The sequence below is a fragment of the Nonomuraea pusilla genome (genome assembly GCF_900109355.1).
Taxonomy (GTDB): Bacteria; Actinomycetota; Actinomycetes; order Streptosporangiales; family Streptosporangiaceae; genus Nonomuraea; species Nonomuraea pusilla.
In genome coordinates this window covers 343,196-399,827 of record NZ_FOBF01000001.1, presented here as the reverse complement: position 1 = coordinate 399,827, position 56,632 = coordinate 343,196, and the positions used below count along the sequence as shown (strand labels likewise).

Sequence of the window (56,632 nt, the reverse complement as noted above, 5' to 3'; positions counted from 1 at the left end):
GGATCTGTGGGAAGGGGAGCCGCCGCGCCAGGCGCTGGCGTCGCTGCGGACGTTCGTCTGCCGACTCCGGCGGGATCTGGAGCCGGAGGACAGGCCCACGGTGCTGCTGACCGAGCCGCGGGGCTACCGGCTCGACGTCTCGGCGGAGCAGCTCGACGCGGACGCCTTCGAGGAACTCGTGCGGCGGGCCGACCCGCAGCGCGATCCCGCGGGCGCGCTCGAACTGCTCGATCGGGCGCTGGAGCTGTGGCGGGGGCCGGCGTACGCCGAGTTCGCCCACTCGACGTGGGTCCAGGTGGAGGCCGCCAGGCTGGAGGAGCTGCGGCTGGCGGCCGTGGAGCGCCGGCTGGCGACGCTGCTGACGCTGGGACGGCACGGGCACGCCATCCCGGACCTGGAGGCGTTCACGCGGACCCATCCCATGCGGGAGGAGGGGTGGTGGCTGCTCGCCCTGGCGCTGTACCGCTCCGCCCGCCAGGCCGACGCGCTCTCAGTGCTGCGCCGCGCCCGCGGACACCTGGCGGAGGAGCTGGGCCTGGATCCCGGCCCGGCGCTGCGGCAGCTGGAGGCCGACATCCTCGCCCAGGCGCCCGGCCTCGGCGTGCCGTCGTCCGCGCCGTCCCGCGAACCGGCCGCCCCCGTGCGGATCCGCTGCCTCGGACGCGATCACCTGCTGGACTGCGCCAGCGACGTGCTGGGCGCGGCCGAATCAGGCGACGGCGGCGCCCTGCTCGTGGCGGGCGAGCCGGGCACCGGCCGGACTCAGCTGCTTCGCAGTGTCGAGGCGCTGGCGCGGGTGCGCGGTCTGCAGGTGGCCTGGGCGGCGTCGTGCCGCCTGGAGAGCGGCTACGCCTTCGGAGTCGCCCGTCAGGTGTTCGAGCCGCTGCTGGCGGCGCTGCCGGACGAGGAACGCGCGCGGCTGCTGGAGGGGGTGACGCTCCCGGCCGCCGACGTGATCTGGCGCAACAGGCGCACGGGAGACCTCTCCGAGGTGCTGCACGGGCTCCATTGGGTGACCGTACGGCTGGCCCGGCGGGTCCCGCTGCTCGTCGTGCTGGACGACGTGCAGTGGTGCGACCCGGAGTCGCTGCGATGGCTGGCCTACACGTTGCGGCGGCTGCGGGGCGTGCCGGTGGCGTTGGTCGTCTCCCGCGCGGTCGGCGTGCCCTCGGACTGGCCTGACATGCTCGACACGATGTGCTCGATGATGCCGGCGGTGCGTCTCGGCGCGCTGCCCAGGCAGGCGGCGACCGCGCTGGTGATGGAGCAGACGGGTGTCGAACCTGACGCCGCGTTCGTCTCCCGCTGCGTCGCGGCGACCGGGGGGAACGCCTTCCTCCTCGCCGAGCACGTGAGGAGCCTGCACTCCGACGGGCGGCCGGAGAGGATCGGCCGATGGGTGTCCGGCCTGCTGCGGGTGGCCGGTCCGGGAGCGGCCGAGCTCGTACGGGCCGTGGCCGTCCTGGGGGAGGAGGCGACGCCGGACGCGGTGGCCGGGATGGCCGGGCTGAGCGGTGACAGGTTCGCGGGGGTGCTGTCGGTGCTCGTGCGGATGGGCCTGCTGCGTGACGGCACGCCGCTGCGCCTCGCGCACCCGGTGGTGCGGCGGACCATCCTTGACGAGGCGCTTATCGCTTCGCAAGGTGCCGTCCATATCGGGCGAACACCCTTTCAGCCATGAATTCCCTTACACATGCGCCTATTGAGCAGGTCGCCCTTCCTCAGGACCCGCCGCAGCCCGACCGGGGCAGCATCCTGGAGGTCGTCGAGAAGATCGGATCGGTGACCGTGCCGATCGCGGTGGCCCTCTACGCGATGCTCTACCTGGGCCTCCAGCACGTCTACGCGATCTTCGGCATCACGCCGGAGCAGGCCGGCCTGGACCAGGCGACCATCTTCGCCCGGCTCATCGGCACCCTGGTGACGATATTCCTCTACCTGCTTCCCGTCGTCGGCGTCGTCGTCACGCTCTTCTGGCTGGCGGACCTCCTGACCAGGGGCGGTGCTGGACGGGCCGTCACCTGGATCAGGGAGAAGCCGTGGATCGCCGCGACGTTCGCGGCGATGCTCTCGGCTACCGGCTACTGGGCCTACCTGACGACCTCCGGCGGCTTCTCCGAGGACCTGCACATCGACTACGGCTCCGCCGTCCTGCCGGCAGCCGTCATCGCCTTGGTCGGCCTGCTGATCCCGTACCGGATCATGCGCAGGCGCGGGGCCACCCGCGCCGGCATGAAGGTCATCACGGGCGCGCTCGTCGGCGTCGGCCTGGGCTTCCTCCTCGTCATCCAGATGCTGCTGGGAGCGGTGGACATCTACGTCAACGGCAACGGCAACCCCGTCCTCGACCTGGTCGGGTTCAAGAACCAGTGGGTCACCGTCCACGACGGCGACGGCAAGGCCGTCGTCGAGGACGACGACCGCGTGCTGATGCTGGGCGAGAAGGAGGGCGCCTACGTCTACTACAACTGCGGCGACCAGCGCACCTACCGCCGCCCGATCGAGGCGACCATCCTCGGCGACTTCGAGATCGACCCCGACTTCACCAACGGCGGCACCGAGGAGCCCATGGCCTGCGGCTACGGCCTGGCGGAGCAGCAGTGACCAGAGAACGGCTGCGCTACTGGTTCGACAACACGATGTCGAAGGGCACCCCGGCCCTCATCGGCTGGCTGGCGGTGGTCTCTGCGCTGCTCATCGCCGTCGTCACCCTGGTGGCCTGGCCGTTCGCCGACGGGCTGAGCCCGATGCGGGTGGCCTGGATGAGCCTCCTGCGGACACTCGACCCGGGCACCATGGGAGGCGACGACGGCGACTCGTTCTTCGTCCTCATGATGCTCGTGGTCACGCTCGGCGGCATCTTCATCGTCAGCGCCCTGGTCGGCGTGCTCAGCGCCGGCCTGGACGCCAAGCTCGACGAACTGCGCAAGGGACGTTCCAGGGTGGTCGAGCACGGTCACACCGTCGTCCTCGGCTGGTCCGAAGAGATCTTCGCGGTGATCTCCGAGCTGGTCAAGGCCAAGAAGAGCGAGCGCAAGCCCGTCATCGCCGTCCTGGCCGACCGCGACAAGGTCCAGATGGAGGACGAGCTCCGCGCCCGGCTGGGCGAGATCGGCGGAATCCGCCTGGTGGTCAGATCCGGTGACCCCGCCGAGCCGTCCTCGCTGGCGCTGGTCAGCCCGCACGCCGCGCGCTCGGTCCTGATCCTGTCAGCGGACGACGCCGAGCTCGTCAAGACACTCCTCGCGCTCGGCAGCAGGCGGTGGGCGGCGTCGGGCCCGTCGATCATCGCCGCCGTCGCCGACAGCGGCAACCTCACGGCCGCCCGCATCGCCGGCGGCCCCCACGCGGAAGTGGTGGACTCGCAGAACCTCGCCGCACGGCTGGTCGTGCAGTCCTGCAGGCAGTCCGGGCTGTCGGCGGTCTACACCGAGCTGCTGGACTTCGACGGGGACGAGATCTATCTGTGGACCGAGAGACGCCTCGTGGGCCGGAGATACGGCGAGGCGCTGTTCGCCTTCGGCACCGCCACGGTCATCGGCCTGCGACTGGGCGGCGGCCGGGTGGCGCTGAACCCGCACAGCGACACCGTCATCGGGGAGAACGACCAGCTCATCCTCATCGCCCCGGACGATTCCGAGATCCGGCCGGCCACCGCGCCGCCCACCGTCCTGACGAGCGCCATCAGGCCGCCGCGGGCACCCGGACGGGCCCCGGCCAGGACGCTGATCCTCGGACACAACCGCCGCAGAGGACGCATCATGCGAGAGCTCGGGCATCACCTGCTGCCCGGCTCCGAGATCCACCTGGTGGGCCCGCCCGCCGAAGGCGGCGCGCTGCCGCCGGACGTCCTCGTCACGGCGAAGCAGGGAGACATCACCGACCGCGCCACCCTCGAAGCGCTCAACCCCGGGGTCTACGACCAGGTGATCGTGCTGGCGTGTGACACCTATGAGCCCCAGAAGGCCGACGCCCGGACCATGGTGACCCTGCTGCACCTGCGCGACATGGACACGGGCGCGGCCATCGTCAGCGAGATGAACGACGAGCGGAACCGGCTGCTGGCCCAGGTCGCCGAGGCGGACGACTTCGTGGTGGGCGGCCGGCTGGTCAGCATGCTGCTCACGCAGCTCTCCGAGAACCGGCACCTCGGCAGGGTCTTCGACGTGCTGCTGGCGCACGACGGGCCGGACATCTACCTGGAGCCCGCGGAGAACTACCTCGCGCCCGGCGCGACAGTGACGTTCGCGACCGTGATCGAGGCGGCCCGTCAGCGCGGCGAGACGGCGTTCGGGTACCGGCTGTCGTCCGAGAGCGGAACGGCGTCCCACCACGGCGTGCGGCTCAACCCGCCCAAGTCGGAGCCCCTGGCGTTCCGGCCCGGTGACCAGGTCGTCGTGCTGGCCGACAGATGACGACAGCGAGGCCGTCCGCGTCGGGGACGGCCTCGTCAGATCGTCACGAGCTCCGCAGGTGAGGCTCCAGGAGCTTGTTCCAGGCGGCGCTGACCTTCGCCCACTCCTCCGGGCAGCGCTCAGCCCTGGCCTGTGGCAGGTAGGAGTCGTCCGTCTCGCCCACCAGGTCGGCGAACTTCTCAGGGTCGGAGCCGTAGACGAGGCAGGCGTAGTTGTAGGCCCGCTGCTCGTCCATCGAGTGCTCGTCGTAGAACGGCAGGGAGTCACGGTCGCTGTCGCCCGCGGCGATGAAGTACGACTGCGCGGCCTGCAGCGCGTAGTTCTGCCCCGCCTCGCCGATCTCGATCATGTAGATCGCGGACAGCTGATCGACCGCGTCGTCCTCCTTGCCGACCGTGGGGAGGTCGTAGATGCTGATCAGGGCATGTCCGAGTTCGTGGAAGAGCGTGTCCAAGAGGACGCCCGTCACGTAGTCGTCCTTCTCCTGCTCGGTGCTGAAGTTCTCCTCGGCCTTGGCGACGGCGTCGGTCAGCAGCTCGTAGCAGATGGTGATCTTCTTGTCGTCCGGGCTCCAGAAGGCGTTGGCCTGCCCGCACTCCTCCGTCGCGAGGACGTAGTCGCCTTCCGGCAGCTTCAGCAGGTCGTTGAACCCCTGAGCCACCTCCTCCAGAGTCTTCTCCTCCTTCAGCAACTTCGTGAGCTCCTGGTTGACGTCGTCCTTGGCATCGGCGACGACGGCGGAGAACGCGCCGCCGGCGCCGCTCCTGCTGTCGGACGTCGCGGGGTCCGCCTGCCGGGCGGCCATCGGCTCGGCGCCGCACGCGGTGAGCGCCGCCCCCATCATGAACGCCACCACGGCGATCGATCTCATCTTCACGGTCATGCCGCAACCCTGTCGACCAGGCATTGACAGTCCGTTGACGGCGGCCCAGCCGCGCGCCGAACCAGCTCCGCGCCCTTTATCAGGCGGCAAACAGGCGTGCCTAGCGTCCCTCCCATGAACATCCACATGCGTAAGGCAGTGGCCGGAGCCCTGATCTGCGCCGGCCTCTCGGCCGCCACGCCGGCCGCCCCGGCATCCGCCGCCACCACGGGGCCGATGACCATCGCCACCGGGGCGAAGCAGGCGATGGTCGTGCCCTTCCTCGCGAGGAGGGTGCTCAAGGAGATCATCAAGGCTGTCATCAACCACTACAAGAGAATCGCGGCCGACAGGAAGGAGTTCTCCAGATACGTCAACGAGGCGCTGGACCAGCAGTGGAAAGAACTGGCCGGCTCCGACATGAGGCTGCTCAAGTACCACGCGATCCTGATCGACGACTCTCTGAACTACAACGCCGACGGCCTCGACTGCGACGACTGCGACCTCGACGGCAACGGCACCGCGGACGCCAACGACGACGACGGCGTTGACGGGCCGTACGTCGACATCCCCGACCAGGACGTCGCCGACACCCAGGACGCCACCTGGAACGAGGACGGAACCATCGTCTTCACCACCACCTCCGGAAGCACACGGAAGTTCCGCCTCCTGATCGCCGAGCGCGGCACCCTCACCGTGCCGAACCGCTGGGCCAGCGACCTGCCGAACAGGCCGCCGAGGACCGTGCCCCTGGGCGACTGGGAGTTCGGCGTCAGGACCGCGGGCCACTGGCGGCGGGACGAGAGCGGGTCCGCGGGCAGATTCGTCTTCACCTTCTCCCCGTACACCACGAACAACCCTGCCTATCGGGGCGGCGGGGACGACCCTGGGCAGAAGCCGCCCGAGCGGCAGGAGACCCCCGGCCACGCCAAGATCGTACGGCTGGTGAACGACCTCGGCTGGTCGGTCGACGTTCCCGACGGGCAGCTCAAGGAAGGCGTCCGCGGCGTCCAGGCGGCCAGGCCGCAGCAGGGCAACCGCAATCAGCAGTGGCACCTGTTCGACCGGGGCGACGGCCAGTACGTCATCCAGACGGTTCTCGGCGGGCACATGGTGCTCGACGTGATCCCGAACAACTGGAACGTCCAGCTCTCCACGGCCCACTACCGCGGTAACCAGCTGTGGAAGTTCGAGCCGGCCGGTGGAGGGCGGTACCGCGTCCGAGCCGTCTACAACATGCAGAACGGCTATCCGCACGGTGGCTGCCTGACTGCCGACAGAGGTGAGGGCCAGGGGCTCGCCGCCCTCGACTGCAACCGGCACGGACAACTCTGGCGTCTGCTGACTCCTTGACGTGCTCCTCGGCCGGAAGGCCGAAGATTCAGCCCGTGCCGCGTCATGCGGCACCTCTGAGGCTTCCTGCTTCCTCGCGCTGTGCCAGGCCGGGGCCTGGTCTTACCTGCGCTCCACAGGCGTTTAGCCTGTCCGCCCGTCCGGCGGCCAGGATGTTCTTCGCCGCGTTGACGTCCCGGTCGTGGACCGCCCCACACGGGCAGGTCCACGACCGGACGCTCAACGGCATCGACTGCTGGATGGTCCCGCACTCCGAGCACAGCCTGGAGGAGGGGAACCACCGGTCGATCCGGTGGAAGGCGCGCCCGTACAGGCGAGCCTTGTACTCCAGCATGGTCACGAACTGCGACCAGCCCGCGTCATGCACGCTCTTGGCCAGCCTCGTGCGCGCCAGTCCCTTGACCGCGAGGTCTTCCACGATCACCGTTTGGTTCTCACGGATGATCTGTGTGGAGAGCTGGTGGTGGAACTCACGGCGCGCGTCAGTGACCTTCGCGTGCTGGCGGGCGACGGCGAGGCGCGCCTTGGCCCGCTTGTTCGATCCCTTGGCCTTGCGGGACAGCGCCCGCTGGAGCCGCTTGAGCTTCTTCTCCGCCCGGCGCAGGAAACGCGGTGAGTCGAGCTTCCGACCGTTGGACAAGACGGCGAAGGCCGACAGCCCGAGGTCGATTCCCGTCTCGGACTCGACCGGCGGCAGGGGCTGTTCGGTCACCTCGACCACAAAGGACGCGAAGTACCGTCCGGCCGCGTCCTTGACCACGGTCACGCTCGATGGGGCGGCGGGCAGGGGCCGCGACCAGCGCACCGGCACATCCCCGATCTTCGGCAGGCGCAGCTTCCCGCCTGTGGTGATGGAGAACCTGGCGTTGCGGGTGAAGCGGATCGCCTGCCGGTTATCCCTCTTGGACCGGAACCTCGGCGGGGCGACCTTCGACCCCTTCCGCTTGCCCGTGATGGAGGCGAAAAAGTTGCGGTAGGCGGTATTCAGATCGGCCAGCGCCTGCTGCAGCACCACGGCTGAGACCTCGCCCAGCCAGGAGCGTTCCGGGGTCTTCTTCGCCTCGGTGATGACCCGCTTGGACAGCTCACCGTCTGAGAGGTACGGCAAGCCCTGCTCGCGGGCGTCCTGCCGTGCGCGCAGCGCGTCGTTGAACACCACCCTGGCGCACCCGAACGCCTTGGCCATCGCGATCTGCTGGCCCGGCGTCGGGTAGAGGCGGAAGTTGTGCCGGAGCTGCACACCATGATCCTACCATTGGCTTATGGTCGGACACGGAGACATCAGAACCGGTAGGCACTGCGTTTTCGTCCTGCACGCTCACTTGGTTTTCGTCACCAAGTTCCGGCATCCGGTGTTCACCGGTGCCCACCTGGAACGCATGGAGCAGATCATGCGGGACGTGTGCGCGGACTTCGAGTGCGAACTGGCCGAGTTCAACGGCGAGGCCAACCACGTCCACCTGCTGGTGAACTTCCCACCGAAGGTCGCCCTGTCCAAGCTGGTCAACTCGCTCAAGGGCGTGTCCTCCCGGCGGCTGCGCGCCGAGTTCCCCGAACTGGCACGCCACTACTACCGGGCGAACAAGCTGTGGTCGGGCTCCTACTTCGCCGGGTCCGTGGACGGTGCACCGATCAGCGTGCTGCGCCAGTACATCGAGCAGCAGAACCGACCCGGTTAGAGCACGCTCGGGCCTGGCGGCCCTCCCGCGCGGGCCCTCACCCCTGGCCTGAAGGCCGAAGCACTGGCCCGCATTCCGGTAGCCGCGTCGGCGGCGAGAGGAGCATGATCTCCCGGGAATGGCACGACCTCCCGGGAGATCATCTGTGTCAACGTGACGTCAAAGTCCGCCGTGCAGCATGTGCCGGATGGGAATGGCACTCATATTGATCTTCATTGTGGCGGTGGCCCCCGGCGGAGGGCTGGCGGCCGCGCTCCTGGCCTGGGTGGGCCGCGTCGCGCTCGGGCTGCCGGGCGGCGTCGGCCTCTGGTGCCTGACGTGGGTACCGGCGTGGTTCATCGGCTGCCTGGCGTGGTGGGTGGCGGTCCTCATCGACCTCGAGAACGACGTGCCGCGGATGGGCTCAGCCTTCGCCTGGCAAGGCGCCGCCACCGTGCTCGTGGTCGCCCTGGCGCTCACGATCCGAAAAACCGCCCAGCCCTGACCCGCCAGGTGCGATCTGGAGTCATGCGGGGCGGATGGCGCCGCGGTACGTGGCTCGGTAGTGAGGTGAGCGGAGGAAGGCGGTCTTCCTGACCACGTCGCCGGTGCGCGGTGCGTGGATCATGGTGCCCGCCCCTAGATAGAGGGCGACGTGCGTGGGGTCGCCCTTGCCGCCGCCGAAGAACAGCAGGTCGCCCTTGCGGAGGTCGTTCATGGGGACCTTGCGTCCCTGGCGGAACTGGGCGCCGGTGTAGTGGGCGAGGGTCACGCCTGCCTTGGACCAGGCGTACAGGGTGAGGCCGCTGCAGTCGAAGCCGACCGTCGTGCGGCCTCTGCCGATGCCGTACGTGGGGCCCTTCGGTGAGCCGCCGCCCCAGGAGAAGGCGACGCCCTGCTGAGCCAGGGCGGCGGTGGCCGCGATCTCGCCCTTCGTCGGGAGGGCGGGGGTGGTGGCCGGGTTCCCTGCTGTGGTCGGCCGCTCGGGCGGCGCCTCGGCGGGGCTGGGGGGCTGGGGCTGTGGGCGTTCTCCTGGTCTGGGTCTGATCGGTGGCTGTGGTGTCGTGCCGCAGGGCTGGGGTGGGAGGGCCAGGAGGATCTGCAGGTGGGCCGGGTTCGTGAGGTGGAGGAGGGCGAGGAGCCCGGAGGTCTGGGTGAAGGCGGGCAGGCGGACGCATCGCGGCGGCGCGGCTGCTGCTTCGGCGGTGCCGGTCAGCGCGGTGAACGGGGCGAGGATGCCTGCGCCGAGGGCGAGGCAGAGCAGGGCGGGACGTCGGGGCATGGGGGCCTCCCTCTGTGGGCCGTTGGTGAACGACGGGGAGGCCAGGATCGTCGGGCGCGGGGGTGGGCAGGCCGCCGAACGGCGTTCTGTGGATGGCGAGGGGAAACGCAGGACGCTCTGTGGACGGCGCGGGGCTACTCAGGACGTTCTGGGGACAGCGCGGGCAAGCGCACGCCGCTCTGGAGACGGCGCGGACAAACGCACGCCGCTCTGGAGACGGCGCGGACAAACGCACGCCGCTCTGGGGACAGCGCGGACAAACGCACGCCGCTCTGGGGACAGCGCGGGCAAACGCACGCCGCTCTGGGGACAGCGCGGGGTAGTCGTCGGCCTTCTGTGGGCGGCGCGGACAGGCAGGGGCCGGGCTGTGGATCGCGAGCAGCCATTCGTGTTCTGTAGGTCCTGCCTGGAAGACAGTCGGTTCTGTGGATCGTGCGGAGAAGTGCGGGGGGTTCTGGGGAGAACGTGGCTGGTGGCCCGCCGAACGGCGGGACGGGCGTGCCGGGCTTCCCCGGCGGGGGCCTTACGGGGTTCTGGGGTGCCGCTTAGGATCGGGCCATGCCCTTGACCGCGAACGACGTTGACCGGTTCGAGGCCGCGAGGCCGCGTCTGGAGGCCATCGCCTACCGCCTCCTCGGCTCCGCCGCGGAGGCCGAGGACGCCGTGCAGGAGACGTTCCTGCGCTGGCAGGCCGCCGACGTCGGCCGGGTCGAAGTGCCCGAGGCCTGGCTGACGAAGGTCCTCACCAACCTGTGCCTGAACCAGCTCACCTCCGCGCGGTCACGCCGTGAGACGTACGTGGGCGCGTGGCTTCCGGAGCCGCTGCTCGCCGGCGACCCCATGCTCGGCCCCGCCGACACCGCCGAGCAGCGGGAATCGGTCTCGTACGCGGTCCTCACCCTCATGGAGCGCCTCTCCCCCAACGAGCGGGCGGTGTACGTGCTGCGGGAGGCCTTCGACTATCCGCACCGGGAGATCGCCGAGATCCTCGACATCACCGAGGCCGCCAGCCAGCAGATCTTCCACCGCGCCAAGAAGCACCTCGCGGAGGGCAAGGCCCGCATCGAGATCGACGAGGCCGCCACCCGGCGGATCGTCGAGGAGTTCCTGGCGGCCGCCACCAGCGGCCAGGTGGAGCCGCTCGTGCGCCTGCTCACCGGCGACGCCATCGCGATCGGCGACGGCGGCGGGAAGATCCCGGCCCGGTTCAAGGCGTTCGAGGGCGCGGTGGCGGTCGCGACGTTCCTGCGGGGCCTGTTCAGGCCCGCGGCGGCCAAGCGCGCCCTGGCCGGCGGCTCCCCCGAGGTCTACATCTGGAGCGCCAACGGCGAGCCGGCCGTCGTGGCCGTCCTGGACGGCCAGGTCGTCGGCGTCATGTGCCTGGAGGTCACCCCCGAAGGCATCACCGCGGTCCGCAACCAGGTCAACCCGGACAAGCTCGTGCGCGCCACCGCGTACTGGGCGTCCTCCGACCACGGGGAGCCCCTGTTCAACGCCTTCTGATCGCCCTGTGAGGAGCCCTGCGAGGCGCCCTGTGAGGCGTCTCACATCGCGTCCCTGTCAGGAAACGGCGCGCCGCCCGGTTCAGGGGGCACATCGCGTAGACAGGAGCAAGGGCATGCAGCACCGCATCATCGTCCTCGGGGCCGGATACACCGGAGCCAGCGCCGCCGGGCGCCTCGCGAAGCGGCTCCGCGGCGAGGACGTCGCCATCACCCTCGTCAACGCCGAGCCTGACTTCGTCGAACGGGTCCGCATGCACCAGCTGGCGGCCGGGCAGGACCTCACGCCCCGGCCGCTGAGCGAGATGTTCGCGGGCACCGGCGTCGAGGTGCGGCTCGCGAAGGTCACCGGCGTGGACGTCGAGCGCAGGACCGTCGCCGTCGTCGACGCGAAGGGCGCAGGAGAACTCGGCTACGACACGCTCGTCTACGCCCTCGGAAGCGGCTGGAACGCCGAGGGCGTTCCCGGGGCGGCCGAGCACGCGTACGAGATCGCGGGCCGTGCCGGAGCGCTCCGGCTGCGCGAGCGCCTGGCCCGCCTCGACGCCGGGCGGAGCGTGGTCGTCGTCGGCGGCGGGCTCACCGGCCTGGAGGTCGCGGCCGAGATCGCCGAGGCCCGCCCCGATCTCGACGTCGCCCTCGCCGCCCGCGACGGCCTGGGCGACTGGCTCTCCCCGAAGGGGCGCGCGCACCTGCGCAAGGTCTTCGGCAGGCTCGGGATCACCGTGCACGAGCACGCCGCCGTCACGGGCGTCGAAGCCGACCGCGTCACCACGGCAGACGGCGAGGCCATCCCTGCCGCGGTCACCGTGTGGACGACCGGCTTCGCGGTCCACCCGATCGCGCAGGCGACCGCGCTGGAGGTCACCGACACCGGCCAGATCGTGGTCGACGGGACGCTGCGCTCGGTCTCGCACCCCGACGTGTACGCGGTCGGCGACGCGGCCATGGTGATGGGCCCCGGGGACAAGCCGCTGCGGATGTCGTGCGCCTCCGGGGTTCCTGGCGCGTGGCAGGCCGCCGACGCCATCGCGGCGCGCCTGACGGGTGGGAAGCTCCCGAACGTCGCGATCCGCTACTTCAACCAGTGCGTCTCGCTGGGCCGCAAGGAGGGCCTGATCCAGTTCGTCACCGCGGACGACCGCGCCGTACGGGCGGCTCTGACGGGGCGGCTGGCCGCGGTCTACAAGGAGCTGGTCTGCAAGGCCGCCGCCTGGGGCGTCGCCAACCCGACGCTCGGGCTGCCGGCCCGGCGGCGGCCCGTCACCCAGCGGGCCGCGGCGCGCTCATCCGTCAAGGCTCCGGCATAGACCGCCGGGTGAGGCGGGCGCTCTCCACACGCGGGAGGGCGCCCGCCTCGCTGCCGCCGTACGGTTCGGCGGGATCGGGGTGAGGCGCCCCCGGATTCAGCGCGTTCGAGGTGAGGCGCCCCAGGTCCGAGGTGAGGCGCCCCCAAGTTCAGGGTGAGGCGCGCCCGAGCCGGGCGTCAGGGTTTGTTCTCCGCTATGCGGGCGAAGGCGGCGATGTCGAGTTGCTCACCGCGCGTGGACGGGGCTACGCCTGCCGCCGTCAGGGCCTGTTCGGCCAGGGCAGGGGAGCCGGCCCAGGAGGCGAGGGCGGCGCGGAGGGTCTTGCGGCGCTGGGCGAACGCGGCGTCGATCACGGCGAACACCTCCTCGCGGGAGGCGGTCGTGGCCGGGGGGTCGCGGCGGATCAGGGAGACCAGGCCGGAGTCGACGTTCGGGACGGGCCAGAAGACGTTGCGGCCGACGGGCCCGGCCCTGCGTACGTCGGCGTACCAGGCGGCCTTGACCGACGGCACCCCGTACACCTTGGAGCCGGGGCCGGCGGCGAGCCGGTCGGCCACCTCCGACTGGACCATCACCAGGCCCTTGCGCAGCGACGGCAGCACCTGCAGCAGGTGAAGCACCACGGGGACGGCCACGTTGTACGGGAGGTTGGCCACCAGGGCGGTGGGCGCGCGGCCGGACAGGTCCTCCGGCGTGATCCTGAGCGCGTCGGCGTTGACGACGGTGAGCTTGCCGGACAGCTCGCGCTCGGCGACGGTGACGGGCAGCTGGGCGGCCAGCACGGGGTCGATCTCGACGGCGACGACGTGCGCGGCCTCGGGCAGCAGCGCCAGCGTCAGCGACCCGAGCCCGGGGCCGACCTCTATCACGACGTCGTCGGGCGTGAGCTCGGCGACGCGGACGATGCGCCGGACGGTGCCGGCGTCGATCACGAAGTTCTGGCCTAGCTTCTTGGTCGGGCGAAGATCTAGCTTGTTCGCCAAGGTACGTATTTCTGCTGGGCCCAACAGCCTCATCATCCAACCAGTCTCCCGCATGCCGGAACCTGCCATGGCGCGTGGGGGGACGACGGGGGAGGATGGCGTGGAACAGGAAGGGACGTCCCTCATGGAGCCAACGGGCGCCGCGCCGCTCCGCCCCACGGACCTGCGGGAGGTCGGGCCGTACCGGCTGCTGGGACGGCTCGGCGAGGGCGGCATGGGGACGGTCTTCCTCGCGCGGGCCCCGGCCGGACGGTTCGTCGCGGTCAAGGTGGTGAAGGCGGAGTTCGCCAACCAGGAGGGGTTCGCGGCCAGGTTCCACGCCGAGGTGGAGAACGCGCGCAGGGTGGCGTCGTTCTGCACGGCGCAGGTGCTGGACAACGGCGACACCGGCGACGGACGCCCGTTCATGGTGACGGAGTTCATCCAGGGCACCCCGCTGTCGGCGCAGATCGCCAGGCACGGCGCCCTGGAGCCCGGGCCGCTGCACGGCGTCGCTCTGGGCGTGGCGGCGGCGCTGGCCGCGATCCACGTCGCGGGGCTGGTGCACCGCGACCTGAAGCCCGCGAACGTGATCCTGTCGCTGTCGGGGCCGAGGGTGATCGACTTCGGCATCTCGCGGGCGCTCGACAGGGAGACGGGGTTCACGCTGTCGGGCGAGCTGCTGGGCAGCCCCGGCTGGTGGGCGCCCGAGCAGGTACGCGGCCTGAGCGTGACGCCCGCGGCGGACGTCTTCGCCTGGGGCTGCCTGGTGGCGTACGCGGGGAACGGGCGGCACCCGTTCGGGCGGGGCGACGCGGTGACGCTCGCGACGCGGGTGCTGAACGAGCGCCCTGACCTGGGGGTTCTGCCCGCGCCGCTGGACTCGCTCGTCCGCCGCGCCACCTCCATGGACCCGGCGCGGCGGCCGACGGCGCAGGAGCTGCTGCTGGCCCTGGTCGGCTCCGGCGCCGCCGCCGTGTCGGCCGACGCGGATCCGCCGACGCTCGTGGCGACCGAGATGCTGACGGGGTGGCAGCCGCCGCGCAACGTGGCGGAGGCGCCGGACGTCACGGCGGAGTTCACCACGCCGCCGCCGGGACCCCCAGGAGGCGCCGAGCCGCCCAGAACCACGGCGGCCGGGCGCGGAACTCGTCCCGGGCTGCCGGACGAGCTCGACACCGCCGGCGGCCCCGGCACGACGAACGGGCCCTCGGGCCGACCCGGCGGCCCCGGCACGCCGAACGGGCTCTCCGGCCGGCCCGGCGTCCCCGGCTCGGGCGACGTTCCGGATCGGCACGATGGGCCGGGCGAACGGGACGTCCTCGGCGCGCCGCGCGCCGCCCGGGTGCGGTGGCTGATCGCGGGCGCCGCCGCCGTCCTGGCCATCGCGGCGACGGCGGCGGTCCTCGCCTCGACCTCCGGCAGGAGTACGGGGGAAGGGGGCGCGGTGCGGGTGGCGCCGCCGTCCGGGTCGTCGGACGTGGGGCGCAGGCTCGCGCTCGGGCCGGCCTTCGACGACCCGGTGGCGGTCCTCGCGGCCCCCGAGTGCGGGGTGAAGGAGTACGAAGGCAGGACGCAGACGCTCGGGCAGCTCTGCGTGGTCCCGTTCACGCTGGTCAACCCGGGCGGGGAGCAGCGCGGGCTGGCTCCGCGCCCGGACGTCGCCCTGTTGGACGACCGGGGCGCCGCGCACGTCGCGGTCGTCGCCGCGCTGCCGCCCGTGCTCGCGCCGGGCGGCCGGGCCGACGGCGCGTTCGTGTTCGACCTGCCCGCGCGCAGGAAGCCGGTGAAGATGACGGCCGTCCTCATGGACGCCGGCGGGCGCATCGAGGTGGCACTGTGACGCCTACGCACCCCCGCCCGACTCCCGACGCCGATCCCGCACCGGCCGCCCAGCACCCGCCGGCCGCAGCGACCGCACCGGCCACCGAACACCCGACCGCCACACAGACCGCATCGGGCACCCAGCAGCCGAGCGCCGCCCGGATTGCGCCCGTTGTCCGGCGGGTGGCCGTCGTGCTGGCGGTGGCGCTGGTGCTCGCCGGCCCGGCGGCCCCGCTCCTGGCCGGCCCTGCCGTGGCCGGCGCGTGCGCGAGTGCCGCCGATTTCGACGGTGACGGCGTGGACGACGTGGTGGCCGGGGACCCGTTCGCGGACGGCGGGCGGGGCGCGGTGTACGTGATCTCGCGGGACAGGGCGGCGCCCGTCGCGGTCCCTGGCCTGGCCAGGGGTGACGGGCTGGGCTGGTCCGTACGCCTGGCCAGGGTGGACGGCGACGCCTGCTCCGACCTGGTGATCGGCGCCCCGTACGCGGACGTGGACGGCCGTGCCGACGCGGGGGCCGTCTACGTCGTCCACGGCGGTGGCGGCAGGCCGCCCGAGCGGCTGACCGCGCCCGAGCCGCAGCAGGGGGCGCACTTCGGCTGGTCGCTGGCCGCACGGGGCGGCCTGGTGGCCGTCGGCGCACCCTACGAGGACGACGGCGGGCGTCCCGACGCGGGCGCCGCCTACGTCCGCAGGGGGACGAACCGGCTGACCAGGATCGGTCAGGACTCCCCCGGCGTGCCGGGCAACAGCGAGCCGGGCGACCAGTTCGGCTGGTCGCTGGCGTTCGGGCCGGGGAACGGGCTGGTGGTCGGGGTGCCGTACGAGAACGACGACGGCGCGGGACGCCAGGCGGGCAGCGGCGTGAGCGACTCCGGTGCCGCGGTCTTCCTGGACGACGTCCTCGCCTCGCCCCTGTCCGGGACGAAACTGGACTCGCCCGCGGACGCCCGCGGCGACCGGTACGGCTACGCGGTCGCCTACGTGGAGGGCCGCGGGTACGCGGTGGGCGCGCCGGGCTCCGGGTACGTCCAGCTCCTGGACCAGGGCAGGCGGCAGGTCAGGCGACTCTCGCAGGAGGAGGGCGGGCGGGCGTTCGGCTTCTCGCTGGCGGCGTCGGCGGACGGCAGGCTGGCGATCGGCGCGCCGTACGGGGGCGGGGTGCGGGTGGTGTCCTGGGCCGACCCGGGCGAGGAGCGGCGGCTGCCGGGGGGCGACGGGCTGTTCGGGTGGTCGGTGGCGTTCAGCGGCAACAAGCTGTACGTGGGGCAGCCGGACGCGCGGCCGTACGGTCGGGTGGCGGTGGCGGCGCGCAACGCCCAGGACCCGGTGCCGGTGCAGCCGCCCGCGGGCGTGGACTTCGGTGCCGCCGTGGCGGGATGAGCGCCCCGGTCCAGGTGGGCCGGTGGCAGATTGGGGCTCGCGCGGCTGGGGGTCAGCTGAAGAGGTGGGAGCCGCAGTGGGGCCAGTGGCGCTGCCAGGTGCCGCCGTCCCGCTGGTAGAGGAGCTGGGCCCGGTAGGTCTGCTCGTCCTCTGGCCACTCGGTGGGCAGGCCGGATCCACCCGCGGCGCGCCACATGTCCAGGCTGAACCGGTAGAGCCCGTAGGAGCCGCCGTCGCCGGCGCGCGCCTTCGGGTCGCCCCCGGACTCGCACGCGGCGAGGGCCCGCCAGTCGAGCCGGCGCACCTCCGGCCTGATGGGAACGATCCAAGGCGGCGCCACGGTGATCACCATGCCCTGCTGGGGGAAGCTGCCGAGCGAGGGACGCACCTGGAAGCCGGGCGGCACCGCGACCCGTTCGCGCCTCAGCAGCTCCCGCACGGTACGGGCCGTGGTGCGCAGCGAGCGCCGCCTGGCGACGCCGGTGACCACGCTGACGTCGCGTTCGGTGAGGACGGTCAGGGACATGCCGGTCAGCGGCACCCGTTTGTCGGGCGGCTCCGACAGCCGGCTCGCGGCCGGGGAGATGGCGAGCTCGGCGAGCGCCTCGCGGACGTTGGTGGCGGTGACGAGGCGGTCGCTGGTGCGTCCGTCGACGGTCAGCTTGATCGGGCGTGCGTGGCGCACCTCGACGCGCGCGCCGTCGGCGAGTTCGGCCTCGGGCCCGGGACGCACGACGTCGCCGAAGCCGACGTCGACCCCGGCTTCGCCGAGCAGGTCGCCGACGGACCCGGCCGAACTGCGCACGGCCCGAGGCTCGCCGTCGACGACGAGGACGACGTCCTTGGCCAGCGCGGACACGGCGGCCAGCCCGCCCGCGGCGAGGAGGCCCGCCAGGCACACCGCCGGGAGCCAGGGTGAACGCCAGGGGATGCGCGGACGCGGCGCGCGCCTCTTTCCTCGCACGACGACCTCCGGTGACGGGCTCGACGGCCGAACGCTAACGGGGGCCGCGCCCGCGCCTCCACCGGTTCAGGGAAAGATGGTCACCACTCACCGAACACGGTGACTCCGTTGGCGCTGATGGCCTCGCAGAGATAGTCCGGGTGGACCCCCTTGACCTCCGCCAGGCAGCGCAGGGTGAGGGGAATCAGGTAGGGAGCGTTGGGTTTGCCCCGGTACGGCACGGGTGGCAGGTAGGGGGCGTCGGTCTCGACGAGCATCAGCTCGGCGGGCGCGACCTGGGCGGCCTCGCGGAGGTAGCCGGCGTTCTTGTACGTGACGGGACCGGAGAACGACATGAAATATCCGGCTTCCGCGCACTTTTTCGCCATTTCGGCGTCGCCGGAGAAGCTGTGGAACACCACGACCCTCGGCGCCCCCTCCGACGCCAGCACCTTGAGCACGTCGTCGTGCGCCTCACGGTCGTGGATCACGAGGGCCTTGCCGGTGCGCTTGGCGATCTCGATGTGCGCGCGGAAGCTCGCGTGCTGGTCGTCCCTGCTCGCCCAGTCGCGGTAGTAGTCGAGCCCCGTCTCCCCCACCGCGCGGACCTCAGGCCGCCCGGCCAGCTCCTCGATCTCGGCCAGCGCCTCGGGCGTGGCGGCGTGCGCCTCGTTCGGGTGGACGGCGACCCCGGCGTACACGCCTTCGTTCTCGCGCGCGGCGTCCGCGTTCCAGCGGGAGGACGGCAGGTCGTACCCGATCGTGACCAGGCGCGTCACGCCGACGGCGCGGGCGTCGTCGAGGATGCCGCGCACCGTGGCCGAGGCCGCCTGCGCGGCCTGCGCCACCGGGTCGCCCGACGACGCCTGCCGGTTGCCGACCATGATGTCGAGATGGCAGTGGCTGTCGAACACCGGTGCGGAGAGCGGCTCGGGAGGGGCGGGAATCGTGCTCACGCACTCTAAAGTAGCCCCCACGCGCTCCGACGTGCTCGACAGCACCCGCGTAGGGGGCCGACGGCCACGGGGTGCCGGAGGAGGCCCTGGAGGCCTCACCGCCGCGCAGGACGACCCCGCTGCTCCAGGGCTGATCTCCGGAACCCCGCCGGGACGGTCACTCGCCCAGGCGGGCCAGTTCCTCGTCGACGACCTTCGGGTCGAGCTTCTTGAACAGCGGCGACGGCGGCGCGAGCGGGGTGCCCGGCTGGATCGGCCGGTGCTCCCAGCGGGCCGCGCCGTCGTACTCGCCCGTGATGACCGGGTACGGGGCGCCGCCGTCCTCGTCGACCTCGCGGATCTCCGGCATGCCGGACCAGACGCCCTCGCCGCCCAGCATGGCGTGCACCTTGTTGGACGAGCCGGGCAGGAACGGCGTGAGCATGGTCTTGGCGTCGTCGACCACCTGCAGCGCGACGTGCAGGATGGACTTCTGCCGCTCGGGGTCGTCCTTGAGCTTCCAGGGCTCCTGGTCGGCGAGGTACTTGTTGGCCTCGCGGACCACGTCGAACGCCTCGGTGATGGCGTTCTTGAAGCGCGACCTGGACAGCTCGGCCCCCACGGGCGCGAACGCGTTGCGCGAGCGCTCCAGCAGGGCCCGGTCGGCGTCGGTGAGCGCGCCCGCCTCGGGCACGGCGCCGAAGTTCTTCGCCGCCATCGAGATGGACCGGTTGACCAGGTTGCCCCAGGCGGCGACGAGCTCGCCGTTGTTGCGGTTGACGAACTCCTGCCAGGTGAAGTCGGTGTCCTGGTTCTCGGGGCCGGCGACGGCGATGTAGTAGCGCAGCGCGTCGGCGTCGTAGCGGGCGAGGAAGTCGCGGACGTAGATGACGACCTGGCGGGACGACGAGAACTTGCGCCCCTCCATCGTCAGGAACTCGCTGGAGACGACCTCGGACGGCACCTCCAGCCTGCCCAGCGAGCCGGGCGTGCCGTCCTTGGCGCCGATGCCGCTGTAGCCGAACAGCATGGCCGGCCAGATCTCGGCGTGGAAGACGATGTTGTCCTTGCCCATGAAGTAGTAGCCGCGGGCGTCGGGGTTCTGCCACCACTGGCGCCACGCGTCGGGGTCGCCGGACCGCCTCGCCCACTCGATGGACGCCGACAGGTAGCCGATGACGGCGTCGAACCACACGTACAGCCGCTTGTTGGGCTGGTCGCGCCAGCCGTCGAGCGGGATCGGCACGCCCCAGTCGAGGTCGCGGCTGATGGCGCGCGGCTGCAGGTCGCCGAGCAGGTTGAGGGCGAACTTCAGCACGTTCGGCCGCCACTCGCCCTGCTTGGACTGCAGGTACGAGCCGAGCACCTCGGCGAACGCGGGCAGGTCGAGCATGAAGTGCTCGGTCTCGACGAACACCGGCGTCTCGCCGTTGATGCGGCTCACCGGGTTGATGAGCTGGATCGGGTCGAGCTGGTTGCCGCAGTTGTCGCACTGGTCGCCGCGGGCGCCGTCGTAGCCGCAGATGGGGCAGGTGCCCTCGATGTAGCGGTCGGGCAGGGTGCGCCCGGTGGACGGGGAGATGGCCCCCATCGTGGTCTTCGGGAAGATGTAGCCGTTGTCGTACAGGCCCTTGAAGATCTGCTGCGTGACGGCGTAGTGGTTCTTGGTCGTGGTCCTGGTGAACAGGTCGTACGACAGGCCGAGCCCCGTGAGGTCTTCGGCGATGACCCGGTTGTAGCGGTCGGCCAGCTCGCGGGCGGTCACGCCCTCCTTGTCGGCCTGCACCTGGATGGGCGTGCCGTGCTCGTCGGTGCCTGACACCATCAGCACCTTGTTGCCCGCCATCCGCTGGTAGCGGCTGAAGACGTCGGACGGCACGCCGAACCCTGAGACGTGCCCGATGTGGCGGGGGCCGTTAGCGTACGGCCACGCGACGGCGGTCAAGATGTGCTGGGACATGTCCCTAGCCTACGGGTTGCGCGCGCCGCGTTCTCCGCCAACCGGAGGCACGGGCGCGCGCGCCGCGGCGCCGGCTCAGGAGGCGGGCGTGGACTCCTCGCTCGTGACCGCCTCGGCGGCCTCCTTCTTGGCGGCCTCCTCGCGGGTCACGGCCTCGGCGGCCTCCTCGGCGGCCTGGGCGGCGACGTCCATGGACGTCTCGCGGCTGCGGCGGATGCCGAGGATGCTGACGAACAGGGCGGCGAAGATGGTCTGGAAGCTCATGACGAGCGCGGTGGCCGAGGGCACGACGAGGCGCAGCGACTCGCGCGGGTCGAGCTCGCCAAAGCTGCGCACCTGCCAGTGCACCAGCGACATGACCAGGCCGACGACGCCGGCGAGCGCGAGCAGGCCGCCCGCGATGAGGCCCTTCTCCAGGCTCACGATGTCGATGAGTTTGCGGATGCGCCGCGACTCCGGCAGGAAGCCCTCCTCGGCGGCGTACACCTTGGTGAACACGGCGAACAGCACCGCCTGGAAGCCGATCACCACCAGGGCGGACGATCCGACGAGGGTGTCGACGTCGAAGGCCAGCTCGCCGATCTCCACGGGCCCGAAGGTGAGCGCGGTGCCCGCGACCAGGCCGAGGATCATCATGACCAGGCCCGGATAGAAGAACAGCCACTTGGGGCTGTACAGGAGCAGGAAGCGCAGGTGGCGCCAGCCGTCGCGCCAGGAGCGCAGGTGCGGCGGGCGCGAACGCCCGTCGGGCGAGAGCGTGGTCGGCACCTCGCGCACGTCGAGCTTGGCGAGTGTCGAGCGGACCACCATCTCGGAGGCGAACTCCATGCCGCTCGTCTGCAGACCGAGCCGCAGGATCGAGTCGCGCCTGAAGCCGCGCAGGCCGCAGTGGAAGTCGCCGATGACCGACGGGAAGAACAGCCGGCCGACGAACGACAGCACGGGGTTGCCGAGGTAGCGGTGCAGCGGCGGCATCGCGCCGGGGGCGATGCCGCCCTTGAAGCGGTTGCCCATCACCAGGTCGGCCCCGTCGCGCAACTGCTCGACGAAGGGCATCAGGGAGGTGAAGTCGTACGAGTCGTCGGCGTCGCCCATGATGACGTACTTGCCGCGGGCGGCGCGGATGCCGCCCATGAGGGCGTTGCCGTAGCCCTTCTCCTCGACGTGGACCACGCGGGCGCCGGCCTCGCGGGCGAGCTGCTGAGAGCCGTCCGTGCTGCCGTTGTCGGCGATCAGGACCTCGCCCTGGACGCCGTGCTCCTCCATGCACGCCAGGGCCTTGCGCACACAGACTTCCACGGTCTCGGCCTCGTTGAGGCAGGGCATGACCACCGTCAGTTCCACGTCTCAACCCTTCAGTTAAGGCTCTTGCAGTCCACCATGATGCCCTGTGCCCAGACATGGTCGGGTCATGTCCTAAAAACGGCTGGCATTCTTTACAGCATGGTGAGCGTCGCGGAGATTACCCCTGTGGACCACTCCGCTCCTGGCCGGACCGCCCGTGGGCTGTCCTTTCTGCGCCGTCATCGAGTGTTCGCCGCGGCTTTCGGCGTGGGCGCCGTGCTGCGGATCGTCGCCATGCTCGGCTACGGCCCGGCCATGTGGTTCAACGACTCGTACGAGTACGTCTCGGTGGCGCTGCACCCGCGGCCGCACCCGATCAGGCCCGACGGCTACAGCTTCTGGCTGATGCTGCTCAAGCCTTTCCACAGTTTCACGCTGGTGGTCCTCACCCAGCACCTCATGGGTCTGGCGGCGGCCGCGCTCATCTACGCGCTGCTGCGCGCGAAGTTCGGGCTGCCGAAGTGGGGCGCGACGCTGGCGGCGGCGCCGGTGCTGTTCGACGCGTACCAGATCCAGCTTGAGCAGATGGTCATGTCCGACACCCTGTTCACCCTGCTCGTGGTGGCGGTGGTCACACTGGTGCTGTGGAAGCGGCGGCTGACGTGGCGCGCGGGCGTGGTGGTCGGGCTGCTGCTGGCGCTGACCTGGCTGACCCGGTCGATCGGCCTGCCGATCCTGGCGCTGGTCGTGGTGTACCTGCTGGTCAAGCGCACGGGCTGGAAGCCGATCACGGCGGTGGTGACGGCGTGCGCGGTGCCGGTGATGGCGTACATGGGGTGGTTCGCCACGGCGTACGGCAAGTTCGCGATGACCAACAGCGACGGCCTCATCCTGTACATGCGCACGGCCATCTTCGCCGACTGCTCGAAGATGCACATCGACAAGTACAAAGAGGTGCAGCTGCTGCTGCTGTGCATCAACGACCCGGTCGACCAGCGCAAGGACTACGCCCAGTGGTATCTGTGGGGCCAGGGCAACGGCGACGGCCAGGGCACCGGCGAGGTGCTGCACCGCTGGGGCATCAACAAGAAGTTCAGCGAGATCACCAACGAGGCCGCGAGCGCGTTCGCCATCAGGGCCATCACCTCGCAGCCCGGCGACTACCTGAAGGTGGTCGCGCGTGACTTCCTCCGCTCGTTCCACTGGTCGCGCCCGCGGTTCCCGGACGAACAGACGTACCTGATGTACCAGTTCAAGCCGTACTACGATCTCGACGAGAGCGGCCAGCCGAAGCGGCTGCCGAAGTGGTCGTCGTACCAGGGCGGCAGGACCGACACCGACGCGTTCAGCTACGAGCAGGGGCCGCCGGAGACGCGGATCGTCCAGCCGTGGGCCGACGTCATGGCGTGGTACCAGAAGGTCTTCTACCTGCGGGGCATCCTGCTCGGCGGCATCCTGCTGATCGGCCTGTACGGCGTGGCGGTGCGCTGGCGGACGTTCGGCGGGCCGGTGGCGCTGCCGTGGCTCGGCTCGGTCGGGCTGCTGCTCGCGCCGGCGGCGACGGCGGAGTTCGACTACCGCTACGTGCTGCCCGCCGTGCCGCTGGCCTGCCTGGCGGCGGCCATCACGCTGCGCCACGGCGTCAGGATCGGGGTGCGGAGGTCATCCAGGAACGCATCAGCATCCGAGCCCACCACTGTGCCTGCGTGATCGTCTCCGCGGCGAGCACCGGCTGGAGCCACCAGAAGTCGACCAGCACGACGAGCGCGAACGCGCCGACGACGGCCGCCCCCGCCGCCCTGCGCGGCGGCGCGGCGGCGGCCCTGCCGAGGACCAGGCCCGCCACGAGCACGACCGCGAGCACCATGAACGGCACCACGGGCGCCAGGTAGAACAGGTACATCGTGCGGTCGTCGGCGACGGCGTAGTAGAACCAGGGCAGCCAGCCCGCCGCGCAGGCGAGCAGCACGGCGCCCGCCCGCCAGTCGCGGGTGACTCCGTAACGGACGACGAGCGCGACCAGGGCGAGCACGGCGGCGAACCAGAGGGCGGGGGTGCCGACGGCGAGCACCCCCTGCACGCACCTGCCGCCGCCGCACTCGGCGGCCGGCCGGCCGGTGTCGTAGTGGAACAGCACCCCGCGCACCAGCAGCGGCCACTGCCACGGCTCCGACATGGACGGGTGGTAGTCGCTCAGCCCGGTGTGGAACCCGAGCACCTGCACCTGGTACGACACCCACGAGCGCAGCGAGTCGAACACGAAGAACCCCGGCCCGCCGGACGTGGCCCGCTCCCAGCCGCGCCCCCACCCGCCCGGACCGGCGAACCACCCGGCCCACGAGGCGAGGAGGACGAGGGCGGGCACGAGCGCGAACGCCCCGAACCCGCCGGGCGCGTCGTGGGCGAGCGCGCCCCGGTAGGCGGCGCGGGCGCCCGCGGCCCGCCTGGCGCCCATGTCCCAGGCGAGGCTCAGCACGGCGAACGCCACGAGGAAGAAGATTCCCGACCATTTGACCGCGCAGGCCGCGCCCAGGCACGCCCCGCCGGCCACACGCCACCAGCGCACGCCGAGCGGCGGCCCGTACGCGCCCCGCGCGGCGTCACGGTGGGCGGCCGTCCGCGAGGCGAGGACGTTCCTGACGGCGTCGCGGTCGGCGACCAGGCAGGCGAACCCGCACAGCACCCAGAACATCAGGAACACGTCCAGCAGGGCGGCGCGCGACAGCACGAAGTGCAGGCCGTCGAGCGCCAGCAGCAGCCCGCCCAGGCAGCCGAGCAGCGTCGAGCGGGTCATCCTGCGCGCCACCCTGGCCAGCACCAGGATCGACAGGGTTCCGGCGAGCGCGGCGGCGAAGCGCCAGCCGAACGGGTTCATCCCGAACAGCCACTCGCCCGCGGCGATCATCCACTTGCCGAGCGGCGGGTGCGCCACGAACGCGGCGCACTCGTCCGGCGCCGGGCACTGCTTGAAGACGTCGAGGCTGCCCGCCATCAGGCGGCGGTCGGCGACCGGGTTCTTCGCGTCGCCCAGCATCGCCCGCTCGACGCCGTACCTGAGCAGCGAGTAGGCGTCCTTGGCGTAGTACGTCTCGTCGAAGACGACGGCCCTCGGCTCTCCCAGCCGGACGAACCGGAGTATCCCGCCGAACAGCGCCACGACCAGCGGCCCCACCCACCCCCACAGCGGGCCGCCCTGGAACGGGGGAACCAGGCGACGGGCGATCATCTGTGGCACCCTACGCGGTCGAGGGCCCCCTGTGAACCGCGTCGTACAGCTCCCGCTTGGGCACGCCGGCGGCCTTGGCGACGTCGGCGATGGCCGTCTTGCGCGGCACTCCCGTGGCCGTCCTGCGCTCCACCTCCGCGACCAGGTCGTCCATGTCGGGGACCACGTCGCCCGGGGCGAACCCGGCGACGACGAGGGTGATCTCGCCCTTGACGCCCTGCGCGGCCCACGCGGCCAGCTCGCCGAGCCCGCCGCGCCGCACCTCCTCGTACGTCTTGGTCAGCTCGCGGCAGACGGCGGCAGGGCGGGCGGGCCCGAACGCCTCCGCCATGGCCTCCAGCGTGTCGGCCAGCCGGTGCGGCGCCTCGAAGAACACCATCGTCCGCTCCTCGGCGGTCAGCGACTCGAGGCGTCGGGCGCGCTCGCCCGGCTTGCGCGGCGGGAAGCCCTCGAAGCAGAACCTGTCGCTCGGCAGGCCGGACACCGCGAGCGCGGTGGTGACGGCGCTCGGCCCCGGCAGCGCGGTGACGCGCACGCCCGCCTCGACGGCGAGCCTGGTGAGGCGGTAGCCGGGGTCGGAGACGCCCGGCATGCCGGCGTCGGTGATCACGACCACGGTGCGGCCCTCGCGCAGCGTCTCGACGAGCTCCTGCGCGCGTCCCGCCTCGTTGGCGTCGTAGTACGACACCACCCGGCCGGGGATCTCCACCCCGAGTTCCGCGGCCAGCCGGCGCAGCCGCCGGGTGTCCTCGGCGGCCACCACGTCGGCGCTCGCGAGCGCGTCGCGCAGCCGGGGCGACACGTCGCCCGCCTGGCCTATGGGGGCTCCTGCCAGCACCAACCTGCCGTCTCCAGTCACCTGACCATTGTGGCAGGGCATACCGATTAGACCGTGTTTCTTGGGTAAGCACCGGCTTGAGCCCCGTACGATGTCCGAATGGCGGTGACCGATTCCCCGTACCAGGCATACGACAGTCCGGAGGTCGGCGAGAGCAACCCGCAGGCCCGGTCCGTACGCGATCGGATGATCCCGCCCATGCGCGGCAGCGTCCTGTGGGGCTGGGTCGGCCCGCTGCTCGTCACCGTCCTCGGCGGCGTGCTGCGCTTCATGAACCTCGGGCACCCGAAGGCGGTGGTGTTCGACGAGACGTACTACATGAAGGACGCCTACTCGCTGATCACCTGGGGCGTGGAGCGGGTCACCGTCAAGGACGCCGACAAGCTGATCATCGCCGGCAAGACGGACATCTGGCAGCACTGCACGCCCGACGACCTGTCCAAGTGCGCCTCGTACGTCGTGCACCCGCCGCTCGGCAAGTGGATGATCGGCGTCGGCGAGTGGATCTTCGGGTTGACGCCGTTCGGCTGGCGGTTCGCCGCCGCGCTCGTCGGCACGCTGTCGATCCTGGTGCTGGCCAGGGTGGCGCGCAGGATGACGCGTTCCACGCTGCTCGGCTGCTTCGCCGGGCTGCTGCTGGCGCTCGACGGCCTGCACTTCGTGCTGTCGCGCACCGCGCTGCTCGACATCTTCCTGATGTTCTGGGTGCTGGCCGCGTTCGCCTGCCTCGTCGTCGACAGGGACCGGGCGCGCGAGCGGCTGGTCCAGTGGTACGAGAGCGCGCCGTACTCGCCGTACGGCCCGGCGCTCGGAGTGCGCTGGTGGCGCTTCGCCGCCGGGCTGTGCCTGGGCGCGGCGATGGCCGTCAAGTGGTCGGGGCTGGCCTGGGCGGTGGGGTTCGCCGTCATGTCGGTGCTGTGGGACTTCGGGGCGCGCCGCGCCGTCGGGCTGCGCCACCCTTACCAGGGGACGTTCGCCAGGGACGTGCCGCAGGCGTTCGGGGCGTTCGTCATCGTGCCGTTCGTCACGTACATGGCGACCTGGACGGGCTGGTTCGCCACGGCCGGCGGCTACGGGCGCAACTGGGGCCAGGCCACCTCGTCCGGCCCGTTCTTCTTCCTCTTCGACTCCGCGCGTTCCTGGGTGCAGTACCAGTGGCAGGTCTTCACCTTCCACAACGGGCTGGAGACCTCGCACCCGTACATGTCGGAGCCCTGGCAGTGGCCGCTGCTGCTGCGTCCCGTCGCCTTCTACTACGAGGGCAGCCAGAACGCCTGCGGGACGCGCGATTGCTCCGCGGCGGTGCTCGGCGTCGGCACCCCCGTGATCTGGTTCGGCGCGGTCGCCGCGCTGATCGCCCTCATCGCCTGGTACGTCTCCTCCCGCGACTGGCGGGCCGGCGCGGTGCTGCTGGGGTACGCGATGGGGTGGCTGCCCTGGTTCCTCTTCGCCATCGCGGAGAACCGGACCATGTTCCTGTTCTACGCCGTGCCGATGGTGCCGTTCATGGTGCTGGCGCTGACGCTGTGCGCGGGCCTGCTCATCGGGCCCGCCAGACCCACGGCTACGGGGGCGATGCCTCTGAGGCGTACGCTGGGTGCGGCAGCCGTCGGAGCGTTCGCGCTCCTGGCGCTGATCAACTTCTGGTGGCTGTACCCGATTCTCACCGCCGAGTTGATCCCGTACACCGAGTGGAAGGCGCGCATGCTCTTCGACAAACGGTGGATCTGACCCAGTAACGTCCGGCTAAAGAGTGGTTTCGTAGGGTAGTCACTGTGCAGGACCCAATACGCACCGGATTCGGTCATCGTCAGCCTCGGGGTCGATACGGCAAACTTCGAGGCATGAGTGCACCGGACGTCACCGCACTTCTCGCCGAATTGGAGCGATCTGAACCGGATCTGGCCGACGAGGCCAGGACCGCAGTCGAGTGGTTGACGGGCGGAGAGCCGCTGGAGACGGTGACCCAGCTCGATGTCTGCGAGTTCCTCTGGTACACCCTGCCGCTGAAGGTGGGCGGCGACCACGAGCGCCTGGCGCGTTCGCTCGGCCGGCTGCTGGAGCTCGGCGGCCTCGGACGGTACGCCGCCCTGTGCGTGTCCCCCACGACGACCCAGATCCTTCGCACGTACGCCCAGGAGGGCGAGGACGCCGGCACCAGCGCCTACCAGCAGGCGCTCGAGGCGACGGGCGTGCTCCCTCCCGACGTGCCCGAGCTGCAGTGGAGCATGATCATGGGGCCGGAGGAGCTGGGCGCGCACATCGCCTGCTCCGCCGCGCTGGAGCTGGCCATCCTGGCCGGCGAGGAGGTCGACAGGGCCGCGCTGACCCGGCGCTGGCTCACCCAGCCGCGCGCCGAGCTGGGCGGCGACACCTGGCTGAACCGCGTCCACGGCGAGCGGCTGAACCGCTGGGTGCTGGGCCGGGGCCCGGTCAGGCGCGAGCTCGCGCAGCCGTTCGAGGTGCGCCTGCACGCCCCCGTCACCCCGCAGGCGCTGCCCGCGCTGCACGGGCTGCTGTCGCTGGCCGCCTCCGAGGGCCTGCCGCTGCGGCTCGCGCCCTCGCCCGAGGCGCTGCGGCTGCGCGAGCTGGCCGAGCGCGAGCTGGGCGCGATCAGCCCCGAGGGCGCCCGGCTGGCCATCACGCCGTACGGCAGGCACCTGCTGGCCTCCCCCGAGGCGCTGTGGGACGCGGTGACGCGCCTGCTGCTGGCCAACGGCGAGCACGAGTTCGAGGTGTCGGCCCGCGAGGCGGCGCTCATGCTGCTGGCCGACGGCACGCTGATGTCGCCGAGGGAGCTGCGCGAGCGCGTGGCGGAGGTGGTCGGCGGCGAGGGCTGGCACCCGGCCACCGGCCTCGACGACGTCGCCGCGCCGGTCGCCGACCTGGTGGCCCAGCTGACCGCGCTCGGGCTGGCGTTCAGCGACGAGCTGGCGGTGCGCATGGCCAGGCGGGGCCAGCTCGCGGCGCTGGCCGCGCTGCGCGCCCACGCCCTGCGACCGAGGAAGTACGTCAACGCCGCCTGAGCCGGGGCGTCACGGGGGGTGATGCGGGGGCCCCGCTCCAGACATCACGGACTGTGATTTCGCGATTACGGAACGGGTATGGTTAGGGCGCCGACTCCCCCCAGCGAAAAGGAAAACGTCCCATGGCAGCGCAGCGCTGTGCGACCATGCCCGTCCACCATCGGCTGCTCGCGAGCAGGCCCGACTACGTCGTCGCCCTGGCGGCGACGGAGAACGCCACGTTCGCCAGGAAGACCGCCCGCATCCCCGCCCGTGAGCAGGTCGTCACAATCCCGGTCGTCGTCCACGTCGTCCACCACACCCCCGAGCAGAACATCGGCCAGGAGCAGATCGACAGCCAGATCGAAGTGCTGAACCGCGACTTCCGCAAGGCCAACCCCGACGCCGCGAAGGTGCCCGACGTCTGGCGCGACCTCGTCGCCGACGCCAGGCTGGAGTTCGCGCTCGCCCGCACCGACCCCGAGGGCCGGGCCACCTCCGGGGTCGTCCGGCGGGAGACCCCGAACACGCACTTCGGCCCCGACGAGGCCGTCAAGTTCAGCGCCAAGGGCGGCTCCGACGCCTGGCCGTCCGACCGCTACCTCAACCTGTGGGTCTGCGAGCTGAAGGACTACCTCGGCTACGCGCAGTTCCCCGGCGGCCCCGCCGAGACCGACGGCGTGGTCATCCAGCACCGCGCGTTCGGCGCCACCGGCACCGCGGCGAAGCCGTACGACCTGGGCCGCACCGCCACGCACGAGATCGGCCACTGGCTCAACCTGCGCCACATCTGGGGCGACGACGGCGACGGCTGTTCCGGCACCGACTTCGTCGACGACACGCCCAACCAGTCCGGCTACAACGGGGGCACCCCTACCTTCCCCAAGGTGAGCTGCGACAACGCCCCCAACGGCGACATGTTCATGAACTACATGGACTACGTCGTCGACGCCGCGATGTACATGTTCACCAAGGGCCAGGTCGAACGCATGGACGCCGCCCTGGCCGGGCCCCGGCGCTCGTTCCTGCCGCAGGAGCTGGGCAGGGCCCTCACGGTCTGACGACGCCGGGAGGCACGCGGGCCGGGAGGCACACGGGCGGGCCCGGCGGGCGCCTCCGGCGGCCGCTCCGCCCCTGGACCCGCCCCGTCTGTGAGGCCGCCCCCTCTGAGGCGGCTTCGCCTCTGAGGCCGCTAAAGCCTCGGCAAGAGCCTGGTAGCCGCAGGGGGGAAGGCCGCGACCGGCCGTCCCCCCGCGAACAACGATGGTCCGAGCCCCGGGAGCCGTCGGGGCCGGGTCTTCACCCGGAACCCGCTCGAACGTGGCGCTCAGCACCGAGGGGACGACATCGAGCGGACAACAAGGGGACAACGAGGGGACAACGCATGACCACGGCCATCGCCCAGGGCGCCGAGACGTCGGGGGACGAGCAGCCGGCCGGGGAGCGGTCCGCGCGGCGCCTGCTGCGCCTGCTGCCCGGCGCCGTCGCCGCGCTGGTGACCGTCGCCGCCCTGCTCGCCCACGGCACGCCGGGCCGTGACGTCGCGCTGTTCGCCGCGTACGTCGCCCTCGCGCTGACCCTGCCGGGCGCCCTGCTGTGGCGGGCGCTCACCCGGCTGCGCCTGCCCGTCGCCGTCGACCTGGCCGCGGGCACCGCGGTGGGGTACGCGCTGGAGTGCTTCACCTACATGGCGGCCCGGGCGGCCGGGCAGCCGCGCCTGGCCGTGCTCGGGCCCGCGCTGACCGTCGTCGCCTTCGCCGCCGTGCCGCGGCTGCGCCGCCACTGGCGCTCCGGCCACAGGCCGCGCGTCCCGCTCCCGCACGGGCTGGCGATCGCCGCGGGCTTCTGCTTCCTCGTCGTGTCGAGCGCCCTGACGGTCTTCCGCGGGCACGGCCTGACCCCGCCCGCGAACCTGGGGCCGTACGTGGACATGCCGTTCCACCTCGCGCTGGTGGGCGAGCTGAGGCACCACATGCCGCCCACGATCCCCGAGGTCGCGGGCCAGCCGCTGTCGTACCACTGGTTCGTCTACAGCGACATGGCCGCCGCGAGCTGGGCCACCGGCATCGAACCCGAGACGCTGCTGTACCGGCTGTCGGTGCTGCCCATGCTGGCGGTCTTCACCGTGCTGGTGCCCGCGGTGGGCCACCTGGTCACCCGGTCGTGGACGGCCGGGGCGCTGGCGCTGGCCGCCACGTACCTGCTCGCCCCGCCCGACCCGTACGCGTGGTCGCCGGGGGCGTTCGCGTTCGGCCCGCCCACCCCCGCCCTCGCCTGGCTGAGCCCCACCCAGACGTTCGGCGCCGCCGTCTTCTCCGCCCTCGCCGTGCTGGTCGCCGTCCTGCTGCGCGACGGCGGCAGGCGGCTGCTCGTGCCGGTGGCGCTGCTGCTCGCGCTGGTGGCGGGGGCGAAGGCGACGTACCTGCCGCTGCTGCTCGCGGGCGTCTGCCTGCTCGCCGCCGTCGACTGGCTGCGGACCCGCCGCGTCGACCGCGACCTGCTGCTGCTGGGCGGCCTCACGCTCGCCACGCTGGCGTTCGCGCAGTTCGTCCTGTTCGGCGGGGCGGCGCAGGGCGTGCGGGTGTGGCCGCTCTTCACCGCGATCAAGATGGCGGCGAGGTGGCCGACGCGGGCCGCGATCGATGGGCTGCCGTGGGCGGCGGCGGGCGTCTGCGCCGCCTTCCTGCTGGCGTGGGCGGCGATCTGGGCGGGGGCGTTCGGGCCGAGACGGCGTCCCGGTTCCGGGCCTGACCGGGCGCTGACCCTGTTCCTCGGCGTCGGGCTCGCGTCGCTGGGCGTCGTCCTGCTCCTGGGGCAGCCGGGGCTCGGCCAGCTCTACTTCCTCACCGCCGCCCGCCCGTACCTGTGGATCGTCGCCGTCGCCGGCCTGGTGGCGGCGCTGCGCCCGGCTCCCCCGCGGCTGCGGCCCGTCCTCGCCGTCGCGGCGGGCGCGGCGGGGGCGGGGGTGCTGGCGCTGGTGAGGGCGGCCGGCGACCCGGCGCCCCCGCGGCTCGACGCGCCGGGCGGGGCGGGGTTCGGGTGGGCGTTCGTGCTGCCGTTCGTCCCGCTCGCGCTGCTCACGGGCGGGCTCGCGCTCGCGCTCGCGCTGCGGCGGGTGCCGTGGCGGCGGGCGGCGCTGCTGTGGCTGGTCACCGGGCTGTCCGTGCCGTCGGCCATCGCCACGGTACGCGCCGACCTCACTCCGGCCGGACTCCGCCCTCAGGAGATCCCAGCGGAGGGCGTCGCGGCCATGCGCTGGCTGCGCGCCCACAGCGACCCCGCCGACCTGGTCGCCACCAACGCGCACTGCCGGCCTGGGGCCCGCCGCTGCGACAGCAGGCACTTCTGGATCTCCGCGTACGCCGAGCGGCGCGTCCTGGTGGAGAGCTGGAGCTACACCGCGAGGAACATGGCCGCCCTGGAGGACATCAACCGCCAGCCGATGACCGGGCTGCCCTTCTGGGACGCGGGGCTGCTGGCCGCCAACGACGCCGTCTTCACCGCCCCCACCGAGCGCGACGTCAGCGTGCTGAAGGAGCGTTACGGCGTGCGCTGGCTGGTGGCCGACCGGGGTGCCCGCGTCCGGGTGTCGCCCCGCCTCGACGCCTACGCCGTCCGCCGCTACAGCGACGGCCCCGTCACCGTGTACGAGATCGTCTGACCGGCCACCCGCCACACCCCCGGCCCGGCAGACGTCGGTGACGGCTCAGCGGAGGTCCAGGAAGCGGGCGGCTCGGGAGGCGGGCGGCTCGGGAGGCGGGCGGCTCGGGAGGCGGGCGGCTCGGGAGGCGGGCGGCTCGGGAGGCGGGCGGTTCGGGAGGCGGGTGCCGTCGTCACAGGTCGGGGGTGAGCCGGAGCACCGCCCGGAACGCCGACAGCGACCGCACCTCGACCGAGATGCCGTTGACGCTGCCCACGGAGCCGCGCGACAGGTTCGCCTGCGACACCACGTTCGTCCCGGTGCCGACGACGCGCACCTGCTGCGACGTGAACGAGATGCGCAGGCCGGTCACCCCGAACCTGGGGCTGACCGGGAAGCTCACCGGCCCAGACAGCGTGAGCGAGCACCTGCCGTCGTAGCAGTCGCGCAGGTCGGGGCCGCTCGCGTGGGCGGCCGGGGCGGCGGCGCAGAAGAGGGCGGCGAGCGACAGACGGGCGGCGACGCTGGATGCCATGGTTCTTCCTTCCGTTCGGCGACGCCCTCAGAACCTATCGGGTGACCGGCCGATCACCCAGTGTTCACACCGCGCATTCCCGTGCCGTCACGCCGCCCGGGTGCGGGCACCAGCCGGTGGCGGCGGCCCACGGCTCGGCGACCGCGATCACCAGGTCCACCACCGGGTCCTTGACGTCCGCGTACGTCCCGACATCGGGCACGGCGTCCGCCAGGACGCTCTTGAAGCGCGCGTAGGCGGGCACCGCCTCCGGGTGGGCCGCGAACCAGTCGCGGAACAGCAGGGCAAGCCGCTCGTTCGGGGAGCCGAGCAGCCGGACGTGCAGATTGACCTCGCCGTCCGGGTGCCCGCGCCGCGTCCACAGCCGCTTCACCCACCGCTCGGGGTCGTCGTCCAGCCCGGCGGGCACGTGGTCGTGCCGGTACGGCGAGCGCAGGAACCCGAGCGCGGCCAGCGGCCCGTCGAACGCGCGCTCGGCCTCCTCCAGGTCGGCGACGCTCACCTGCAGGTCGAAGACCGGCTTGGCGGCCATGCCGGGGATCGAGGTGCTGCCGATGTGCTCGACGTGCAGGGCGGCCGCCCCGAGCGCGGCCCGCAGCTCACCGGTCAGGGCACGGCCCCGGGCCCGCCAGGCGGGATCATGGTCGACCAGGACGGGACGGACGGGGATGTCGTTCGGCATCCGCCCAAGTCTAGGCAACCCCGGCCTGCCCGCCGCGGACGGCGTCGCGACGGCCGGCCCGCACCACCCGGCCGCCCGTGAACCGGTCGTGCGCGGCGCGGCCGTCCGGGTCCACGAGCGCGCACAGCCCGTCCAGGAAGAGCCAGATCATGCCGAACCCGGGCATCACCACGAGCACGGGGAAGAGCAGCGCCCGCAGCGCCGCCCGCCGTACGCGCCCGCCGCCTTCAGGGAACGCGACCCGCAGGCCGAGCAGCAGCTTGCCGGGCGTGCGTCCCCGCAGCAGGTGGAATCCCCACGCGTACAGGAACAGCAGGGGCGCCGACAGCGTCGCCCGGACCACGGCCTCGGACGAGGTGTCTCCTGGCTCGGGCAGCAGTCGCTCCCCCAGGTCCAGCCCGGCCCCGTCGAGCCCGAGCGCCTGCGTGGCCAGGGCGAGCACCGTGACGGCGACCAGGTAGTCGAGGGCCAGCGCCGCCGTCCTGCGCCACGCCGCCCCCGGCTCCCCCCGGCCCGCCGGGTGCCCTGCCGGGCGCTCCGGCGCGGACGCGGCGAGCACCAGCAGCGCCGCCACGAGCAGGCACACCTCCCGGATCCCCACGCATTCGAGCACCTGCGCCACCCACACGCCGCTGAAGATCGCCACCGGGCCGCACTCGTCCGGGTGGAAGTAGACCGGGGTGAGCGGGCCTGCCAACGCGGTCAGTGCCAGCCCTCCCGCCAGCCGCCGCCCCGGCGCCGCCTTCCCGGCCACGGACAGGAGCAGGCCCGCGAGGACGGCCACCGCCGGAACGCCCCACGTCACCGCCGTCGCGTGCAGCCGCCCCAGGTCCGCGCGCAGCGCCTCCACCAGCGCCACGGTCTCCGCCCCGCCACGGCACATCGACACGTGGTAGGTGGACGCGCCGTCGAGCTCCGCCGCGAGCCGCCACTGCTCCCAGGTCGGGACGGCGGCGACGGCCGCCGCGGCCGCCCACGCCGCGAGCGGCTGCCAGGGCATCCGTAAGGAGGGGCGCATCATGATCCTTTCGTCGGCGCCCGCTCACCCTAACGGGGCGGTGGCCCGCGGAGAGCCCGCCTCGGGATCAAGGGCGGTCGCGGGAGCCGGGGACCACCAGGCCGCTCTCGTAGGCGGCCACCACGGCCTGGGTCCTGTCACGCAGGCCGAGCTTGTTCAGCACCCGGCTGACGTGCGTCTTGACGGTCTCCTCCGTGACGGTGAGCCGTACGGCGATCTCCGGGTTGGACAGCCCCTCGGCGATGAGCCGCAGCACCTGGGTCTCGCGCGGGGTGAGCGCGGCGAGCGCCGCGGGCGCGGGCCTCGGGCGCAGGCGGGCGAACTCGCCGATCAGGCGGCGTGTGACGGCCGGGGCCAGCAGCGCGTCACCGGCCGCGACCACCCGGACGGCGTCGAACAGCCGCTCGGCGGTGACGTCCTTCAGCAGGAAGCCGCTCGCCCCTGCGCGCAGCGCGTCGTAGACGTACTCGTCGAGGTCGAAGGTGGTCAGGATGAGCACGCGCGGGCCGCCGGCGAGCCGCCTGGTGGCGTCGATGCCGTTCATGACCGGCATGCGGACGTCCATGAGGACGACGTCGGGCGCGAGCTCGCGGCACAGCCGCACGGCCTCGGCGCCGTCGCCCGCCGTGCCGGCGACGGTGAAGTCCGGCTGGGTGCCGAGCAGTTCGGCGAACCCGGTGCGCACCACCGGGTGGTCGTCGGCCACGACGACGCGCACGGCCGCCCCGCTCATCGACGTCCCCCTCCGGCCTCGGCCTGGGGCCGTATCGCGCCCGGGGAGCCTTCGCCGGGGAGCCTGGCCTCGACGAGGAAGCCGCCGCCCGGGGCCGGGCCCGTGCGCAGCTCGCCGCCGGCCGCGGCGGCCCGCTCCCGCATCCCGGTCAGCCCGTGTCCGCCCGCCCCGGCCGTGCCCGTCCCGGCACCCGGTGCAGCCGCATCGGGCCCTGCCGCGCCTGGTCCGGCGGGCGACGGGCCGGGGCCGTTGTCGCGGACGCGCAGCAGCAGCTCCGTCCCCGTGTACCGCAGCTCCACGTCCACGGCGGCGCCCGGCGCGTGGCGGCGCGCGTTGGTCAGGGCCTCCTGCGCGATCCGGTACGCCGCCAGCTCCACCCCCGGGTCCAGCTCCACCGGCGTCCCGCGCAGGACGAGCCTGACCGCCGTCCCGGACGCCTGTCTGGCCTCGTCCACCAGCGCGTCGAGGTCGGCCGGTCGCAGGCCGGGCTGGGGGCGCAGGTCGGCCGCCCCGGCGTCGGCGTCGTCCCGCAGGACGCCGAGCAGCCGCCGCATCTCCGTCAGGGCGGCCCGCGCGGTGTCGCCGATGGCGGACAGCCGCTCCGCGCCCGCCTCCGGCATGCCGGGCGTGGCCAGCCTGGCCGTCTCCGCCTGGACGGCGACCAGGGAGATGTGGTGGGCGACGACGTCGTGCAGCTCCCGGGCGATGCGGGCGCGCTCACCGCGCGCGGTGTGCTCCAGGAGCGCGCCGGCGGCCGCCGCGCGCGCGGCGTCGCTCGCGCGGGCGTCGCCGCGTGCCCGCCAGGCGATGCCGGCCAGGGCGGCGGCCGGGGCGAGGCAGGCGAGCAGCAGCACGACCGGGCGCGGGTCGCCGTACGGGACGGCCGCCTCGGGCGGAGGGAAGCCGCCGGACACCGGCGTGACGAGGTTCTCCCCGCCGGCCTCGGCGAGCGGGGAGAACGGCCCCACGGCCAGGATCGCGAGCAGGGGGAACGGCGCCGAGGCCAGCAGCGCGGGCAGCCGCGGCCCGGTGCGTCCGAGCCGGAATCCGGCGATCAGCTGCGCGCACGCCCCGGCCGCGGTCAGGGTGTGGAAGGCGGCGAACGACAGCACGAGTGTCGCGGAGACGACCACGGCGGCCACGGCGGGCTGGGCGGGCAGGAGCGCCAGGGGCAGCGTCGCGGCCAGGCCGAGCAGCACGAGCGCCAGCAGCCGCGCGGGCCGCTCGGCCGCCGCGCCGTCCACCGGCATCCCGCGCGCGTGCATGGCCGACTCGGCCACCGCCGCCAGCGCCAGCAGACCCGCGACCGCCGTCCAGGCGTGGGGGCTCGCCGCCCCACGCCTGCGCCATTCCCGCACCATGACGGCCATTGTCGCGGCAAGCGGCATCCCGGGCATCCCTCACACGAGGGACGGCCCCTCGCTGGCTCCAGCGACGCCGGAGTTCGCTCGGCTGCGTGACGACCCGCACCGCCCGGCCCGCCTAGCGTTGCCCGGCATGCAAGCAATGATCGAGGTGTCCGGGTTGCGCAAACGCTACGGGCAGACCATGGCGCTGGACGGCATGTCCTTCACGGTGACGCCCGGCCGGGTCACCGGCTTCGTGGGCCCCAACGGGGCGGGCAAGTCCACCACGATGCGGGTGATCCTCGGCCTGGACGCCGCCGACGGGGGCCACGCGCTGGTCGGGGGGCGTCCGTACCGGAGCCTGCGCAGCCCGCTGCGTCACCTCGGCGCGCTGCTGGACGCCGCGGCGCTGCACCCGGGCCGCACCGCGCGCCACCACCTGCTGTGGCTGGCCCACTCCCAGGGGCTGGGCGTGCGGCGGGTGGACGAGGTGATCGAGCTGGTGGGCCTGGCCCCGGTGGCGCGGCGCAGGGCGGGCGGCTTCTCGCTCGGCATGCGCCAGCGGCTCGGCATCGCCGCGGCCCTGCTCGGCGACCCGCCCGCGCTCATGCTGGACGAGCCCGTCAACGGCCTGGACCCGGAGGGCGTCGTCTGGATCCGCGGCCTGCTGCGGTCGCTGGCGGCCGAGGGCCGCGCCGTCCTCGTCTCCAGCCACCTCATGAGCGAGCTCCAGGACACCGCCGACCACCTCGTGGTGGTGGGCCGGGGGCGGGTCGTCGCCGACACGGGGGTGGCCGAGCTGATCGAGGCGGCGTCCGGGGGCCGGGTGAGGCTGCGTACGGCGGAGCCGGCGGCGGCGATGGACGCGCTGGCCCGCGCCGGAGCGGTGGTCGCCGCCACGGGTGCGGGGACGGTCACGGTGTCAGGGCTGGTGTCCGAGCGGGTCGTGGCGGTCCTGGGCGGGAGCGGGGTGCCGTTCTCGGAGGTGGCGGCGCACCGCGCGACGCTGGAGGAGGCGTACATGGAGCTGACGGGCGACAGCGTGGAGTTCCGCGCCGGGCTCCGCGCCTCCGGGTCCTCCCGGTCCTCGGGGTCCTCGGGGTCCTGGGGGGACGGCCGATGAGCGCCGCCGGGTTCGGGCGCGCGCTGCGCGCCGAGTGGACCAAGCTGAGGAGCGTCCGGGCCTGGATGGCGGGGCTCGCCGCCGGGGCGCTGGTCACGGTGCTGCTGGGGCTGCTGTCGGCCGCGGGCAGCCACACGTCGTGCGGCAAGGACGGCGTCGAGGTCGCCTGTCCCGCGCCGCCGGTCGGCCCGGAGGGGCAGGCGGTGAGCGACCGGTTCTACCTGGTCCACCGGGCGTTGCGGGGCGACGGCGCGATCACCGTGCGGGTGACGTCCATGACGGGCAGGATCCGCAGGCCCGACAGCACCCCCGGGGTGCGCAACGAGGTCTCGGGGCTCACCCCGTGGGCCAAGGCAGGCGTGATCGTCAAGGAGAGCACCCGGCAGGGTTCGGCGTACGCGGCCGTCATGGTGACCGCCGAGCACGGCGTGCGGATGCAGCACGACTACGTCCACGACGTGGCCGGGCGGCCGGGGCGGGTGTCGGCGGGGTCGCCGCGCTGGCTGCGGCTGACCCGCTCCGGCGACCGCCTCACCGGGTACGAGTCGGCCGACGGCAGGCAGTGGAGCCGGGTCGGCGCGGTGGAGCTGCCCGGCCTGCCGGGCACGGTGCGGATCGGGCTGTTCGCGGCCTCGCCGGGCGACGTCACGGTCACCAGGGGCGACCTCGGCGGGGCCGCCGTCGCCGCCCGCTTCGCGCAGGCCACCGCGACGTTCGACCACGTCGGCCTGGACGGCGCGGTGGCCGGGCAGAGCGATGACTGGCGGGGTGACGACCTCGGCGTCGATCTCGAGGCCGACGGCACTCCGCACCACCCGGGCGGTTTCACGCGCTCCGGGGACACGTTCACGGTGACCGGCGTGGGCGACATCGGCCCCGGCACCGAGGGCCGCACCGTCGAGAGCACGCTCTCCGGCCTGCCGGCCGGGCTGATCGTGCTGGTCGTGGTGGCCGTCGTGTCCGTCACGTCCGAGTACCGGCGCGGGCTGATCCGCACCAGCCTGGCGGCCGTGCCAGGACGGGGCCGGCTGCTGGCCGCGAAGGCGGCCGTGATCGGCGCGGCGACGTTCGCCGCCGGGCTGGCCGCGGCCGCCGTGTCGGTCGTCGCGGGCACGCGCCTGCTGCGCGGCAACGGCGACGTCGTCCTCCCCGTGAGCACCGCGACCGAGGCGCGCGTGGTCGTGGGCACGGCGGCGCTGGTCGCCGCCTCCGCCGTCCTCGCGCTCGCCCTCGGCGCGCTGCTGCGCCGCGGCGCGGCGGCCGTCACCGCCGCGCTGGCCGTGACCGTGCTCCCGTACCTCCTCGCGACCGCCTCCGTCCTCCCCCTGGACGCGGCGCGCTGGCTGCTGCGGCTCACCCCGGCCGCCGGGTTCGCCGTGGAGCAGAGCGTCCCCGCGTACGCGCACGTCCTCGGCCACTACGCTCCGCAGGCCGGCTACTTCCCCCTCCCGCCCTGGGCGGGCCTCGCGGTCACCTGCGGCTACGCGGCGCTCGCCCTGGGCCTGGCCACCCTCCGCCTGCGCAGGGGCGACGCGTGACCCGGCCGGTTCCCGGGACGGGGACGCGACTGCGCGAGGTGCACGCCGAGTGGACGAAGCTGCGCACCGCGCCGGGCACCCTCTGGACCGTCCTCGCCCTGGTCGCCGTGACGGTCGCCACGAGCGCCGCCGCCTCCGCCCTGGTCTCCTGCCCGTCCTCGGGCTGCGGCCACGACGCCGTCAGGATCGGCCTCGCGGGCGTGCAGGCGGGCCAGGCCGTCACCGCGGTCGCCGCCGTCCTCGCGATCACCGGCGAGTACGGCACCGGGATGATCCGCGCCACGTTCACCGCGATGCCGCGCCGGGGCGCCGTGCTGGCGGCCAAGGCGGTCGTCGTCGCCGGGCTGACCCTGGCCTCGGGAACGGTCGCCGTCCTCGGCTCCCTCCTCGCCGCGCGCCTCGTCCTGCCCCACAGCGGGTTCACCCCGGAACACGGCTTCCCGCCCCTGTCCCTGGCGGACGGCCCCACCCTGCGGGCCGCGGCCGGGTCCGTGCTCTACCTGGCGCTCATCGCGCTGTTCAGCCTCGGCGTCGCCACCGCCGTCCGCGACTCGGCCGCCGCCGCGGGCGTCGTCCTCGGCCTCCTGTACGCGCTCGCGGCCGTGCCGTTCGTGATGGTGCCCGACCCGGACTGGCAGCTGCTGCTCTGGCGGATCTCCCCCATGAACGCGGGCCTGGCCGTGCAGTCCACCGCGAACCTGTCCGCGCTCCCCCTCACCCCGTGGCAGGGCGTCGCCGTCCTCACCGCGTGGACGGCCGCGTCCCTCCTGCTCGCCGCCCTCCTCCTCCGCAGGAGGGACGCCTGACGCGCCCGCCCCGGAGGCCCGAAAGCCGCCCGGGGCCGGGCGCGGCGAAGATATCCTCCAGGGGTTCCTCTTCTGATGTGGTGGGCGGATGGCTGAGCGGACCAAGACGCAGGAGCGTGGCCGCCGGGCCCGGATCAAGGTGATGGAGGCGGCGCTCGCCGAGGTGGCGGAGCGTCCGGTCGCCGACATCCAGGTCCAGAGGATCGCCGAGCGGGCCGGGATGAGCCCCGCGCGGGTGCTGTACTACTTCGAGTCCCGCGACCGCATCCTCACCGAGACGTTCCGCTGGAGCGAGCGCCGGCTGGCCGAGCGCAGGGCGAGCGAGCTGGGGTCGGTGACCGGCGTCGAGGAGCGGCTGGCCCGCTACGTCGAGCTCTACCTGCCGGTCGACGGCCACGACGTGTCGTGGAAGCTCTGGCTGGAGGCCTGGCTGCGTTCGGTGACGAACGACGAGATGGGCCGCACGGCGGACGAGATCGACAGCGGCTGGATGCGGGACCTCGCGGCGATCGTCGGCGACGGGGCGGCGAGCGGAGTCTTCCGCCCGGTGGCCGTAGAGGAGTTCCTGCCGTGGTTCAACGCGCTGCTGGACGGCCTCGCGGTGCACGTCCTCATCGGGCGGCTGACCAGGGAGCAGGCGGTGCGGACGGCGCTGCGGCACGCCGCCCGCGAACTGCGGCCCTGACCCGGGTTCACAGGGCCGGCTGCTGCTGGGTGATGCAGTGGATGCCGCCGCCGAGCGCGAAGATGTCGCGGGCGTCCACCGACTCGACCGCGCGTCCGGGGAAGAGCCGGGCGAACAGCTCGGCCGTCTCCGCGTCGCGCGGGTCGTCGAAGGAGCAGAGCAGCACCAGCCCGTTGGCCAGGTAGTGGTTGATGTACGAGTAGTCGACCAGCTCGCCGTCCGCCTCCTGCACGGTGGGGGCGGGCAGCTCGACCACCTCCAGCGGGCGGCCCCTCGCGTCGGTGGAGGCGCGCAGGACGTCCAGGTTCTCCTTGGTGACCTCGTGGTCGGGGTGCGCCGGGTCGGGCTGGACGTGGCAGAGCACGAGGCCGGGCCGTACGAACGAGGCCAGCAGGTCGACGTGGCCGTTCGTGCCGTAGCGGCCGTAGTCGGCGGTCAGCCCGCGCGGCAGCCAGACGACCTTCTCCGCGCCGATCAGCCTCCGCAGGTGGGCTTCTGCGTCGGCCTTGGTCCAGCCGGGATTGCGGCGCGGGTCGAGCTGGACGGTCTCGGTGACGATGACGGTGCCCTCGCCGTCCACGTGGATGCCGCCGCCCTCGCCCACCATCCCGGTACGGTGCCGCGGCGCGCCCACGCGGTCGAGGACGAACGCGGCGACCTGGTCGTCCTTCTCGTGCGGCGCCCAGCCCCAGCCGTTGAACGTCCAGTCGACCCCGGCGAGCCGCCCGCCCTCGGAGACGAACGTGGGCCCGTTGTCGCGCATCCAGCAGTCGTCGAGCGGCTGCTCGACCACCTCGACGCGCGGGTCGAGCCAGGCGGCGGCCGACTCCCGCTCCGACGGGTCGACCAGCATCGTGACCGGCTCGTACCTGACGACGGTGTTGGCCACGGCCGACCACGCCCGGTACGACGCCTGCGCCCCTTCCAGCACGTAGCCGCCGACGGGCCACGACATCCAGGTACGGGTGTGCGGCCGCCATTCGGCCGGCATGAACAGCGATGTGGACAAGGTGGGATCGCTCCTCAGAGGAAGTAGAGGCGGTTGAGCGAGACGGAGTCGGCCGGGCCGGACTCGACGGGTTCGCCGTCGAGCGTGACCAGGCCGCGCCGATCGACCTCGACCCGCCCGGTCCTGGCGTTGCGCACCATCGAGGCGGGCCCGATGCCGCGGGTGCCGCGTACGCCGACGCGCCGCCTGCGGGTGGGCAGCCGGTCGCCGGACGCGGCCGCCCCCGCCACGAACGCCACCGACAGGTCGGCGGCGGTCGCGCCGTGCGCGCCGAACTGCGGGCCGAGCACCAGCGGCTCGCAGGTGTCGGTGGAGGCGTTGGGGTCGCCCGTCACCCCGTACGCGGGGAAGCCGGCCTTCAGCACGAGCTGCGGCTTGGCCCCGAACCAGGCCGGCTGCCACAGCACGACGTCGGCCAGCTTGCCTGCCTGCAGCGTGCCGACCTCGTGGGACAGGCCGTGCGCGATGGCGGGGTTGACCGTGAGCTTGGCCAGGTAGCGCAGCACCCGCTCGTTGTCGTGCCGGTCGGGGGCGCCGCGTTCGAGCTTCATCTTCCCTGCCATGGCGAACGTGCGCCTGACGGTCTCCCCGGCACGGCCCATGCCCTGGGCGTCGGAGGAGGTGATGCCGATGACGCCCAGGTCGTGCAGGACGTCCTCGGCGCCCATGGTGCCGGCCCTGATCCGGTCGTGGGCCAGCGCGGCGTCGCCTGGCAGTTCGGGCTTGAGCCCGTGCACCGAGACGATCATGCCGTGGTGCTCGGCGACGGCGTCCCTGCCGAACGGCAGCGTCGGGTTGGTGGAGGAGCCGATCACGTTCGGCACCCCGGCCAGCCTGAGCACGTCGGGGACGTGCCCGCCGCCGCAGCCCTCGATGTGGAACGCGTGGATGGTCCTGCCGGACAGCACGGCCAGCGTGTCCTCCACCGACAGGCACTCGTTGAGCCCGTCGGTGTGCAGCGCCACCTGGACGTCGTACTCCTCGGCGACGGTCAGCGCGGTGTCGAGGGCGCGGGTGTGCGCGCCCATGTCCTCGTGCACCTTGAACCCGGACGCGCCGCCCTCCACCAGGGCCTCGACGAGCGGCGCCGGGTGCGAGGACGAGCCGCGGGCCAGGAAGCCGATGTTGACCGGCCAGGCGTCGAAGGCGTTGAACGCGTGCCGCAGCGCCCAGGGCGAGTTCACGCCGACGCCCCAGACCGGCCCGAACTCCTGGCCGATGATCGTCGTCACGCCGGAGGCGAGCGACGCCTCCATGATGCGCGGCGACAGCAGGTGGACGTGCGTGTCGATCGCGCCGGGCGTCGCGATGAGCCCTTCGCCGGACACGATGGTGGTGCCCGTGCCGACGACGACGTCCACGCCGTCGAGGGTGTCGGGGTTGCCGGCGCGGCCGATCGCGTGGATGCGGCCCTCGCGCACGCCGATCGACGCACTGCGCACCCCGAGGACGGGGTCGAGGATCAGCACGTTGCTGATCACCAGGTCGCAGGTCTCCCTGACGGAGGCGGCCTTGAGGTGCAGGCCGTCCCTGGCGGTCTTCCCGAAGCCGGCGAGGAACTCCTCGCCGGGCTGCTGCGAGTCGTGCTCGACCTCGACGACCAGGCCGGAGTCCCCCAGCCGTACGCGGTCGCCCCTGCGGTAGCCGTACGTGCTCATCGCGTCTCCCCGTAACCGTCCGCGCTCGTCAGGCGCCTGTGGCGGTTCGCGCTCATCAGGCCCCCAGGTAGCCGCAGGCCCGCGCCCGCTCCATCGCCGTCTCGAACGCGCCGGGGGCGTCGAGCGGGCCGTCCACCAGCCCGGCGAACCCGATCATCACGCGGGCGCCGCCGATGGCGACCAGCGGGACCGTGCGGCGCGCCCCCGGGTCGAACCTGACCGTCGAGCCGGCGGGCACCGCGAGGCGGCGCCCGTAGGCGGCGGCGCGGTCGAAGCTCAGCCGGGGGTTCACCTCGAAGAAGTGGAAGTGGGAGGTCACGCTGACGGGGACCGTCGCGGTGTTCACCACCTCGACCTCGACGGTCTCCACCGGCTCCTCCTGGGGCGGGGCGGCCAGGACGGCGCCCGGCGCGTCGGGGCCCAGCGAGCCGCCGCCGAACGGGTCGGTGACGACCGCGAGCCGGCTGCCGTCGTCGAAGACGGCCTCGACCTGGACCTCCGTCACGATGTCGGGGACGCCTGGCAGCACGTCGCCGGGGCCGAGCACGCGGCGGGCCGCCTCGATCGCGTCGGCCAGCCGGGCGCCGTCGCGGGCCGCCTCGCAGACGGCGTCCGCGATGAGCGCGGTGGCCTCGGGCACGTTGAGCCGCAGGCCCCTGGCGCGGCGGGAGCGGGCGAGCTCGGCCGCCGTGAACAGCAGCAGCCGGTCCCGCTCTGTGGGAGTGAGCCGCACGTCGTCCTCCGGGGTGAGCTGGGCGGCAGTAGAACTTGAATTGTAGTCAAATTTCGCTTCCGCGCCATGCCCTGTCGTGCGGCCGTCGCGCCTGGTCAGCGATGGGTCCCCGGCGGTGCGCCACCCGGCTCAGACGAGCCGCCATTCGAGGACGCCCGCCACCGCCTCGGGTTTCCAGTAGCCGACCGTGCCGCCGTTCTCCATGGCGTCGGCGGTGGCCTTCAGCAGCGCGTAGTACGACCGCAACGGCATGCCGCCGACGTCGAAGCTCATGCCGCCCTCGACGTCGGTCTCGCCGATGTCACGCACCACGGAGTCGATCACCAGGCGATCACCCCCCTCGTACGCGGCGAACGGGATCATCCGTCCGTCCCACCGGTCGCCCCGCGGGTCGGCGTGCGGTCCCGTGCCCTCGTCCGCGTCGAGCCCGCACTGCTCCCGCCAGGTGTCACGGATCTCCCTGACGCTCATGGCCGAGGCGCCCAGGAAGCCGAACCCCCAGACTCTCGCCCGGTCAAGGCCGCCGTCGTGCCTCAGGAGCGAGGCGCGCAGGTCGTCGGGGAAGCGCACGCCCATCTGCGCCTCCGCCACCGCGATCGTCCCCGGCCGCCCCGGCCTGCCGAGCGTGCGGTAGCTCCTGGGGGCGTGGGCCCTCAGCCACGTCTCGATGCGCCGCCACTGCCGGTTCACCGCCCGGGTCACCTTCGGGTTGACGGCGCGTACGCGGGGGACCGCGCGCGGGGGGTCGCAGTCGGCGTCGGGGGTCGGCGGCGCCGGGGGCTCCTCCCTCTGCAGGTGAAGGGTCCTCGGGTCCGACGACACGGAGGTCGCCTGCTTGAACGGCTCCTCGGCGAAGACCGCGGACTCCAGCAGCTGGCCGGCCACGGCCAGCACGAGCAGCGCGAGCCCGGCGACGCCCACGCGGGTCAGGCGGCGGCGCCCGGCCCCGTCCAGGGGCTCCCTCGGCCCGCCGCCCTGGCTGAGCCTCCGCGAGGCGGGACGGCCGAAGGGGGACGGCCTGGGGACGTAACGCTCCAGTTCCTCGGCGGTGGGGACGCCGAGCACCGGCGCGGGAGGCCACGGGGCAGCCTCAGGCGTCGGGGCGGGCGCCGAGGCGTCGTCCTGAGGCGCGCGAGGCAGCCCCGCGGGACGCCGGCGGGCCCGTACGATCACCAGGACCGCCGCCACCACCCCGGCCGCCGCCAGCGCGAGCCACAGGCCGCGCGAGGTGATCAATCGCCGCACGTCCGGCAGAGTACCGGGAATCCCCCCAACAGTGGTCAAGAACCGCCCGACTCGGGCAGGCGGTCAGCACATCGACGGGATGCAGGTGTAGGGGTTCTCCATCGGGGTGGGGTTGTAGTACGTGGGCGGGTTGTAGGTGGGGAAGGGCGGGGCGGTGGTCGCGGGAGGCTGCGACGTCGGCTCCGGGGGCGGGGCGGGCTCGTCGGAGGTGCGGCCGTCGTCGGGCCGCTCGCCCATCGGGCTGCTCACCCGGTCGGCCGTACGGGTCGGCCTGCCCACCGGCGCCGACTTCTTGGCGCCCGGCGTCCTGCCCGCCTGCGGGGGCGGTGTGCGACGCTGCCCGGTGGCGCCGGCCGACGGCGTGGCGGCGTGGGACGCGGGGTGCGCCGTGGTGGACCGGACCGCCGGCTGGGACGTCGTCGCCTCGCCCTCGGCGGGCGAGCCCACCGGCGGGCCGCCCGCCCCGAACAGCACGCCTCCGGCGACGAGCAGCACCGCCGCCATGCACCCCAGCACCGCCGCGAGCACCGTACGCCGCCGCCGCGCGGGAGAAGCCGCGGAAGGCGGGGCGGACGAGGAGAACGAGGTCAGCCGGGCGACCAGCTCGTCGGCGCTCGGCCGTCTGGACGGGTCCTTCGACAGGCTGGCGACGACGAGGCCGCGCAGGGGCTCGTCCAGCCCGGAGATCTCCGGCTCCTTGTTGATGATGCGGTTGATCACCGCCGGGGTGGAGTCGGCGCCGAACGCGGGCCGGCCCGAGGCGGCGAACACCATCGTGACGCCCCAGGCGAAGATGTCGGCCGCCGCCGTCACGGGCTCCCCGCCGAGCTGCTCGGGCGCCATGTACGACGGGGTCCCCATGAGCGGCCCGGTGGAGGCCGTACCCGGCGTGTCGAGCGCGCGGGCGATGCCGAAGTCGATCACGACCGGGCCCTCGGGCCCCATCAGGATGTTGCCGGGTTTGAAGTCGCGGTGCAGGACGCCCGCGCGGTGGATGGCGGCCAGCGCCGTGGCGGTGCTGACGGCGAGCCGGTCGAGCGCGGCTCCGCGCCGCGGCCCCTCGGCGGCGACGAGGTCGCGCAGCGAGGGGCCGGGCACGTACTCGCTGACGAGGTAGGCGCGCCGGCCGTCGAGGTCGGCGTCGAGCACGGGCGCGGTGGAGAACCTGGCGACGCGCCTGGCGAGCTCCACCTCGCGCAGGAACCGCCTCCTCGCGTCGGGGTCGGCCAGCAGCCCGTGGTGGAGGAGCTTGACGGCGACCCGCGCACCGGACTCGGTGCGCCCCAGGTAGACGACGCCTTGGCCGCCTTCCCCGAGACGGGCGGCGAGCTCGTACGGGCCCAGCCGCAGCGGATCGCCCTCCACCAACGGCTCGTCCATGCCGCCCCCAGAATCGGCAACAGTCGGCACGCGCAATCTACCAGCGCGGCGATCGGAATGTCCGGAACTCCCGGCCGAACCGGGCCAGTCCGACGAGTGTTTCCCCGGCGGCGCTCAGGCCGCCGGGAGCGGGTCCTGGCCGAGCATGCGGCGACCGTTCTCCGCCGACAGACGTACCGCGTCGAACCCGTAGGCGACCATCGCGGCCTCGTACTCCGCCAGCGCCCGGAGCAGCGGCCTGCCCCGGGCCACCCGGCCCAGCGCGGACGCCAGGGCGGCGGCGTCGCGCAGCGCCGTGTTCGCGCCGACGCCGCCGGCCGGGCTCATGGCGTGGACGGCGTCGCCGAGCAGCGTGACCGGGGTGGTGGGCCAGGGGGCGATCGGCACGCTGGTCCGCAGGACGATCGGGAAGACCGAGGGCAGGTCCCAGTGCTCGATGATCGCGCGGACGCGGGGATGCCAGGCGCCGAGCAGTCCGAGGGTCATCTCCTGCAGCTCACTGCCCGGCATGGAGCGCAGCTCGTCGTCGGAGCACGGCAGGAACTCGGCGCGCGCGCCGAAGGAGCAGGTCATGTAGTCGCCGTCGGCGTCCAGCCGCACGGCGGGCGCGAGCCTGGCCGCCGCCTGCCCCGGCGGCTCCGGGTACTCCACCGGCGCGACGCCGACGAACATCCTGCCGGGGCCGCTGATCGGGGTGAACACGGCGTACATGTCGTCGGGGAACAGCGGCCGCGTACGCTCCGTCAGCGGGACCTTCCCGTAGAGCTGCCGCAGGCCGGTGTCGACCACGCGGGCGTGCGGCAGGTACTGCCGGCGCACCGCGGAGTTGACGCCGTCGGCCGCGACCAGCACGTCGCCGGTCGCGGCGCCGCCCCCCGCGAAGCGCGCGGTGACCCGGCCGTCCGCGCCGGTCACGAAGCCGGTGAACCGCTCGCCGAACCTGACGGCGTCCTCGACCCCGGCCAGCAGGATCCGCCGCAGCGTCAACCGGTCGGCCGCCAGGTGGACGTCCTCGTCGGAGGGCTCCAGGACGGCCAGCCGGTTGAGCTGATCGTCGAAGACGGGAGTGCTCGGCCGCGGCCGGCCGGACGTGGCGCGGAACAGCCGGTGCAGGTTCGCGGGCAGGACCTGGGCCAGGGCGTGGTCGCCGTGGCCGTCGATGTGGATGCGGTAGCCCTGGCGGCGGGAGGCCAGGGCGTCGTCGGCTTCGTACACGGTGAAGCTGATGCCGTGCCGGCGCAGCCCCTGCGCCAGGCACAGCCCGCCCAGCCCGGCACCGACGATGATGACATGTGGACGCGGCATGACGGCCGTCCCTTCCTCGTGGCGTGGCAGAGAAAGAGACGCACGGGTCACACCTGCTGGGGTGCGGTGTTCAGCGCCGGAGCGCCGTCCGGACTAACCCATACCGGACCGTGTCTTCGCGCGTGCTCAGGGCCGGAGGGTACCAAGCGGAGATCGCCCCGGCAAGGGCGCGCCGGCCCGCTACGAGGGCAGCTCCGGGGAGACGTCCGGGGACAGCGCGTGGAGGAAGTCTCGCGCGTCGAACATCGCGCCCGCGGAGGCGACGCCGGTCGTCCTGGTCCGTCCGGTGAGGATGCGCTCGACCGCTTCCACCGCGAGCGGCGCGGTGACGGCGTAGATGTCCCTGCCGCGCGCCACGGCGCGCCGCTCGTCGCCGCCGGAGCGCACCACGACGTCGACAAGGAAGGTCTCCGCGGTCCGCCCCCGCCCATCGGCCGGCGCCGCCGTGTCGGAGGCCGACAGCTCCCTGGCCGCCTCGACCGTCATGTAGGTGCGCACCTCCGAAACGCACAGGTGGCTGGGAACGGTGACGACGTCCGCCATCGTGAACTCCCCGATGACGGCCCGGACGCCGAGCGGTTCCGGGAAGCGCCACGCGAGCGTCGGCGGGTCGTCCCGGCGGTACTCCAGCCGCCCGTTCGCGTAGCGGACCCGCCGGCCGTCCCTGCGCCGGCTGGAGACCGCGCCCGCGGCTCGCGTCCCGGCAGTGGGATGCCAGCCGCTCAGCCCGTACGCGACGTGGACCTCGTCGGCCTCCGTCCAGTCGCCCATGGCGGCGGTGGTGAGCAGGTCGCCGAGGCCGCCGTAGAACGCCATCGCGGGGACGATCACTGCCCCCTCGGCGCGGGCGCGGCCCGCGAAGTGCGCGAACGTGTCGGCGTTGGCCTCGATCTCGGCCGCGACGTCCACGTACGGGATGCCGGCGCGCAGCGCCGCCTCGATGACCGGGGCGGCCGTCGTGGCGAAGGGCCCGGCGCAGTTGATGACGGCCGCGGCGCCGGCCAGTGCGCGGTCCAGCGAGGCGGGGTCGCCGACCGACGCCACGCGGGCCCCCGGCCCGCCTTCGGACGCCGCGAGCGCTTCGAGCCTGCCGGCGTCGCGGCCGGACGGCACCGGGACGAACCCGCGCCGCCTCAGCTCCGCCACCACGAAGCGCCCCGTATGCCCGTACGCCCCGTACACCGCCACCGTCTGCCCCAACCCCATGGCCGCTCCCCTGCCGCTCGACTGTTCCGCCGCAGACATCCTGGCGAGGGCAGGCTCTCCACCGTGAGTGTCTGAAACGCCATTACCCATACAATTCCGGACATGAAGACCGTCGCGCTGGCCGTCACCGACGGGATGCTGCACTTCGAGCTGGCCCTGGCGTACGAGGTGTTCGGGGCCGACCTGACCCACCTGGCCGACCCCTGGTACAGCCTCGTCGTCTGCGGGCCCGGCCCCGTACGGGCCGGGCGCTTCCTGCTGGAGCCAGACCACGGCCTCGACCGGCTCCCGCGCGCCGGCACCGTGATCGTCCCCGGCCTGGCCGACGTCGACGAGGACCCGCCCGCCGACCTGGTCCAAGCGGTGCGCGCGGCCCACGACGCGGGCGCCCGCGTGGCCTCCCTCTGCACGGGCGCGTTCGTCCTGGCCGCCGCCGGCCTGCTGGACGGCCGGCGCGCGACCACGCACTGGTCGCACACCCGGGCCCTGGCCGAGCGCCACCCCGACGTGCGCGTGGACCCTGACGTCCTGTACGTGGACAACGGCAGCGTGCTCACCTCCGCCGGCAAGGCCGCCGCCATGGACCTGTGCCTGCACCTCGTCCGTCTCGACCACGGCTCGTCCGTCGCCAACGCGGTCGCCCGCCGCCTGGTCGTGCCGCCGCACCGCGACGGCGGCCAGGCCCAGTTCGTCACCACCCCGGTGCCCGCCCCCGGCAACCACCCGCTCGCCGACCTGTTCCCCTGGGTGATCGAACGGCTGGACCATCCGCTGACCGTTGAGGACCTGGCCCGCCAGGCGCGCATGAGCTCGCGCAACCTGACCCGCCACTTCAGGTCGGTGACCGGCACCACCCCGCTGCAGTGGCTGCTGACCCAGCGGATCCGCCACGCCCAGGAGCTGCTGGAGACCACCGACGACGGCGTGGACGCGATCGCGGCGGCCACCGGCATGGGCACCGCGACGACGCTGCGCCGGCACTTCAACCGCACGGTCGGCGTCCCCCCGGACGCCTACCGCCGCACCTTCCGCTCACGGCACCACGGCTCGGGAGAAACGGTCGGAGGCTCGTGACAGCCTGTGCGGGTGACTCCCGAGATCCCCGGTCGCACGACGGTGCTGCCGGGCGGTCGCTTCCTCCCGGAGGCCCAGCCCGAAGCCGTGGCGACCGCGATCGCCGACCTGATCACCTGACCCCCATGACCATCGGCGGCTGGGCCGCGGGGGCCGCCTCCGAGCCCACGGCGTCCAGCCGCCGACTTGAAGGTGAATCCTTTCGCGGCCTGGACGCCTCTTATGCGTGAAAGGTCACGCTGGGGAGGAGACGCAGATGAGTGACGGGTGCGGACATGGCTGACCGCGGCTGGGCGAGCACCCAGCTCATCGAGGCCGCGCAGGCCGGTGACCGGGAGTCGATCACCGCGGTGGTCCATGGCGCCCACTCTCACGTACGGCGCTTCGCGGAGCACCTGTGCGCGTCCCCGCAGGACGCCGAGGACGCCGCCCAGGAAGCGCTGATCATCCTCTACCGGAAGATCGGTACGTTGCGCGCCACCGGCGCGCTGGCGTCATGGATGTTCAGAATCGTCCGGAACGAGTGCCTGCGCCGCGCTCGGCTGCTGTTCGACCTTCATGACGAGGTCGGCGGCGGTCTGACGACGTCCGCCGAGGAGGAGGTCATCCGGCGGCTGGAGGCCGAGCTCGTCGCGCAGGCGATCAGGGAGCTGCCGGACGTCCAGCGCCGAGTACTGATCATGCGGGACGTCCTTGGCCACCCGGGGCGGAGGGTCGCGGAGACGCTCGGCCTGAGCAACGCGGCGATGAAGTCCCAGCTGCACCGGGCCCGTGCCAGGGTCCGGCTCAGCCTGGCGGGGAGGCCCGGCCGCCCGCACGACCCCGGAACCCCCAGCGCCTGACCTGCGCAGACCATGTTCCGCAACCCGAGTTGAAGGGGAGTTCCGCCATGCTCGAAACCGGATCACCGGCGCCCGACGTGGTGCTGGAAGACACCGACGGCCAGGCCGTCCGCCTGTCCGACCGCCGGCGCGATCACGCCGTGCTCGTCTACTTCATGCGGTCGACGTCCTGCCCGGTGTGCAACCGGCACGTCCAGGACCTCGTCCGGCGCCGTGACGAGTTCGCCGCCCGCGACGTCCGGGTGCTCGTCGCCGTCCCCGAGGACCGCACGGCGGCGGCGGAGTGGAAGGCGAGGCGCCGGATCCCGTTCACCGTCCTGGTCGGCCGCCACGCCACCCCGCACGAGCTGGTCGGCCTCAGCAGGAAGGTCTTCGGGTCGCTGCAGCAGTCCGGCAGCGTCCTCATCGATGCTCACGGCGTGATCCGCCACGCCCACGCCGCCACCATGCCGACCGGCGGCTACGACAGGAGGGGGATCACGGCCGCCCTCCAGGCCCTCGCCCCTTCCTGACCGGGTCGGGATCGACTTCGCCGGCGGTGGGGCCGGGCAGCCGGCGGCCGCGGCGCCGCAGGCTGCCCGCGCGCCGAGATCAGCATTCCGAGAGGTACACAGATCACGGCCGCCCTTCCGCCGGGTGCGAGGCGATCTCCGCCGGCGCCTCACGCACCGCACAGCAGCTGCTGTTCCGGCCTCTTCCTGGAGCTGAGCCGTCAGGCGACGGCGAGCGCCTTGGCGATGTTCCACTCGGCCAGGTCCAGCATCCATTGCCGATCGGGGAAGTCGGTGTCCGCGATCCGTAGAGGACCCTCGATCAGCGACAGCACCTGCGCGTACCGGTAGAGCTCCAGCCTGTGGGGGTCGAGCTCGACCGGGCGCAGCGCCGGGTACGCGTCGCCGAAGCGCATCTGGAGCCAGGCGTGCTCCCACTCGACGTCGAAGTACGCCAGGCCCTCGAAGTCGATCACGACGGGTTCGCCCGCAGGCGTGACGAGCACGTGATCTGGTCCAAGTTCGCCGTGCACCAACCCGTATCTCTCACGCGCCGTGACCGCACGACGAAGCTGGTGTACATGTCCAGCGATCCGGTCATACGCCTCGCCCAGCCGGGCGTCGCGGTTCGCCACGGCGTCAAGGTGGCCGAGCGCCCGGTCCACGATGACGTCCTCAGGACGTCGTGTCTGGGACGCCTCGCCGCGAGTGACAGCCGCGAGCTTGCCGTATTCCGGGCCGAGCGTGGTGTGCATGCGGCGCAGGGCGTCACCGAGCGTGGACAGCGGCGCGGCAGCCGCGGCTGGGTCGTCTTCCATCAACGCCTCGAGCTTCACCGCGCCGACGTCCTCGACCAGGGCGACATCGGCATCGAGATAGCGGCTTTCGCGGTCGAGCATCAGGAGCCGTGGGATCCGCACTCCCGCGGCGGCCAGGGCGGAGTGGTTGACGGCGAACAGTTCCGCGCCCGAAGCGTCGGTGAACGGGTCGTCCGGGACGACCGGCGAGGATGGCCAGTAGTTCTCCTCGATCGTCCAGACGTAGAGGATCACGGTCGTCTCGTCGTCCAGACGGAGCCGGTAGACGCCCTTCTTGCTGCCGCCGGTGAGCCGGTCCAGCGCGGTCAGCCGCCGACCGGTGCCGAACTGTGCCGCTACCAGGTCGCGCACATCGTCCGGCTGCAGGAACGATCGTGTCATGATCGCCTTTCGTCAGGTCGATCAACCATCGTGTCCGAGCCGGCGACAGCTCGCAATCGGGTTCTCGGGTCGCTGTGGAGTGGTGCGGTCGGGCCTTCCGGATTGGCAGCCTCAGATCCCCACGACGCCGCACCCGCCGTCATGGTCGTCCCGTGACCACCCCCGCCTGGGAGCAGATCCAGATCGAACGTCACGAAGACGGGTGGGCCCCGTTCGACGCGCGTTTCGCCTTCCGTCCGTACTCATGGCGGAGCGGCGAGCCTGCGATCAACGAACCCACCCCGTCACTGACCATCGACCTGGCCCCGCTCCTCACCTCATGGCTACCGGTGTCAGGGGCCCGCCCCTGACACCTACGGCAAGCGGCTTCGAGGGCATTCCGCGCCGATCCCGATCACCGACGACCAGCATGGCCGCTGACGCGCGCGTGGCCTCGGTCAGGCAATGGCGGTCAAAGCGGTCGAGCGGGCCGTGACAAGGGCGCGCAGGGCGTTCTCGGTGGCCTGGTCGGCCGGGGTGAGGACGAACAGGCGCTGGTCCGAGCCGTCGAGCGCGCAGAGCATGTCGTAGGCCAGGGTCATCAGCCCGACGTCTTGGCGCAGGATGCGTTTGGTGCCGCGGGAGCGTTCCTCGACATGCTGGTTGGCCCACCAGGCGGCGAACTGCGGGCTCGCGGCACGCAGGTCGGCCACGAGCCTGGCCAGGACCGGGTCGCCGGGGTGGCGGGCGCTGTTGGCGCGCAGGTTGCCGACGGTCTCGCGGGCGAAACGTTCCCAGTCGAGCTGGCCCTCCCGCAGGTCCGGCTCGCAGAACAGGATGCGCGCGGTGTTGCCCAGCCGCCCGGCCCCGAACTCGGCGCCGAACAGCGCCTTGGCAGCGTTGTTGCAGGCCAGGATGTCGAAGCGGAAGTCCATGACGTAGGCGGGCAGCAGCGGCATACCGTCCAGCAGCGCGCGCAGGGACGGCGAGAGCGGGGCGGGAACGTACTGCGGCGGCGGCGCCTCCCCCCGCGCGACCAGGTAGAGATGCACTCGTTCGGCCGGGCTGAGCCGCAGCGCGGCGGCGACGGCATCGAGTACGGCTGAGCCGGGCGTGCCGACCCGGCCCTGCTCCAGCCGGATGTACCACTCCACGCTGACCGCGGCGAGCTCGGCCACCTCCTGGCGGCGAAGCCCGGGCGTGCGCCGCCGTCCACGGCCAGGCAGCCCGGCCTCCTGGGGGGTCAGCCGTTCCCGGGCTGCCCTCAGGAAAGCTCCCAGCTCATCGCGTCGCATGCCGACAAGGATGGCAGAAGGGGCGTATCCCCAGGGTGGCACGCCGGGTACCAGGCTCCCGAGCGCCTGGCCACCCGCCGAGCCGGGGCGGAAGGGTGAAGAGCACATCGCCACACCTTGAGGAGAGCAGACATGAAGCGCAAGTTCACCGCCCTGGCCGTCGCCGCCGTCACGGTGGCCGCCGCTGCCGGGACCGCCTCGGCGGCCACCACCGGGGCGCCCGGCTTCGGCTACCACAAGGTGCGCGCCGGCGTCCCCGTCCACGCCGCCAGGTTCCACGTGCAAAGCCCCGACCTGGCCGCAGGCACGTTCCCCGCCGGGGCCTACGCCGACGGCTTCGGCTGCACCGGCCAGAACGCCGCCCCCGCCCTGACGTGGTCGGGCGCCCCTGCCGGGACCAAGAGCTTCGCGGTGACCATGTTCGACCGGGACGCCCCGACCGGCAGCGGTTTCTGGCACTGGACGGTCCGCGACATCCCGGCCTCCGCCACTTCGATCCCCGAGGACGTCACCAACGGGGCCAACGACACCGGCGCGACCGGCTACCTGGGCCCGTGCCCGCCTGCGGGCGACCGCCCGCACCGATACGAGCTGACCGTCCTGGCGCTGGACGTGGCCGACGCGGGCGTCCCGCGGAATGCCACCCCTGCCCTGGCCTCCTTCGCCCTGTCCGCCCACGTCATCGGCTACGCCCGCATCACCGCGACCGCCAAGCGCTGAGGATCGCGAACAGTCAGCGTCAAGGCGTCGCGATCCGAGGGCGTTCCCCACCGGCCCTGATCACTGACGACCAGCATGGCCCCTGAACAGCGAAGAGGCGGCTGATCGTTTCCGGCTGTGGCGCTGGTGCGGCACCGACGGGGGCGGGCACTTCTGGACGGAACGCGGAGAAATCCACCGTGATCGGGCACGATGGGCGGCGTGACGCAGACTTCGTCGGCCAGTCGGTGGGGCAAGGCCTGGTACGTCGCCGCGTACGTGGCCTTGATCGCGGTGACTGGTAACGCGGCCGTCCTGCTCGTAGCCCTCAATCTCGATGTGGGGCAAAGCATGTGGCCCGACGCGCAGCCCGATGACCAAGTGGTAGCGAAGTGGCGTACTGCCGCCGTCCTGGCCTACACCTCCGGCAGTGCGGTCGGGCACATGTGCGCGCTGCCGGCCGGCCTGCTGGCCGCACGATGGGCCAGGGACAAGACATGGCGGACGGGCCTCGCCACAGCGGTCCTCGCGGGGGCCGGGCTGGGCCTGGCAGGCCTGGCGGCGGCATCGTGGAGGGCGGCTCCCCTCCTGCGCGAGTTCGCGGCTTCACCTGGCATGACCGACAACGGCGGCAGGCTGATCGTCGACCCCGTGCTCTGGCACCATGGCTGCATCCCGGCCGCCATGGTCGTGGTCTTCGCGACGCTCGTGACCGTTGCGGGCCTCGGGTTCGGCGTCGCTCGGGCTAGACCAGTCAACAAAACCTTACTGATAGTGGCATCTCTCGTGCTCGTACCCATCGCCCACTTCTTGGTACCGGCTGTTGTGCTGATCCCGGGAGTGGGACCGTACTAGTAAGTGGAGGGCCGTGAGAGAGGCCCGTTCCCCGCTGACCTACCTGGATTCACAGTGTGGAGTTGTCGGGCTGGCCGGTCAGGCCGACGCGCTGGACGCGGCGGGCCGCGAGAAGATCTTCGCCGATACCGCGTCGCAGCGGGAGATCTCGGGCCCCGGAATGGCCACGACCCGTACGTGCCCGCCTACAGGACGGTCAGGTGGCCGTACCTGGACAGGGCTGCGGCCAGGTCGCCGGACTTGCCGCGGAGTACGGCGTCGAGGAAGGCGACGGTGGCCGCCGCGGTGATACGTGGCCCGGCGGTCCGGCCGAGGGAGCCGACGAGCGTGGGCAGCGGCGGCAGGAAGAGCGGCGCGTCGGTGAAGGTGAGGTGTGCCGAACCCGGGACGGTGAGCCGGTAGCTCGTCGCTGTGCTGAGCTGGAGCACCCGCGTGAGGCGAGGGATGTAGTCCGGCTCCTCGCCCGGCTTCACGTCGTGGGTGAGCGCGAGCACGGGCTGGTTGAACGGTTGCGGTACGGGGTCTCGCGGGAAGCCGTCCAAGTCGATGACGGCTGCGAACCGGGGGTCCTGGCGGGCGGCCTGCAGGGCGGCGGCGCCCCCGAGGGAGTGGCCGGTCGCCGCGGCCCGGTGGATGTCGAGCCGCCCGGTCAGGAGGCCCGGGATCTCACCGCGGTCCAGGCGGCCGAGCTGGGTGAGGACGAAGCTGAGGTCGGCGGCCCTGACCGCGGTCCACCCGGCCGCGCGCCTGTTGTCCTCCGCCTGGTCGCCGGTGGACGCGACCCGGGTGCGGATCGTCCGGCCGTCGGTAAGAG

General features: G+C 72.9%; 49 protein-coding genes (2 of these 49 cut by a window edge). 24 read left to right on the top strand and 25 right to left on the bottom strand.

Annotation, left to right across the window (positions count from 1 at the left end; genetic code table 11):
• The 3 genes in view from BMX74_RS01745 to BMX74_RS01735 are tightly spaced (each overlapping or abutting the next) and all read left to right on the top strand, a layout consistent with a single transcriptional unit that may run on beyond the window.
• Positions 1–1,681 carry the 3' portion of an ATP-binding protein gene (locus BMX74_RS01745; protein WP_218153842.1) on the top strand. Its footprint begins 140 nt before the window's first position, so only the last 1,681 of its 1,821 coding nucleotides appear in the window; its start codon lies off the left edge, out of view; it ends in the stop codon at positions 1,679–1,681.
• Positions 1,678–2,604 carry a hypothetical protein gene (locus tag BMX74_RS01740; RefSeq protein WP_143078526.1) on the top strand — a complete coding sequence of 309 codons (927 nt, stop codon included), beginning with the start codon at positions 1,678–1,680 and terminating at the stop codon, positions 2,602–2,604. The genes BMX74_RS01745 and BMX74_RS01740 overlap by 4 nt, the downstream gene beginning before the upstream one ends.
• The gene (locus BMX74_RS01735) at positions 2,601–4,415 is read left to right on the top strand and encodes a CASTOR/POLLUX-related putative ion channel (RefSeq protein ID WP_337959831.1); all 1,815 of its coding nucleotides are present in this window, start codon (positions 2,601–2,603) and stop codon (positions 4,413–4,415) included. Before BMX74_RS01740 ends, BMX74_RS01735 begins: the two co-directional genes overlap by 4 nt.
• A 43-nt stretch (positions 4,416–4,458) precedes the next feature.
• On the opposite strand, the gene BMX74_RS01730 is transcribed toward BMX74_RS01735, so the two are convergent.
• The gene (locus BMX74_RS01730; protein ID WP_055508066.1) at positions 4,459–5,298 is read right to left on the bottom strand and encodes a DUF4344 domain-containing metallopeptidase; all 840 of its coding nucleotides are present in this window, start codon (positions 5,296–5,298) and stop codon (positions 4,459–4,461) included.
• Positions 5,299–5,412: 114 nt separating this feature from the next.
• Between BMX74_RS01730 and BMX74_RS01725 the strand changes: the two genes are divergently transcribed.
• The gene (locus BMX74_RS01725) at positions 5,413–6,630 is read left to right on the top strand and encodes an RICIN domain-containing protein (RefSeq protein WP_143078525.1); all 1,218 of its coding nucleotides are present in this window, start codon (positions 5,413–5,415) and stop codon (positions 6,628–6,630) included.
• Positions 6,631–6,673: 43 nt separating this feature from the next.
• On the opposite strand, the gene BMX74_RS01720 is transcribed toward BMX74_RS01725, so the two are convergent.
• Positions 6,674–7,870: an RNA-guided endonuclease InsQ/TnpB family protein gene (locus BMX74_RS01720; protein WP_091097763.1), complete on the bottom strand. Its 1,197-nt coding sequence runs from the start codon at positions 7,868–7,870 to the stop codon at positions 6,674–6,676.
• 22 nt (positions 7,871–7,892) lie between these two features.
• On the opposite strand from BMX74_RS01720, the gene tnpA reads away from it, so the two are divergent.
• Together tnpA and BMX74_RS01710 are read left to right on the top strand one after the other, a co-directional pair.
• Complete coding sequence (gene tnpA, locus BMX74_RS01715; protein WP_091097762.1) at positions 7,893–8,309, top strand: IS200/IS605 family transposase; 417 nt, start codon at positions 7,893–7,895, stop codon at positions 8,307–8,309.
• A gap of 187 nt (positions 8,310–8,496) precedes the next feature.
• Complete coding sequence (locus BMX74_RS01710; RefSeq protein ID WP_143078524.1) at positions 8,497–8,793, top strand: hypothetical protein; 297 nt, start codon at positions 8,497–8,499, stop codon at positions 8,791–8,793.
• A gap of 21 nt (positions 8,794–8,814) precedes the next feature.
• Here the strand turns inward: BMX74_RS01710 and BMX74_RS01705 are convergent, their stop codons facing one another.
• Positions 8,815–9,570 (bottom strand): C40 family peptidase, encoded by a 756-nt coding sequence (locus tag BMX74_RS01705; RefSeq protein ID WP_091097756.1) that lies wholly within the window; start codon positions 9,568–9,570, stop codon positions 8,815–8,817.
• A 558-nt stretch (positions 9,571–10,128) separates the two neighbouring features.
• Here BMX74_RS01705 and sigJ point away from each other — a divergent pair.
• Positions 10,129–11,073, top strand: a complete 945-nt coding sequence (sigJ, locus tag BMX74_RS01700) for an RNA polymerase sigma factor SigJ (protein ID WP_091097754.1) — start codon at positions 10,129–10,131, stop codon at positions 11,071–11,073.
• Positions 11,074–11,188: 115 nt separating this feature from the next.
• Positions 11,189–12,382, top strand: a complete 1,194-nt coding sequence (locus BMX74_RS01695) for an NAD(P)/FAD-dependent oxidoreductase (RefSeq protein WP_091097751.1) — start codon at positions 11,189–11,191, stop codon at positions 12,380–12,382.
• Positions 12,383–12,558: 176 nt separating this feature from the next.
• On the opposite strand, the gene rsmA is transcribed toward BMX74_RS01695, so the two are convergent.
• A complete protein-coding gene (rsmA, locus tag BMX74_RS01690; RefSeq protein ID WP_420538108.1) occupies positions 12,559–13,434 on the bottom strand; it encodes a 16S rRNA (adenine(1518)-N(6)/adenine(1519)-N(6))-dimethyltransferase RsmA in 876 nt (291 codons plus the stop codon).
• Positions 13,435–13,465: 31 nt separating this feature from the next.
• Between rsmA and BMX74_RS01685 the strand changes: the two genes are divergently transcribed.
• Together BMX74_RS01685 and BMX74_RS43720 are read left to right on the top strand one after the other, a co-directional pair.
• Entirely contained in the window at positions 13,466–15,187 is a 1,722-nt protein-coding gene (locus BMX74_RS01685; protein WP_337959830.1) for a serine/threonine-protein kinase, read from the top strand.
• Between the two features lie 164 nt (positions 15,188–15,351).
• Entirely contained in the window at positions 15,352–16,551 is a 1,200-nt protein-coding gene (locus BMX74_RS43720) for an FG-GAP repeat protein (protein WP_177227157.1), read from the top strand.
• Between the two features lie 52 nt (positions 16,552–16,603).
• On the opposite strand, the gene BMX74_RS01670 is transcribed toward BMX74_RS43720, so the two are convergent.
• From BMX74_RS01670 to BMX74_RS01655, 4 genes are all read right to left on the bottom strand, one after another.
• Positions 16,604–17,515 (bottom strand): resuscitation-promoting factor, encoded by a 912-nt coding sequence (locus BMX74_RS01670; protein ID WP_091097744.1) that lies wholly within the window; start codon positions 17,513–17,515, stop codon positions 16,604–16,606.
• Between the two features lie 80 nt (positions 17,516–17,595).
• Entirely contained in the window at positions 17,596–18,450 is an 855-nt protein-coding gene (locus BMX74_RS01665) for a TatD family hydrolase (RefSeq protein ID WP_082535527.1), read from the bottom strand.
• Between the two features lie 157 nt (positions 18,451–18,607).
• Positions 18,608–20,389 carry a methionine--tRNA ligase gene (metG, locus tag BMX74_RS01660; RefSeq protein ID WP_055508042.1) on the bottom strand — a complete coding sequence of 594 codons (1,782 nt, stop codon included), beginning with the start codon at positions 20,387–20,389 and terminating at the stop codon, positions 18,608–18,610.
• A gap of 75 nt (positions 20,390–20,464) precedes the next feature.
• Positions 20,465–21,733, bottom strand: coding sequence for a glycosyltransferase family 2 protein (locus tag BMX74_RS01655; protein ID WP_177227155.1), 1,269 nt, complete (start codon positions 21,731–21,733; stop codon positions 20,465–20,467).
• A gap of 186 nt (positions 21,734–21,919) precedes the next feature.
• Between BMX74_RS01655 and BMX74_RS01650 the strand changes: the two genes are divergently transcribed.
• Entirely contained in the window at positions 21,920–23,383 is a 1,464-nt protein-coding gene (locus BMX74_RS01650; RefSeq protein WP_236715077.1) for a hypothetical protein, read from the top strand.
• Here the strand turns inward: BMX74_RS01650 and BMX74_RS01645 are convergent.
• Positions 23,316–24,899, bottom strand: a complete 1,584-nt coding sequence (locus tag BMX74_RS01645; protein ID WP_055508038.1) for a dolichyl-phosphate-mannose--protein mannosyltransferase — start codon at positions 24,897–24,899, stop codon at positions 23,316–23,318. The genes BMX74_RS01650 and BMX74_RS01645 overlap by 68 nt on opposite strands.
• A 10-nt stretch (positions 24,900–24,909) precedes the next feature.
• On the bottom strand, positions 24,910–25,779 hold the full coding sequence (gene rsmI / locus BMX74_RS01640; protein WP_082535525.1) for a 16S rRNA (cytidine(1402)-2'-O)-methyltransferase: 870 nt from the start codon (positions 25,777–25,779) through the stop codon (positions 24,910–24,912).
• Positions 25,780–25,836: 57 nt separating this feature from the next.
• Between rsmI and BMX74_RS01635 the strand changes: the two genes are divergently transcribed.
• The 4 genes from BMX74_RS01635 (at position 25,837) to BMX74_RS01620 (ending at position 32,403) form a co-directional block, all read left to right on the top strand.
• Positions 25,837–27,468: a dolichyl-phosphate-mannose--protein mannosyltransferase gene (locus BMX74_RS01635; protein WP_091097742.1), complete on the top strand. Its 1,632-nt coding sequence runs from the start codon at positions 25,837–25,839 to the stop codon at positions 27,466–27,468.
• 113 nt (positions 27,469–27,581) lie between these two features.
• Entirely contained in the window at positions 27,582–28,763 is a 1,182-nt protein-coding gene (locus BMX74_RS01630; RefSeq protein WP_055508035.1) for a hypothetical protein, read from the top strand.
• 122 nt (positions 28,764–28,885) lie between these two features.
• Positions 28,886–29,803, top strand: a complete 918-nt coding sequence (locus BMX74_RS01625) for a zinc metalloprotease (RefSeq protein WP_055508033.1) — start codon at positions 28,886–28,888, stop codon at positions 29,801–29,803.
• 323 nt (positions 29,804–30,126) lie between these two features.
• On the top strand, positions 30,127–32,403 hold the full coding sequence (locus BMX74_RS01620; protein WP_091097740.1) for a hypothetical protein: 2,277 nt from the start codon (positions 30,127–30,129) through the stop codon (positions 32,401–32,403).
• Between the two features lie 172 nt (positions 32,404–32,575).
• Here BMX74_RS01620 and BMX74_RS01615 read toward each other — a convergent pair whose 3' ends face one another.
• The 5 genes from BMX74_RS01615 to BMX74_RS01595 all read right to left on the bottom strand — a co-directional run bounded on the left by BMX74_RS01615 (position 32,576) and on the right by BMX74_RS01595 (position 36,711).
• Positions 32,576–32,917, bottom strand: a complete 342-nt coding sequence (locus tag BMX74_RS01615; RefSeq protein ID WP_091097738.1) for a hypothetical protein — start codon at positions 32,915–32,917, stop codon at positions 32,576–32,578.
• 64 nt (positions 32,918–32,981) lie between these two features.
• Positions 32,982–33,599, bottom strand: a complete 618-nt coding sequence (locus tag BMX74_RS01610) for a GrpB family protein (RefSeq protein WP_091097736.1) — start codon at positions 33,597–33,599, stop codon at positions 32,982–32,984.
• A 10-nt stretch (positions 33,600–33,609) separates the two neighbouring features.
• Positions 33,610–34,620: an RDD family protein gene (locus tag BMX74_RS01605; protein ID WP_091097733.1), complete on the bottom strand. Its 1,011-nt coding sequence runs from the start codon at positions 34,618–34,620 to the stop codon at positions 33,610–33,612.
• Between the two features lie 64 nt (positions 34,621–34,684).
• Complete coding sequence (locus BMX74_RS01600) at positions 34,685–35,350, bottom strand: response regulator (protein ID WP_055508026.1); 666 nt, start codon at positions 35,348–35,350, stop codon at positions 34,685–34,687.
• Positions 35,347–36,711 (bottom strand): sensor histidine kinase, encoded by a 1,365-nt coding sequence (locus BMX74_RS01595; RefSeq protein WP_177227153.1) that lies wholly within the window; start codon positions 36,709–36,711, stop codon positions 35,347–35,349. Before BMX74_RS01595 ends, BMX74_RS01600 begins: the two co-directional genes overlap by 4 nt.
• Before the next feature lie 136 nt (positions 36,712–36,847).
• On the opposite strand from BMX74_RS01595, the gene BMX74_RS01590 reads away from it, so the two are divergent.
• The 4 genes from BMX74_RS01590 to BMX74_RS01575 all read left to right on the top strand — a co-directional run bounded on the left by BMX74_RS01590 (position 36,848) and on the right by BMX74_RS01575 (position 40,848).
• A complete protein-coding gene (locus tag BMX74_RS01590; RefSeq protein WP_055508021.1) occupies positions 36,848–37,819 on the top strand; it encodes an ATP-binding cassette domain-containing protein in 972 nt (323 codons plus the stop codon).
• On the top strand, positions 37,816–39,357 hold the full coding sequence (locus BMX74_RS01585; RefSeq protein WP_091097729.1) for a DUF1349 domain-containing protein: 1,542 nt from the start codon (positions 37,816–37,818) through the stop codon (positions 39,355–39,357). Before BMX74_RS01590 ends, BMX74_RS01585 begins: the two co-directional genes overlap by 4 nt.
• A complete protein-coding gene (locus BMX74_RS01580; RefSeq protein ID WP_256256725.1) occupies positions 39,354–40,163 on the top strand; it encodes an ABC transporter permease subunit in 810 nt (269 codons plus the stop codon). Before BMX74_RS01585 ends, BMX74_RS01580 begins: the two co-directional genes overlap by 4 nt.
• 88 nt (positions 40,164–40,251) lie before the next feature.
• Entirely contained in the window at positions 40,252–40,848 is a 597-nt protein-coding gene (locus BMX74_RS01575; RefSeq protein ID WP_055508017.1) for a TetR/AcrR family transcriptional regulator, read from the top strand.
• Positions 40,849–40,855: 7 nt separating this feature from the next.
• On the opposite strand, the gene BMX74_RS01570 is transcribed toward BMX74_RS01575, so the two are convergent.
• From BMX74_RS01570 to BMX74_RS01540, 7 genes are all read right to left on the bottom strand, one after another.
• Entirely contained in the window at positions 40,856–41,857 is a 1,002-nt protein-coding gene (locus BMX74_RS01570; RefSeq protein ID WP_256256724.1) for an agmatine deiminase family protein, read from the bottom strand.
• Positions 41,858–41,871: 14 nt separating this feature from the next.
• Entirely contained in the window at positions 41,872–43,515 is a 1,644-nt protein-coding gene (locus tag BMX74_RS01565; RefSeq protein ID WP_055508014.1) for an urease subunit alpha, read from the bottom strand.
• Positions 43,516–43,570: 55 nt separating this feature from the next.
• Positions 43,571–44,248, bottom strand: coding sequence for an urease subunit gamma (gene ureA, locus BMX74_RS01560; protein WP_055508012.1), 678 nt, complete (start codon positions 44,246–44,248; stop codon positions 43,571–43,573).
• A 129-nt stretch (positions 44,249–44,377) separates the two neighbouring features.
• Positions 44,378–45,493, bottom strand: a complete 1,116-nt coding sequence (locus BMX74_RS01555; protein WP_143078522.1) for an SMI1/KNR4 family protein — start codon at positions 45,491–45,493, stop codon at positions 44,378–44,380.
• A 63-nt stretch (positions 45,494–45,556) separates the two neighbouring features.
• A complete protein-coding gene (locus tag BMX74_RS01550) occupies positions 45,557–46,873 on the bottom strand; it encodes a serine/threonine-protein kinase (RefSeq protein WP_091097725.1) in 1,317 nt (438 codons plus the stop codon).
• Positions 46,874–46,987: 114 nt separating this feature from the next.
• A complete protein-coding gene (locus BMX74_RS01545) occupies positions 46,988–48,178 on the bottom strand; it encodes an FAD-dependent oxidoreductase (protein ID WP_055508006.1) in 1,191 nt (396 codons plus the stop codon).
• Between the two features lie 180 nt (positions 48,179–48,358).
• On the bottom strand, positions 48,359–49,384 hold the full coding sequence (locus BMX74_RS01540) for a saccharopine dehydrogenase family protein (protein WP_091097722.1): 1,026 nt from the start codon (positions 49,382–49,384) through the stop codon (positions 48,359–48,361).
• Between the two features lie 102 nt (positions 49,385–49,486).
• On the opposite strand from BMX74_RS01540, the gene BMX74_RS01535 reads away from it, so the two are divergent.
• The 3 genes from BMX74_RS01535 to BMX74_RS01525 all read left to right on the top strand — a co-directional run bounded on the left by BMX74_RS01535 (position 49,487) and on the right by BMX74_RS01525 (position 51,812).
• Complete coding sequence (locus BMX74_RS01535) at positions 49,487–50,458, top strand: helix-turn-helix domain-containing protein (RefSeq protein WP_091097721.1); 972 nt, start codon at positions 49,487–49,489, stop codon at positions 50,456–50,458.
• A 275-nt stretch (positions 50,459–50,733) separates the two neighbouring features.
• Positions 50,734–51,300: an RNA polymerase sigma factor gene (locus tag BMX74_RS01530; protein ID WP_091098056.1), complete on the top strand. Its 567-nt coding sequence runs from the start codon at positions 50,734–50,736 to the stop codon at positions 51,298–51,300.
• A gap of 47 nt (positions 51,301–51,347) precedes the next feature.
• Positions 51,348–51,812, top strand: coding sequence for a peroxiredoxin family protein (locus BMX74_RS01525; protein WP_091097718.1), 465 nt, complete (start codon positions 51,348–51,350; stop codon positions 51,810–51,812).
• A gap of 200 nt (positions 51,813–52,012) precedes the next feature.
• Here BMX74_RS01525 and BMX74_RS01520 read toward each other — a convergent pair whose 3' ends face one another.
• Together BMX74_RS01520 and BMX74_RS01510 are read right to left on the bottom strand one after the other, a co-directional pair.
• The gene (locus tag BMX74_RS01520; RefSeq protein WP_091097717.1) at positions 52,013–52,990 is read right to left on the bottom strand and encodes a phosphotransferase family protein; all 978 of its coding nucleotides are present in this window, start codon (positions 52,988–52,990) and stop codon (positions 52,013–52,015) included.
• Between the two features lie 437 nt (positions 52,991–53,427).
• Positions 53,428–54,264 carry a helix-turn-helix transcriptional regulator gene (locus BMX74_RS01510; protein WP_091097713.1) on the bottom strand — a complete coding sequence of 279 codons (837 nt, stop codon included), beginning with the start codon at positions 54,262–54,264 and terminating at the stop codon, positions 53,428–53,430.
• 132 nt (positions 54,265–54,396) lie between these two features.
• Between BMX74_RS01510 and BMX74_RS01505 the strand changes: the two genes are divergently transcribed.
• Positions 54,397–54,984 (top strand): YbhB/YbcL family Raf kinase inhibitor-like protein, encoded by a 588-nt coding sequence (locus tag BMX74_RS01505; RefSeq protein WP_091097710.1) that lies wholly within the window; start codon positions 54,397–54,399, stop codon positions 54,982–54,984.
• Positions 54,985–55,176: 192 nt separating this feature from the next.
• Positions 55,177–55,818: a hypothetical protein gene (locus tag BMX74_RS01500; protein ID WP_091097708.1), complete on the top strand. Its 642-nt coding sequence runs from the start codon at positions 55,177–55,179 to the stop codon at positions 55,816–55,818.
• Positions 55,819–56,003: 185 nt separating this feature from the next.
• On the opposite strand, the gene BMX74_RS01495 is transcribed toward BMX74_RS01500, so the two are convergent.
• Positions 56,004–56,632 carry the 3' portion of an alpha/beta hydrolase family protein gene (locus BMX74_RS01495; protein ID WP_091098054.1) on the bottom strand. It continues 802 nt past the right edge of the window, so only the last 629 of its 1,431 coding nucleotides appear in the window; its start codon lies off the right edge, out of view; it ends in the stop codon at positions 56,004–56,006.

Bases quoted from the DNA above. Each gene is read 5' to 3' on its own strand.
- BMX74_RS01575 (WP_055508017.1), top strand. From the start codon at position 40,252: ATGGCTGAGCGGACCAAGACGCAGGAGCGTGGCCGCCGGGCCCGGATC.
- BMX74_RS01585 (WP_091097729.1), top strand. From the start codon at position 37,816: ATGAGCGCCGCCGGGTTCGGGCGCGCGCTGCGCGCCGAGTGGACCAAG.
- BMX74_RS01730 (WP_055508066.1), bottom strand. From the start codon at position 5,298: ATGACCGTGAAGATGAGATCGATCGCCGTGGTGGCGTTCATGATGGGG.
- BMX74_RS01630 (WP_055508035.1), top strand. From the start codon at position 27,582: ATGAGTGCACCGGACGTCACCGCACTTCTCGCCGAATTGGAGCGATCT.
- BMX74_RS01725 (WP_143078525.1), top strand. From the start codon at position 5,413: ATGAACATCCACATGCGTAAGGCAGTGGCCGGAGCCCTGATCTGCGCC.
- sigJ (WP_091097754.1), top strand. From the start codon at position 10,129: ATGCCCTTGACCGCGAACGACGTTGACCGGTTCGAGGCCGCGAGGCCG.
- BMX74_RS01610 (WP_091097736.1), bottom strand. From the start codon at position 33,599: ATGCCGAACGACATCCCCGTCCGTCCCGTCCTGGTCGACCATGATCCC.
- BMX74_RS01545 (WP_055508006.1), bottom strand. From the start codon at position 48,178: ATGCCGCGTCCACATGTCATCATCGTCGGTGCCGGGCTGGGCGGGCTG.
- rsmI (WP_082535525.1), bottom strand. From the start codon at position 25,779: ATGCCCTGCCACAATGGTCAGGTGACTGGAGACGGCAGGTTGGTGCTG.
- BMX74_RS01550 (WP_091097725.1), bottom strand. From the start codon at position 46,873: ATGGACGAGCCGTTGGTGGAGGGCGATCCGCTGCGGCTGGGCCCGTAC.
- BMX74_RS01605 (WP_091097733.1), bottom strand. From the start codon at position 34,620: ATGATGCGCCCCTCCTTACGGATGCCCTGGCAGCCGCTCGCGGCGTGG.
- BMX74_RS01600 (WP_055508026.1), bottom strand. From the start codon at position 35,350: ATGAGCGGGGCGGCCGTGCGCGTCGTCGTGGCCGACGACCACCCGGTG.
- BMX74_RS01520 (WP_091097717.1), bottom strand. From the start codon at position 52,990: ATGACACGATCGTTCCTGCAGCCGGACGATGTGCGCGACCTGGTAGCG.
- BMX74_RS01595 (WP_177227153.1), bottom strand. From the start codon at position 36,711: ATGGTGCGGGAATGGCGCAGGCGTGGGGCGGCGAGCCCCCACGCCTGG.
- BMX74_RS01710 (WP_143078524.1), top strand. From the start codon at position 8,497: ATGGGAATGGCACTCATATTGATCTTCATTGTGGCGGTGGCCCCCGGC.
- BMX74_RS01645 (WP_055508038.1), bottom strand. From the start codon at position 24,899: ATGATCGCCCGTCGCCTGGTTCCCCCGTTCCAGGGCGGCCCGCTGTGG.
- BMX74_RS01615 (WP_091097738.1), bottom strand. From the start codon at position 32,917: ATGGCATCCAGCGTCGCCGCCCGTCTGTCGCTCGCCGCCCTCTTCTGC.
- BMX74_RS01540 (WP_091097722.1), bottom strand. From the start codon at position 49,384: ATGGGGTTGGGGCAGACGGTGGCGGTGTACGGGGCGTACGGGCATACG.
- BMX74_RS01525 (WP_091097718.1), top strand. From the start codon at position 51,348: ATGCTCGAAACCGGATCACCGGCGCCCGACGTGGTGCTGGAAGACACC.
- BMX74_RS01510 (WP_091097713.1), bottom strand. From the start codon at position 54,264: ATGCGACGCGATGAGCTGGGAGCTTTCCTGAGGGCAGCCCGGGAACGG.
- BMX74_RS01535 (WP_091097721.1), top strand. From the start codon at position 49,487: ATGAAGACCGTCGCGCTGGCCGTCACCGACGGGATGCTGCACTTCGAG.
- BMX74_RS01500 (WP_091097708.1), top strand. From the start codon at position 55,177: ATGGGCGGCGTGACGCAGACTTCGTCGGCCAGTCGGTGGGGCAAGGCC.
- tnpA (WP_091097762.1), top strand. From the start codon at position 7,893: ATGGTCGGACACGGAGACATCAGAACCGGTAGGCACTGCGTTTTCGTC.
- BMX74_RS01565 (WP_055508014.1), bottom strand. From the start codon at position 43,515: ATGAGCACGTACGGCTACCGCAGGGGCGACCGCGTACGGCTGGGGGAC.
- BMX74_RS01530 (WP_091098056.1), top strand. From the start codon at position 50,734: ATGGCTGACCGCGGCTGGGCGAGCACCCAGCTCATCGAGGCCGCGCAG.
- BMX74_RS01625 (WP_055508033.1), top strand. From the start codon at position 28,886: ATGGCAGCGCAGCGCTGTGCGACCATGCCCGTCCACCATCGGCTGCTC.
- BMX74_RS01740 (WP_143078526.1), top strand. From the start codon at position 1,678: ATGAATTCCCTTACACATGCGCCTATTGAGCAGGTCGCCCTTCCTCAG.
- BMX74_RS01505 (WP_091097710.1), top strand. From the start codon at position 54,397: ATGAAGCGCAAGTTCACCGCCCTGGCCGTCGCCGCCGTCACGGTGGCC.
- BMX74_RS01635 (WP_091097742.1), top strand. From the start codon at position 25,837: ATGGCGGTGACCGATTCCCCGTACCAGGCATACGACAGTCCGGAGGTC.
- rsmA (WP_420538108.1), bottom strand. From the start codon at position 13,434: ATGGCAGGTTCCGGCATGCGGGAGACTGGTTGGATGATGAGGCTGTTG.
- BMX74_RS01695 (WP_091097751.1), top strand. From the start codon at position 11,189: ATGCAGCACCGCATCATCGTCCTCGGGGCCGGATACACCGGAGCCAGC.
- BMX74_RS01705 (WP_091097756.1), bottom strand. From the start codon at position 9,570: ATGCCCCGACGTCCCGCCCTGCTCTGCCTCGCCCTCGGCGCAGGCATC.
- metG (WP_055508042.1), bottom strand. From the start codon at position 20,389: ATGTCCCAGCACATCTTGACCGCCGTCGCGTGGCCGTACGCTAACGGC.
- BMX74_RS01590 (WP_055508021.1), top strand. From the start codon at position 36,848: ATGCAAGCAATGATCGAGGTGTCCGGGTTGCGCAAACGCTACGGGCAG.
- BMX74_RS01620 (WP_091097740.1), top strand. From the start codon at position 30,127: ATGACCACGGCCATCGCCCAGGGCGCCGAGACGTCGGGGGACGAGCAG.